The 57,671-nt window shown below is 63.9% G+C and carries 48 protein-coding genes (1 of these 48 running past the window's edge); 27 read left to right on the top strand and 21 right to left on the bottom strand.

Annotation, left to right across the window (positions count from 1 at the left end; all coding sequences use genetic code 11):
• A protein-coding gene (gene pmbA / locus J7573_RS14910) for a metalloprotease PmbA (protein ID WP_294336452.1) crosses the window boundary here: on the bottom strand, nucleotides 1-917 show its 5' portion. Its footprint begins 430 nt before the window's first position; the window shows 917 of its 1,347 coding nt (coding positions 1-917); it begins with the start codon at nucleotides 915-917; its stop codon lies beyond the left edge, outside the window.
• 109 nt (nucleotides 918-1,026) lie between these two features.
• Between pmbA and yjgA the strand changes: the two genes are divergently transcribed.
• Entirely contained in the window at nucleotides 1,027-1,548 is a 522-nt protein-coding gene (gene yjgA, locus J7573_RS14905; protein WP_027920225.1) for a ribosome biogenesis factor YjgA, read from the top strand.
• Nucleotides 1,549-1,589: 41 nt separating this feature from the next.
• Here yjgA and tldD read toward each other — a convergent pair whose 3' ends face one another.
• The 8 genes from tldD to mreB form a co-directional block, all read right to left on the bottom strand.
• Nucleotides 1,590-3,029: a metalloprotease TldD gene (gene tldD, locus J7573_RS14900; RefSeq protein WP_294336447.1), complete on the bottom strand. Its 1,440-nt coding sequence runs from the start codon at nucleotides 3,027-3,029 to the stop codon at nucleotides 1,590-1,592.
• A gap of 2 nt (nucleotides 3,030-3,031) precedes the next feature.
• Nucleotides 3,032-3,883 carry a carbon-nitrogen hydrolase family protein gene (locus J7573_RS14895; protein ID WP_294336444.1) on the bottom strand — a complete coding sequence of 284 codons (852 nt, stop codon included), beginning with the start codon at nucleotides 3,881-3,883 and terminating at the stop codon, nucleotides 3,032-3,034.
• Nucleotides 3,884-3,897: 14 nt separating this feature from the next.
• Nucleotides 3,898-7,713 (bottom strand): YhdP family protein, encoded by a 3,816-nt coding sequence (locus J7573_RS14890; RefSeq protein WP_294336442.1) that lies wholly within the window; start codon nucleotides 7,711-7,713, stop codon nucleotides 3,898-3,900.
• An 82-nt stretch (nucleotides 7,714-7,795) separates the two neighbouring features.
• Nucleotides 7,796-9,253 (bottom strand): ribonuclease G, encoded by a 1,458-nt coding sequence (gene rng, locus J7573_RS14885; RefSeq protein WP_079229615.1) that lies wholly within the window; start codon nucleotides 9,251-9,253, stop codon nucleotides 7,796-7,798.
• Nucleotides 9,254-9,307: 54 nt separating this feature from the next.
• Entirely contained in the window at nucleotides 9,308-9,919 is a 612-nt protein-coding gene (locus J7573_RS14880; RefSeq protein ID WP_294336434.1) for a Maf family protein, read from the bottom strand.
• Between the two features lie 30 nt (nucleotides 9,920-9,949).
• Entirely contained in the window at nucleotides 9,950-10,438 is a 489-nt protein-coding gene (gene mreD, locus J7573_RS14875; protein WP_294336429.1) for a rod shape-determining protein MreD, read from the bottom strand.
• Entirely contained in the window at nucleotides 10,438-11,481 is a 1,044-nt protein-coding gene (mreC, locus tag J7573_RS14870; protein WP_294336579.1) for a rod shape-determining protein MreC, read from the bottom strand. Before mreC ends, mreD begins: the two co-directional genes overlap by 1 nt.
• A 162-nt stretch (nucleotides 11,482-11,643) precedes the next feature.
• The gene (gene mreB / locus J7573_RS14865; protein WP_003255163.1) at nucleotides 11,644-12,681 is read right to left on the bottom strand and encodes a rod shape-determining protein MreB; all 1,038 of its coding nucleotides are present in this window, start codon (nucleotides 12,679-12,681) and stop codon (nucleotides 11,644-11,646) included.
• A gap of 204 nt (nucleotides 12,682-12,885) precedes the next feature.
• Between mreB and gatC the strand changes: the two genes are divergently transcribed.
• From gatC to J7573_RS14835, 6 genes are all read left to right on the top strand, one after another.
• A complete protein-coding gene (gatC, locus tag J7573_RS14860; protein ID WP_060511330.1) occupies nucleotides 12,886-13,173 on the top strand; it encodes an Asp-tRNA(Asn)/Glu-tRNA(Gln) amidotransferase subunit GatC in 288 nt (95 codons plus the stop codon).
• A 15-nt stretch (nucleotides 13,174-13,188) separates the two neighbouring features.
• Nucleotides 13,189-14,640, top strand: coding sequence for an Asp-tRNA(Asn)/Glu-tRNA(Gln) amidotransferase subunit GatA (gatA, locus tag J7573_RS14855; RefSeq protein ID WP_110637485.1), 1,452 nt, complete (start codon nucleotides 13,189-13,191; stop codon nucleotides 14,638-14,640).
• Nucleotides 14,641-14,651: 11 nt separating this feature from the next.
• Nucleotides 14,652-16,097, top strand: coding sequence for an Asp-tRNA(Asn)/Glu-tRNA(Gln) amidotransferase subunit GatB (gatB, locus tag J7573_RS14850; protein ID WP_294336294.1), 1,446 nt, complete (start codon nucleotides 14,652-14,654; stop codon nucleotides 16,095-16,097).
• A 146-nt stretch (nucleotides 16,098-16,243) separates the two neighbouring features.
• Nucleotides 16,244-16,618, top strand: a complete 375-nt coding sequence (locus J7573_RS14845; RefSeq protein ID WP_294336292.1) for a septal ring lytic transglycosylase RlpA family protein — start codon at nucleotides 16,244-16,246, stop codon at nucleotides 16,616-16,618.
• 72 nt (nucleotides 16,619-16,690) lie between these two features.
• Nucleotides 16,691-17,734 (top strand): calcium/sodium antiporter, encoded by a 1,044-nt coding sequence (locus tag J7573_RS14840; RefSeq protein WP_294336289.1) that lies wholly within the window; start codon nucleotides 16,691-16,693, stop codon nucleotides 17,732-17,734.
• Nucleotides 17,735-17,744: 10 nt separating this feature from the next.
• Nucleotides 17,745-18,119 (top strand): carboxymuconolactone decarboxylase family protein, encoded by a 375-nt coding sequence (locus J7573_RS14835; protein WP_261942784.1) that lies wholly within the window; start codon nucleotides 17,745-17,747, stop codon nucleotides 18,117-18,119.
• Between the two features lie 107 nt (nucleotides 18,120-18,226).
• Here the strand turns inward: J7573_RS14835 and J7573_RS14830 are convergent, their stop codons facing one another.
• From J7573_RS14830 to J7573_RS14815, 4 genes are all read right to left on the bottom strand, one after another.
• The gene (locus J7573_RS14830; protein WP_294336284.1) at nucleotides 18,227-19,585 is read right to left on the bottom strand and encodes an amino acid permease; all 1,359 of its coding nucleotides are present in this window, start codon (nucleotides 19,583-19,585) and stop codon (nucleotides 18,227-18,229) included.
• 57 nt (nucleotides 19,586-19,642) lie between these two features.
• Nucleotides 19,643-20,584 carry an AEC family transporter gene (locus tag J7573_RS14825; RefSeq protein WP_294336282.1) on the bottom strand — a complete coding sequence of 314 codons (942 nt, stop codon included), beginning with the start codon at nucleotides 20,582-20,584 and terminating at the stop codon, nucleotides 19,643-19,645.
• 223 nt (nucleotides 20,585-20,807) lie between these two features.
• Nucleotides 20,808-21,368 (bottom strand): response regulator transcription factor, encoded by a 561-nt coding sequence (locus J7573_RS14820; protein ID WP_294336280.1) that lies wholly within the window; start codon nucleotides 21,366-21,368, stop codon nucleotides 20,808-20,810.
• Nucleotides 21,368-22,624, bottom strand: a complete 1,257-nt coding sequence (locus J7573_RS14815; protein WP_294336277.1) for an ATP-binding protein — start codon at nucleotides 22,622-22,624, stop codon at nucleotides 21,368-21,370. The genes J7573_RS14820 and J7573_RS14815 overlap by 1 nt, the downstream gene beginning before the upstream one ends.
• Nucleotides 22,625-22,826: 202 nt before the next feature.
• Between J7573_RS14815 and J7573_RS14810 the strand changes: the two genes are divergently transcribed.
• From J7573_RS14810 to J7573_RS14750, 13 genes are all read left to right on the top strand, one after another.
• On the top strand, nucleotides 22,827-23,543 hold the full coding sequence (locus tag J7573_RS14810; protein ID WP_110637491.1) for an SIMPL domain-containing protein: 717 nt from the start codon (nucleotides 22,827-22,829) through the stop codon (nucleotides 23,541-23,543).
• Nucleotides 23,544-23,947: 404 nt separating this feature from the next.
• Entirely contained in the window at nucleotides 23,948-25,573 is a 1,626-nt protein-coding gene (locus J7573_RS14805) for an ABC transporter substrate-binding protein (protein ID WP_294336274.1), read from the top strand.
• A gap of 153 nt (nucleotides 25,574-25,726) precedes the next feature.
• The gene (locus tag J7573_RS14800) at nucleotides 25,727-27,319 is read left to right on the top strand and encodes an ABC transporter substrate-binding protein (RefSeq protein ID WP_294336272.1); all 1,593 of its coding nucleotides are present in this window, start codon (nucleotides 25,727-25,729) and stop codon (nucleotides 27,317-27,319) included.
• A gap of 233 nt (nucleotides 27,320-27,552) precedes the next feature.
• Nucleotides 27,553-28,932 carry an OprD family porin gene (locus tag J7573_RS14795; protein WP_294336271.1) on the top strand — a complete coding sequence of 460 codons (1,380 nt, stop codon included), beginning with the start codon at nucleotides 27,553-27,555 and terminating at the stop codon, nucleotides 28,930-28,932.
• Nucleotides 28,933-29,005: 73 nt separating this feature from the next.
• Complete coding sequence (locus J7573_RS14790) at nucleotides 29,006-30,601, top strand: ABC transporter substrate-binding protein (protein ID WP_294336268.1); 1,596 nt, start codon at nucleotides 29,006-29,008, stop codon at nucleotides 30,599-30,601.
• A gap of 73 nt (nucleotides 30,602-30,674) precedes the next feature.
• Entirely contained in the window at nucleotides 30,675-31,685 is a 1,011-nt protein-coding gene (locus J7573_RS14785; RefSeq protein ID WP_027920247.1) for an ABC transporter permease subunit, read from the top strand.
• Nucleotides 31,686-31,695: 10 nt separating this feature from the next.
• Nucleotides 31,696-32,622: an ABC transporter permease subunit gene (locus J7573_RS14780; RefSeq protein WP_294336261.1), complete on the top strand. Its 927-nt coding sequence runs from the start codon at nucleotides 31,696-31,698 to the stop codon at nucleotides 32,620-32,622.
• 10 nt (nucleotides 32,623-32,632) lie between these two features.
• Complete coding sequence (locus J7573_RS14775) at nucleotides 32,633-33,601, top strand: ABC transporter ATP-binding protein (protein WP_110637496.1); 969 nt, start codon at nucleotides 32,633-32,635, stop codon at nucleotides 33,599-33,601.
• On the top strand, nucleotides 33,601-34,569 hold the full coding sequence (locus J7573_RS14770) for a peptide ABC transporter ATP-binding protein (RefSeq protein ID WP_054886978.1): 969 nt from the start codon (nucleotides 33,601-33,603) through the stop codon (nucleotides 34,567-34,569). Before J7573_RS14775 ends, J7573_RS14770 begins: the two co-directional genes overlap by 1 nt.
• Before the next feature lie 371 nt (nucleotides 34,570-34,940).
• The gene (locus J7573_RS14765) at nucleotides 34,941-35,750 is read left to right on the top strand and encodes a nuclear transport factor 2 family protein (protein WP_294336258.1); all 810 of its coding nucleotides are present in this window, start codon (nucleotides 34,941-34,943) and stop codon (nucleotides 35,748-35,750) included.
• A 64-nt stretch (nucleotides 35,751-35,814) separates the two neighbouring features.
• The gene (locus tag J7573_RS14760) at nucleotides 35,815-37,221 is read left to right on the top strand and encodes an FAD-dependent oxidoreductase (RefSeq protein WP_294336255.1); all 1,407 of its coding nucleotides are present in this window, start codon (nucleotides 35,815-35,817) and stop codon (nucleotides 37,219-37,221) included.
• Between the two features lie 32 nt (nucleotides 37,222-37,253).
• Nucleotides 37,254-37,595: a cupin domain-containing protein gene (locus J7573_RS14755; RefSeq protein WP_294336254.1), complete on the top strand. Its 342-nt coding sequence runs from the start codon at nucleotides 37,254-37,256 to the stop codon at nucleotides 37,593-37,595.
• Between the two features lie 52 nt (nucleotides 37,596-37,647).
• The gene (locus J7573_RS14750; protein ID WP_294336251.1) at nucleotides 37,648-38,727 is read left to right on the top strand and encodes a polyamine ABC transporter substrate-binding protein; all 1,080 of its coding nucleotides are present in this window, start codon (nucleotides 37,648-37,650) and stop codon (nucleotides 38,725-38,727) included.
• A gap of 113 nt (nucleotides 38,728-38,840) precedes the next feature.
• On the opposite strand, the gene J7573_RS14745 is transcribed toward J7573_RS14750, so the two are convergent.
• From J7573_RS14745 to J7573_RS14735, 3 genes are all read right to left on the bottom strand, one after another.
• Nucleotides 38,841-40,424, bottom strand: coding sequence for a peptide chain release factor 3 (locus J7573_RS14745; RefSeq protein WP_103445602.1), 1,584 nt, complete (start codon nucleotides 40,422-40,424; stop codon nucleotides 38,841-38,843).
• A gap of 99 nt (nucleotides 40,425-40,523) precedes the next feature.
• Complete coding sequence (locus tag J7573_RS14740; protein WP_294336247.1) at nucleotides 40,524-40,853, bottom strand: XRE family transcriptional regulator; 330 nt, start codon at nucleotides 40,851-40,853, stop codon at nucleotides 40,524-40,526.
• Nucleotides 40,837-41,154: a type II toxin-antitoxin system RelE/ParE family toxin gene (locus J7573_RS14735; RefSeq protein WP_294336245.1), complete on the bottom strand. Its 318-nt coding sequence runs from the start codon at nucleotides 41,152-41,154 to the stop codon at nucleotides 40,837-40,839. The genes J7573_RS14740 and J7573_RS14735 overlap by 17 nt, the downstream gene beginning before the upstream one ends.
• Before the next feature lie 450 nt (nucleotides 41,155-41,604).
• Here J7573_RS14735 and J7573_RS14730 point away from each other — a divergent pair, with 450 nt between their 5' ends.
• Genes J7573_RS14730 through J7573_RS14715 form a run of 4 tightly spaced genes read left to right on the top strand, consistent with a single transcriptional unit; the run spans nucleotide 41,605 to nucleotide 45,050 of the window.
• The gene (locus tag J7573_RS14730; protein ID WP_060485333.1) at nucleotides 41,605-42,318 is read left to right on the top strand and encodes an ABC transporter permease; all 714 of its coding nucleotides are present in this window, start codon (nucleotides 41,605-41,607) and stop codon (nucleotides 42,316-42,318) included.
• Nucleotides 42,319-42,331: 13 nt separating this feature from the next.
• Entirely contained in the window at nucleotides 42,332-43,246 is a 915-nt protein-coding gene (locus J7573_RS14725; RefSeq protein ID WP_294336234.1) for a glycine betaine ABC transporter substrate-binding protein, read from the top strand.
• Complete coding sequence (locus J7573_RS14720) at nucleotides 43,243-43,896, top strand: ABC transporter permease (protein ID WP_054901077.1); 654 nt, start codon at nucleotides 43,243-43,245, stop codon at nucleotides 43,894-43,896. Before J7573_RS14725 ends, J7573_RS14720 begins: the two co-directional genes overlap by 4 nt.
• A complete protein-coding gene (locus tag J7573_RS14715; protein WP_294336222.1) occupies nucleotides 43,893-45,050 on the top strand; it encodes an ABC transporter ATP-binding protein in 1,158 nt (385 codons plus the stop codon). Before J7573_RS14720 ends, J7573_RS14715 begins: the two co-directional genes overlap by 4 nt.
• A 136-nt stretch (nucleotides 45,051-45,186) precedes the next feature.
• On the opposite strand, the gene J7573_RS14710 is transcribed toward J7573_RS14715, so the two are convergent.
• The 3 genes from J7573_RS14710 to J7573_RS14700 all read right to left on the bottom strand — a co-directional run bounded on the left by J7573_RS14710 (nucleotide 45,187) and on the right by J7573_RS14700 (nucleotide 49,192).
• Complete coding sequence (locus J7573_RS14710; RefSeq protein ID WP_294336219.1) at nucleotides 45,187-47,616, bottom strand: TonB-dependent siderophore receptor; 2,430 nt, start codon at nucleotides 47,614-47,616, stop codon at nucleotides 45,187-45,189.
• 107 nt (nucleotides 47,617-47,723) lie between these two features.
• Nucleotides 47,724-48,686, bottom strand: a complete 963-nt coding sequence (locus J7573_RS14705; RefSeq protein WP_294336218.1) for a FecR family protein — start codon at nucleotides 48,684-48,686, stop codon at nucleotides 47,724-47,726.
• Nucleotides 48,687-48,703: 17 nt separating this feature from the next.
• Nucleotides 48,704-49,192, bottom strand: a complete 489-nt coding sequence (locus tag J7573_RS14700; RefSeq protein ID WP_294336215.1) for a sigma-70 family RNA polymerase sigma factor — start codon at nucleotides 49,190-49,192, stop codon at nucleotides 48,704-48,706.
• Between the two features lie 506 nt (nucleotides 49,193-49,698).
• Here J7573_RS14700 and J7573_RS14695 point away from each other — a divergent pair.
• Entirely contained in the window at nucleotides 49,699-50,862 is a 1,164-nt protein-coding gene (locus tag J7573_RS14695) for a type III PLP-dependent enzyme (protein WP_025337787.1), read from the top strand.
• Between the two features lie 138 nt (nucleotides 50,863-51,000).
• Here the strand turns inward: J7573_RS14695 and J7573_RS14690 are convergent, their stop codons facing one another.
• Both J7573_RS14690 and J7573_RS14685 read right to left on the bottom strand, forming a co-directional pair.
• Complete coding sequence (locus J7573_RS14690) at nucleotides 51,001-51,750, bottom strand: tetratricopeptide repeat protein (protein WP_294336193.1); 750 nt, start codon at nucleotides 51,748-51,750, stop codon at nucleotides 51,001-51,003.
• Nucleotides 51,751-51,753: 3 nt separating this feature from the next.
• The gene (locus J7573_RS14685; RefSeq protein WP_294336190.1) at nucleotides 51,754-52,434 is read right to left on the bottom strand and encodes a Fe2+-dependent dioxygenase; all 681 of its coding nucleotides are present in this window, start codon (nucleotides 52,432-52,434) and stop codon (nucleotides 51,754-51,756) included.
• Between the two features lie 219 nt (nucleotides 52,435-52,653).
• Between J7573_RS14685 and J7573_RS14680 the strand changes: the two genes are divergently transcribed.
• On the top strand, nucleotides 52,654-54,924 hold the full coding sequence (locus J7573_RS14680) for a TonB-dependent siderophore receptor (protein WP_294336188.1): 2,271 nt from the start codon (nucleotides 52,654-52,656) through the stop codon (nucleotides 54,922-54,924).
• A 102-nt stretch (nucleotides 54,925-55,026) separates the two neighbouring features.
• On the top strand, nucleotides 55,027-57,582 hold the full coding sequence (locus J7573_RS14675) for a sulfite reductase flavoprotein subunit alpha (protein WP_294336186.1): 2,556 nt from the start codon (nucleotides 55,027-55,029) through the stop codon (nucleotides 57,580-57,582).
• Nucleotides 57,583-57,671: the final 89 nt, after the last annotated feature.

Here is a 57,671-nt window from a genome sequence, read left to right as displayed (position 1 = left end):
CCGTCGAAGGCAGCGCTGCCCAGCGCGCGCGGAATATGTGGGCGCTCGTCGAGGGTCAGCCAGGACGGGAACAGGCGCTGACCGATGGTACCCTCGAGGAACGAAGACTTGCGGTACAGGTTGCCGCCCGAGATGGCCGACAGGAAACTGCCGAACAGGCCACCCGCCAGCTCGGCGGAGAACAGCACGGGGACTTCGCAGGTCGGTACCGGCCGCGCACCGAGGCGGCTGGCGGCGCGCTGGGCAGCGCGTTGGCCAATGCTGCGCGGGTCGGCCAGCAGATGACCCTGGCGGTTCACGTCATACCAGTAGTCACGCTGCATCTGGCCTTCGCCTTCGGCGATCATCACGCAGCTCAGGCTGTGCCGGGTCGAGGCGTAACCACCGATGAAACCGTGGCTGTTGCCGTACACGCGGCAACCCTGGTGAGTGTTCAGGGTGGTGCCATCGGCATTGAGGATGCGCTTGTCGGCATCGAATGCCGCCGCCTCGCAGGCCAGCGCCATCTCGATGGCCTTCTCCGGCTCGATATCCCAGTCGTGATAGAGGTCGAGGTCGGGGATCTCGCGGGCCATCAGCGCGGCGTCAGCCAGGCCCGAGCATTCGTCCTCGGACGTATGCTTGGCAATCGCCAACGCGGCGGCCACGGTTTCGCGGATGGCATCCGGGCCACTGGCCGAGGTGCTGGCCGAACCCTTGCGCTGGCCAACATAGAGGGTGATGCCAAAGCCCTGGTCGCGGTTGAACTCGACCGTCTCGACTTCGCGCTGGCGCACCGTGGTGGACAGGCCCTGCTCCAGCGATACCGCCACTTCGCAGGCACTGGCGCCTTGCTTGCGTGCTTCTGCAATGATCGCCTCGACCTGCTCCTGCAACGCTGGCAGGTCCTTGGGGCCTACGCTCTGGACTGCACTCATGGTTTTCTCCACTCAAATTCTGCGTTCGGCGAGGGTCATTCTACGACCGGGCACGGACAAGCGGCCCCCGACTGGTTATCATGGCGGCGATTTCTAGCGGACTGCCACCATGGTTGATTCATACGACGACGCCTTCGACGGCGAAAAAAGCAAAACCCAGATCAAGCGCGAGCTGCATGCGCTGGTCGAACTCGGCGAGCGCCTGACCACGGTCAAGGCCGACACCCTGGCGCGCCTGCCGCTCACTGACGAGCTGCGCAAGGCCCTGGCCGATGCCAGCAAGCACACCGCCCATGGCGCCCGTAAGCGCCACATGTCGTTCGTCGGCAAGCTGATGCGCGACCAGGACCTGGATGCCATCCACGCCGTGCTCGAGCAGATCGACAGCTCCAGTCGCCAGTACAACGAGCGCTTCCACAACCTGGAGCGCTGGCGCGACCGCCTGATCGACGGTAACGACGAGGACCTCGAGCGTTTCGTCAACGAATACCCCGAGACCGATCGCCAGCAACTGCGCTCGCTGATCCGTCATGCCCAGCACGAAAAGGCGCGGAACAAACCGCCTGCCGCTGCGCGCAAGGTGTTCAAGTACATCCGCGATCTCGACGAAATGCAGCGCGGTCTGCGCTGAATCCCGCCGTCTGGGGCTGCCTTGCAGCCCCCGGACATTCATCAAGCGCCAGTACCGCCCACGGTAATCGCATCCAGCTTCAAGGTCGGCTGCCCGACGCCTACCGGCACCGATTGCCCATCCTTGCCGCACGTACCCACACCACTGTCCAGCGCCAGGTCGTTACCGACCATCGACACCCGGCTCATGGCCTCCGGCCCGTTGCCGATCAGGGTCGCGCCCTTCACTGGTGCGGTGATCTTGCCGTCTTCGATCAGGTAGGCTTCGCTGGTCGAGAACACGAACTTGCCGCTGGTGATATCGACTTGGCCGCCGCCGAGGTTGGCGCAGTAGATGCCCTTTTTCACCGAAGCGATGATTTCCTGCGGATCGCTCTTGCCGGCCAGCATGTAGGTGTTGGTCATGCGCGGCATCGGCAGGTGTGCATAAGACTCGCGGCGACCGTTGCCGGTAACCGCCATGCCCATCAGGCGCGCATTGAGCTTGTCCTGCATGTAGCCCTTGAGGATGCCGTTCTCGATCAGCGTGGTGCATTCGGTCGGCGTGCCTTCGTCATCGACGCTCAACGAGCCGCGGCGACCTTGCAGGGTGCCGTCGTCGACAATGGTGCACAGTTCCGAAGCGACCTTCTCGCCGATCCGCCCGCTGAAAGCCGAGCTGCCCTTGCGGTTGAAGTCGCCTTCCAGGCCATGGCCGACTGCTTCGTGCAGCAGCACGCCCGACCAGCCGGAACCCAGTACCACCGGCAACGTGCCGGCCGGGGCCGGGATCGCTTCGAGGTTCACCAGCGCCTGGCGCAGCGCTTCGCGGGCATAGCCCATGACGCGCTCTTCAGTGAAGAAGCGGTAGTCGGTACGCCCGCCACCGCCCTGCCCGCCACGTTCGCGGCGGCCATTCTGCTCGACGATGACGCTGACATTGAAACGTACCAGTGGGCGCACATCGGCGGCCAGGCTACCGTCGGCGGCAGCGATCAGGATGCGCTCCCAGACCCCGGCCATGCTCACGCTGACCTGCTGGATGCGCGGGTCGAGGGCACGGGTGGCGGCGTCGACACGCTTGAGCAGTTCAACCTTCTCGGCACGGCTGAGCACGTCCAGCGGGTTGTCCGGCGCATACAGCGCATTCACGTCCTGGCTGCGGAACGCCTGCACCGTGCCGTTCTGGCCGGCGCGGGAAATCGAGCGGGCAGCACGGGCCGCCGAAGTCAGCGCCTCGAGGTTGATCGCATTGCTGTAGGCGAAGCCCGTCTTCTCGCCGGACTGGGCACGCACACCCACACCCTGGTCAAGGTTGAAGCTGCCTTCTTTGACGATGCCGTCCTCCAGCGCCCAGGTTTCCGAGATCTGGCCCTGGAAATACAGGTCTGCGGCGTCGATGCCGGGGCCGGCCAGTTCGCCCAGCACGCTCTGCAGGCTGTCGAGGGTGAGTCCGCCCGGGGCCAGGAGCTGCTCGCTGACGGTGGATAACATCTGGCTCATAGTCACTCCGAGGTGTGCGCAGGCCGCAAGGCGTCCTGCGAGAAAAAGCGCCGGTGCGTGGTGACCGGCATGCGCGCCCGGATGGACGCCTGTTCATCAATGTCGCGCTCGGCGAGCAATACCGCTTCGCCGTGCGCCTGTTCTGCGACGATCCGCCCCCAAGGGTCGACGATCGCCGCATGCCCGTGGGTTTCCCGCGGGCCTGGATGGATACCGCCCTGGGCCGCCGCCAGCACATAGCACTGGGTCTCGATGGCCCGGGCACGGATCAGCACTTCCCAATGCGCTGCTCCTGTGACCGCAGTAAAAGCGGCCGGTGCCGTGATCAGTTCCGCGCCTGCGCTGCGCAAGGCGCTGTACAGCTCGGGGAAGCGCAGGTCGTAACATACGCTCAGCCCCAGGCGCCCTACCGGCGTATCGGCCACTACCACCCGGGCACCATGGGCATAGTCATCGGACTCGCGGTAGCGGCCACGGTTATCGGCCACATCCACGTCAAACAGGTGCAGCTTGTCGTAGCGCGCCACCACTTCGCCCTGTTCGTCGATCAGCAGCGAGCAGGCATGGGCCTTGGCGTCAGGCTGACCTTGCGGCGGCAGCGGCAAGGTACCGGCAACAATCCATAATCTGAGGTCGCGTGCGGTGCGTTTCAACCATGGCAGGATCGGACCTTCGCCCATGGCTTCGGCGCGGCCGATGGCAGCGGCATCCTTGCGCCCCATTGCCGCGAAGTTTTCCGGCAACACCGCCAGCCGCGCACCGCCCAAGGCCGCCTGTTCGAGCAGGGCGCCCGCACGCTGCAGGTTGGCCAGCACATCGTCCTGGCTGACCATCTGGATGACCGCTGCCTTCATGGGCACTCCCGACATTATTTATCGAACGGTTTCACAAAGGTGATTTTAGGCTCTTTCACCGGGCCTTCGACGCGATAGTGCACGCTGGCGAAACGCGACACCCGGTCGCCGATCAGCCGATCGACCAGGAACAGCGCGCCACCAACCGCTGGCGCACCGACGATCAGCGCGGCCAGCGGCAGGTTGTTGGTCACCGGCAGGGTCACCTGCAGGTTGGCAGCGACCCGATCACGCACCAGGTCCAGGGTGCCATCGAGTTCGAAGTTGCTCGACGGCCCGGTCACGGTGATCGGCTCGCGGGTCACGTAGACACCGCTGCTGGCCACCAGCAGGCCCTTGACCCGGTCGTAAGCCAGGCCCTTGTCGAACAGGTCGGAGAAGTCCAGGCGCAGGCGCCGGCCAATCGAGTTGAAGTTGAGCAGGCCGAACACGCGCAGGGCCTGGGCGCCGCCTTCCACTTCGACGAACTGACCGCTGCGCAAGGCGGCATCCATGCTGCCAGAGAAGCGCTTGAGGCCGACCCAGGCCGGCGAACCGGGCCAACGGCCGTCGACATCCAGGCGGAAATCGCGGCTGGTCACGGTCGGAGCGAAACCCCAGGCCTTGAGCACATCGGCGAGGTTCTTGCCATCGAGTCGGCCTTTGTACCAGCTGCTGGTGGCGCCGGTTTCGCCTTCCCAACCGCCACTGCCATCGACATGCAGGCCTTTGAAATCCAGGTCGATGTCCTGTGCCGCCACACCCCGTGCAGTCGGGCGCAACTTCAGTGCGGCATTGCCGAACAGGTCGTCGCCGCGGTACAGCTTGTCGATGCTCAGGTCCAGGGCCGGCACCTTGCGCGGGTCGAACGAGGCCAGCGGGTCAGGGCCTTCTTCCGACTGTGTCTCAGCCGGGTCGGCAGGTGGCAGGCGCAGGGTCTGCAGGCGCACGACCATCGGCGCAGCCTTGGCATCCGGCACGCGCGCGTTACCGATGACCTCCTTGCTGTCCAGGCGCAGGTCCCAGGCGGCGGCGCCTCGGCTCAGGCGCACCACGGCCTGGTTCAGGCTCATGCCGAAGGCTTTGAGCTGGCCGATGCTCAGGTCGACACCCTGCAGGTTCTGCCGGGCATTGCCACCGGGGTCGTCACCGGCAAAGCGTGCGGCCTGCTCCTGCCAGGGGCCCAGGTCCAGGCTTTCCAGGCGCCCCCGCACCCGCAACCCCTGGGTCGCTGGCAGTTGCGCCTGCCCGGCGCCAAGCAGCAATTCGCCGCGGCCCTGGCCCAGCTTGTCGGCCGGTGCGGCGTAGGCGAAACGGGCCAGGTCGGTGTAAGCCACATCAAAACGCCGCTCAGGCCCTTGCAGGTTCATGCTGAAACGGGTGTCGCGAGTATCCGCCGCCGCCTTGCCGAAGGGGGCCGGCAGGTCGATGGTCAGCCCCTTGAGCGAAGAACTGACATTCAAACTGTTATCACGGCTGCCCAGATTGACCTGCAACTGGTACGGCAGATCGCCGGAGGCGGGCAAGGTCTGCTTGAACTGCAGCCAGTCGGTCAGGGACTTCAGCGAAGCCTGGCCACTGGCGTTGATGCGGGTCTGCATCTGCCCGGGTTGGCCCTCGGCGCTGATCTGCGCAGTGGCCGGCTTGCCGAACACTTGCAAGCTGATGTTCTTGCCGCTCAGCCCCTTGTCGAAGTCGAAGCTGAAGTCGCCCTTCAGACGCGTCAGGTCCAGGCTGGGTGGGGCCACCTTCAGGCGTGCGTCGGCAGTGGCGAAGTCCACCAGCACTTTGGGCCGCTCGCCGTGGGCCAGGGGTACATCGAGCTTGACCTTGCCCTTGAGAGGGCCCTCGCCTTCCCAGCCGGCGAAGATCTCGCCAGTGCCAATCGGCGCTTCCTTGAGAATCTTCAAGCCATCGCCGAGGCTGCCGTCGAAATTACCGTCAAGGTACAGGTGGCTGTGCTGGCCGCTGTCGACATGGGGAATATTCACGCTGACGTCGCTGACCTTGGTGTCCAGCAGCAGGCCCTTGCTGGCCTTGATGCGCACGCCGCTGTCCTCGATCAGCACATCGCCGTCCACCTGCTGCACCTGCGGCCAGCCTGGCTGGAAGTCCAGTGCGGCGTCGTGGACCTTGAAGAACAGGCTGATGCTGCGAGCTTCCGGCGTGGCACCGTGGTTCAACGAGCCCTGGAACTGGAAGTAGCCCTGGTCGACGTTGCCTTTGACGATGGCGCTGCGCAGCCATTCGTCGAGGGCCGGGGTCAGCACTTCCGGCAGGTACTTGGCCGTGTAACGGCCATCGCCTTCGGTCAGGCCGACGCGCAGGTCCATGTAGCTTTCGGCGCCTTCGTCGAACAGCAGACGAATCAGGAAGTCGCCGGCAATCTTGCCTTCCTCGCCCAGCACCTTGAGATAGGGTGCGATGAGGGTGAATCCATGCTTGTCGAGCGCCCAGGTCAGGCGCGCATTGGCCTTCTGGTACTGCCAGGGTTTGGCGAAGATCGGATACAGATGCAGCATGAATGCGTCAGTATCCAGGCGCAGTTCGCCATGCCCGAGGTCGCCGCTGATGCTGCCGCTGACATTACCGGCCGCCGGTGCGCCATGATAGGCATCGAAACCGACCCGCTCCAGATTTGCAGCGAACTGCAGGCGCTGGTCACCCTCGGCCTTGGGCCGTGCTTCCAGGCGAACGTTGCGCAGGGCCCCGGTGACTTTCAGCGCATCGACCACGGTCATGAGCTTGTCCGGCAAGGGAGCCAAGGCATTGATCAAGGGGGTCAAGGGGGTGAGGTCAAGGCGGTCGGCCTGCACTTGCCAGGTTTCGTCCGCCGGGTCATCGCCCAGTCGCTGGTTCACTTGCAGGTGTGATTCCCACCGCGTCTTGCCGATGCTCGCCGCGAGTGAATCCACCACCACATCGAAGCCCTGATCGCGGCGCTGGAACCAGGCAGCCACGGCGAGATTGTCCAAGGCCACGGCCTTGCGCTCGGCGTAGGCACCGCGCAACTGCGGGGCGTTGAGACGGACCACCGCCTGCTGCAACTGGCCCTTGCTCCAGTCGACCCAGAACTCACCACCGGCCTTCAGCGCTTCAGCCCGCCACTGGCCCAGCAAACCAGGCGGCAACCATCGCGCCCAGTCGCTTTGCGGCAGGCTCAGGTAGGCCTCGACCTCGCCTTCGCGCCAGGCCTTGGCGTTTGCCCGGCTGCGCAGATTGATCGCCAGCGGCTGGCCGTCGGGCAAGGTCGCCCGCAGGTCGAGCGCCTGGCGTGATACACCGGCCTGCAGGCCGACGCTGACATAGGTAAGGGTCAACGGGTCACGCTGCCAGGGCTGCAGGGTGACCTGGCTGTCGAACACATCGATGCGGCCCAATTGGCGCAAGCGCTGCAACAGCTCGGCAGGGTCCAGCGGCGCATCGTCCTTTTTCGGCAGCCCTTCGAGGGCCCAGGCCCCCTGCTCGTCTTCACGCAGAATCAGCTGCAGGCCACCGAGTTCGATGCGTGCCAGGTGCACTTCACGGGAAGTCAGGCTGGCCCACAGGTCGGGCACCACCTTGACGTCATCCAGACGCAATGCCGAAGCCCCTTCACCCAGTTGCAGGTCACGCACCCGCAAGATAGGCGCCAGGCCACTCCAATGCCCCTCCAGCGCCCCAACATGCACGGGCAGGCCCAGCGCCTGTTCGGCCTTGCTTTCGACGTCGGCACGGTATTCGGCCACCAGTGGCACCAGCTCGCGACCGAGGCTGACATACAACGCCACCAGTACCGCGAGCAGGGCGCAAATGCCCAGCCCCCAGCGGGTCAAGGCGACAAGAACGCGGTTCAGACGTCCCATGGCCATGGCCCTCCAGGTCGTTTATCCATGATGGCCTGACGTGCCGATTTTGCCAGCCAGTAGCATCCAGGGCGGGTATCAGAAAGCCTCAGAGCAGCACCACATCATATTGTTCCTGCGAATACATCGACTCGACCTGAAAGCGAATGGTTCGGCCAATGAAGGTTTCCAGTTCGGCAACGTTGCCAGACTCTTCGTCCAACAGGCGATCGACCACTTTCTGGTTGGCCAGTACGCGATAACCTTCAGCCTGGTAGGCACGGGCTTCGCGGAGAATTTCGCGGAAGATCTCGTAACAGATGGTTTCGGGAGTCTTCAGCTTGCCGCGGCCCTGGCAGGCGACGCAGGGTTCGCACAGGACCTGTTCGAGGCTCTCGCGGGTACGCTTGCGGGTCATCTGCACCAGGCCCAGTTCGGTGATGCCGATGATGTTGGTCTTGGCGTGATCGCGCTCCAGCTGCTTTTCCAGGGTGCGCAACACCTGGCGCTGGTGCTCTTCGTCTTCCATGTCGATGAAGTCGATGATGATGATCCCGCCGATGTTGCGCAGGCGCAGCTGCCGGGCAATGGCCGTGGCGGCTTCGAGGTTGGTCTTGAAGATGGTTTCTTCGAGGTTGCGGTGGCCGACGAACGCACCGGTGTTGACGTCGATGGTGGTCATCGCCTCGGCCGGGTCGACCACCAGGTAGCCACCGGACTTGAGCGGCACCTTGCGCTCCAGGGCGCGCTGAATTTCGTCTTCGACCCCGTACAGGTCGAAAATCGGCCGCTCGCCGGGGTAATGCTCCAGGCGATCGGCGATTTCCGGCATCAGTTCGGCGACGAACTGCGTGGTTTTCTGGAAGGTTTCCCGCGAGTCGATGCGGATCTTCTCGATTTTCGGGTTGACCAGGTCGCGCAGCGTACGGAGGGCCAGGCCGAGGTCTTCGTAAATGACCGTGGGCGCGCCGCAGGTCTTGATCTGGCTGCCGATCTGCTCCCACAGGCGGCGCAGGTAGCGGATGTCCTGGAGGATTTCCTCGGCCCGTGCGCCCTCGGCGGCGGTACGCAGGATGAAGCCACCAGCGTCCTTGATGTTCTCGCTGTCCATGCAGTCGCTGACCACCTGCTTGAGGCGTTCGCGTTCGGCTTCGTCTTCGATCTTCAGGGAAATGCCGACATGGCTGCTGCGAGGCATGTACACCAGGTAACGCGAGGGAATCGACAGCTGCGTGGTCAGGCGTGCGCCCTTGGTGCCAATCGGATCCTTGGTTACCTGCACCACCAGGGCCTGGCCCTCGTGCACCAGCGCAGTGATGTTCTCCACCGCCGAGCCTTCGCGCTGGGATATTTCCGACGCATGGATGAACGCCGCGCGCTCCAGGCCGATGTCGACGAACGCCGCCTGCATGCCCGGCAGCACCCGCACCACCTTGCCCTTGTAGATATTGCCGACGATGCCGCGGCGCTGGGTGCGCTCGACATGCACTTCCTGCAGCACCCCGTTTTCCACCACCGCCACACGCGATTCCATCGGGGTGATGTTGATCAGGATCTCTTCACTCATGGCAGGCTCTCGTCAAAGGTCTTCGGTAATGATGGATCGCGCGTGCTGGGCTGGCTACCGCTGGTTTGTTACCTCTGGCAAAAGCGCCGGTACCTGCCAGCAGGCGATACCGAACCGGGCGAGCAGGTCGGCCGTTTCGCTCAATGGCAGGCCGACCACCGCCGAATAGCTGCCTTCGAGCCCGGTGACGAACACCGCGCCCAGGCCCTGGATGGCGTACCCCCCCGCCTTGTCCGCAGGTTCGCCACTGGCCCAGTAGCGCTCGGCTTCTACGGCGTCGACAGGGCGAAAACGCACGGTGCTGCTGACGCACAGGCTCTCGCAGTGCTGGCCATCGCTCAAGGCCACCGCCGTCAGCACCTGGTGCTCGCGGCCAGCCAGGTCGGCCAGCATGGCCAAGGCATGTTCACGGTTTTCCGGTTTACCGAGAATACGACCATCGAGCACCACCGCGGTGTCAGCACCCAGTGCCACGGCAGGGCCTTGCAGCGTGACCAGGCCGGCTTCGGCCTTGGCCCGGGCCAGGCGCTCGACATAGGCCTCGGCGCTTTCGCCCGGCAGCGGAGTTTCATCGATGGGCGCACTGATGACGGTGAACGGCACGCCGATCTGGTCGAGCAGTTCACGCCGGCGCGGTGAGCCGGAGGCGAGGTAGAGTGGTTTCATCTAGACATCTCCCTGTCAGTGGCAGCGCCGTCAGTTGATACGCAAGCGTCGGCGCAAGTCGCGCAGGGCGAAGCTGATCCATGGCCAGAGCAAGGCACTGATCACCGCCGACCAGACCAGCGCCAGGGTCGGCAGGCGGTTGCCGGTGAGCGCGCTGAGCCACAACTGGATCAGCTGGGCGATACCGAAGATCACCAGGATCACCAGGCTCTGCTGCCACAGCGGGAACATGCGCAGGCGCTGCTGCAGCGACAGCACGAGGAACGTGATCAGGGTGAGGATGAGCGCGTTCTGCCCCAGCAAGGTGCCATACAGCACGTCCTCGGCGAGGCCCAGAATGAACGCGGTGGTCATACCCACCTTGCTCGGCACGTTCAACGTCCAGAACGACACCAGCATTGCCAGCCACATGGGACGGAACACTTCAAGGAACTGCGGCATGGGGGAGACGCTGAGCAGCAGGCCGATGGCGAACGTCAGCCAGATGACCCAACCGTGGTTACGGCGCGACTTGGCCATCATTGCCTCCGTGGATGGGCGGGCGCCGCCGGTGCGGCGGCCGGGCTGGCGGGCGCGGCCGGGGCTGCAGGTGACTGACCCGGAGTGGCCGCTGCCGCCGGAGCCGCCGGAGCCGCCGGAGCCGCTGCCGGATGCTCGGCATTGGCGGCAGGTTGGCCAGTGCCTTTGCGGTCGGCTTCTTCCTGGGCGATCGCTGCATCGGTGGCGCGCTGCTCCGGGGTCCGCCGGTCGCTGAACACCAGCAGCATGTAGCGGCTGCGGTTGAGCGCGGCGGTAGGAATGGCGCGGACGATGGCGAACGGCTGGCCGGAATCGTGGATCACTTCATTGACCGTGGCCACCGGGTAGCCGGCCGGGAAGCGCTGGCCCATGCCGGAACTCACCAGCAGGTCACCTTCCTTGATGTCGGCGGTGTCGGCGACATGACGCAGCTCGAGGCGCTCCGGGTTGCCGGTGCCGCTGGCGATGGCGCGCAGGCCATTACGGTTGACCTGCACCGGAATGCTGTGGGTCGTGTCGGTCAGCAGCAGGACACGCGAGGTATAGGGCATCAGTTCGACCACCTGGCCCATCAAGCCGCGGGCATCGAGCACCGGCTGGCCAAGGAACACGCCATCACGCTCGCCCTTGTTGATGAGGATGCGGTGGGTGAACGGGTTGGGGTCGACACCGATCAGCTCGGCCACTTCGACCTTCTCGTTGACCAGCGCCGAGGAGTTGAGCAGCTCGCGCAGGCGCACGTTCTGCTCGGTCAGGGCCGCCAGCTTCTGCAGGCGCCCCTGCAGCAGCAGGGCTTCGGTCTTGAGTTTTTCGTTTTCGGCGATCAGCTCGGTGCGGCTGCCGAACTGGCCGGCCACGCCTTGCCACGCTCGCTGCGGCAGGTCGGTGATCCAGTACGATTCCATGAGCACCAGGCCCATCTGGCTGCGCACCGGTTTGAGCACGTCGAAGCGCGCGTCGACAACCATCAACGCGACCGACAGCACCACCAGTACCAGCAGGCGAACGCCCAGCGAAGGGCCCTTGGAGAAAAGCGGTTTAATGGGCCGTTCCTCGTGGACGACTCAGGAGGTCATTGGACATGGGACAACGCACCAGCCTGGTTGCGGGTTGACGGAAACGACGCCCGGATGGACGCCAGCCCAGCGCATACAGGTAGCACTGCACGTGCTACCTGTAAACCGGGCTTTCGAAAGCAGCGGGGATCACTCGCTGGAGAGCAGGTCCATCGCGTGCTTGTCCATCATCTCCAGGGCGCGACCGCCGCCACGGGCGACGCAGGTCAGCGGGTCTTCGGCGACGATCACCGGCAGGCCGGTTTCCTGGGCCAGCAGCTTGTCGAGGTCACGCAGCAGTGCGCCACCACCGGTCAGCACCAGACCGCGTTCGGCGATGTCGGAGGCCAGCTCCGGCGGCGACTGCTCCAGGGCGCTCTTGACCGCCTGGACGATGGTCGCCAGGGATTCCTGCAGGGCTTCCAGGACTTCGTTGGAGTTCAGGGTGAAGGCGCGTGGTACGCCCTCGGCCAGGTTGCGGCCGCGCACGTCAACTTCGCGCACTTCGCCGCCCGGGTAGGCAGTGCCGATTTCCTGCTTGATACGCTCGGCGGTGGACTCGCCGATCAGGCTGCCGTAGTTGCGGCGCACGTAGGTAACGATGGCTTCGTCGAAGCGATCGCCGCCAACGCGGACGGATTCGGCGTAGACCACACCGTTCAGCGAGATCAGTGCGATTTCGGTGGTACCGCCACCGATATCGACGACCATCGAGCCACGGGCTTCTTCGACCGGCAGGCCGGCACCGATGGCAGCGGCCATCGGCTCTTCGATCAGGAACACTTCACGGGCACCGGCACCCAGGGCCGACTCGCGAATGGCGCGGCGCTCGACCTGGGTCGATTTGCACGGCACGCAGATCAGCACGCGTGGGCTCGGCTGCAGGAAGCTGTTCTCGTGAACCTTGTTGATGAAGTACTGCAGCATTTTTTCACAAACGCTGAAGTCGGCGATGACGCCGTCCTTCATCGGACGAATGGCAGCAATGTTACCTGGCGTACGGCCCAGCATGCGCTTGGCTTCGGTACCGACGGCGACGACGCTTTTCTGGTTGCCGTGGGTACGGATGGCAACAACCGAGGGCTCATTCAGGACGATACCGCGCTCACGCACGTAAATAAGGGTGTTGGCAGTCCCCAGGTCGATGGAAAGATCGCTGGAAAACATGCCACGCAGTTTCTTGAACATGGGAAAGTGACCCTGGGGAAAGCGTGGGTAAAAAAGTGCGGCAAACTCTAACAATGGCAGGGATTTTGGGCAAGGAGCCAATATGTTAAATTGGCTGTTTTTCCGAGCACGCCAGCAGATGATCGCGGCCGATAGACCGCCAAAATGCTGACATGTTCCTCACCGCGGACCCTATTCGGTTCTTTGTTTCCCCTGGAGATCACCATGGCGCTTGAACGCAGCGACGTGGAAAAGATCGCCCATCTGGCCCGCCTGGGCCTGAATGACGGCGAACTGCCACGCATTACTGACGCCCTGAACAGCATTCTCGGGCTGGTCGACCAGATGCAAGCGGTCGACACCAACGGCATCGAGCCCCTGGCCCACCCCCTGGAGGCCAGCCAGCGCCTGCGCCCTGACCAGGTCACCGAAAGCAACCAGCGCGACGCCTACCAGGCGATCGCACCATCGACCGAAAGCGGTCTGTACCTGGTTCCGAAAGTCATCGAGTAAGGGATAGAGCCTGCCATGCATGAATTGACCCTGGCCGAGATCGCCCGCGGACTCGCCGACAAGTCGTTTTCTTCCGAAGAGCTGACCGGCGCCCTGCTGGCGCGCGTCAAGCAGATCGACCCACAGATCAACAGCTTCATCAGCGTCACCGAAGAACTGGCCCTGGGCCAGGCGCGTGCCGCCGACGCCCGTCGCGCCGCTGGCGAGACCGGCGCGCTGCTCGGTGCACCGATCGCCCACAAGGACCTGTTCTGCACCCTCGGCGTACGCACCAGCTGCGGCTCGAAGATGCTCGACAACTTCAAGGCGCCGTACGACGCCACCGTGGTCGCCAAGCTGGCCGAAGCCGGCATGGTCACCCTGGGCAAGACCAACATGGACGAATTCGCCATGGGTTCGGCCAACGAATCCAGCCACTACGGCGCGGTGAAGAACCCGTGGAACCTCGAGCATGTGCCCGGCGGCTCGTCCGGCGGTTCGGCCGCGGCCGTGGCCGCGCGCCTGCTGCCGGCCACCACGGGCACCGACACCGGTGGCTCGATCCGCCAGCCGGCGGCACTGACCAACCTCACCGGCCTCAAGCCGACGTACGGTCGCGTGTCGCGCTGGGGCATGATCGCCTACGCCTCCAGCCTCGACCAGGGTGGCCCGCTGGCGCGCACCGCCGAAGACTGCGCCCTGCTGCTGCAAGGCATGGCCGGCTTCGACGCCAAGGATTCCACCAGCATCGACGAGCCAGTGCCGGATTACAGCGCTGCACTCAACGGCTCGCTGCAAGGCCTGCGCATCGGCCTGCCGAAGGAGTACTTCGGTGCCGGCCTCGACCCGCGCATCGCCGAGCTGGTCCAGGCCAGCGTCAAGGAGCTGGAAAAGCTCGGCGCGGTGGTCAAGGAAATCAGCCTGCCGAACATGCAGCACGCGATCCCGGCGTACTACGTGATCGCCCCGGCCGAAGCCTCGTCCAACCTGTCGCGTTTCGACGGCGTGCGCTTCGGCTACCGATGCGAAGAACCGAAAGACCTGACCGACCTGTACAAGCGCTCCCGTGGCGAAGGCTTCGGCGCCGAAGTGCAGCGCCGCATCATGGTCGGCACCTACGCCCTGTCGGCCGGCTACTATGACGCCTACTACGTCAAGGCGCAGCAGATCCGTCGCCTGATCAAGAACGACTTCATGGCCGCCTTCAACGATGTCGACCTGATCCTCGGCCCGACCACGCCGAACCCGGCCTGGAAACTTGGCGCCAAGAGCAGCGACCCGGTCGCCGCCTACCTGGAAGACGTCTACACCATCACCGCCAACCTGGCGGGCCTGCCGGGCCTGTCGATGCCAGCCGGTTTCGTCGATGGCCTGCCGGTCGGCGTGCAGCTGCTGGCCCCGTACTTCCAGGAAGGCCGCCTGCTCAACGTCGCGCACCGTTACCAGCAAGTCACCGACTGGCACACCCGCGCCCCTAACGGCTTCTGAGGAATTCACACATGCAATGGGAAGTTGTGATCGGGCTGGAGATTCATACCCAGCTGGCCACCCAGTCGAAGATCTTCTCCGGCAGCGCCACCACCTTCGGCTCCGAGCCGAACACCCAGGCCAGCCTGGTTGACCTGGGGATGCCCGGCGTACTGCCGGTGCTGAACCAGGAAGCCGTGCGCATGGCCTGCATGTTCGGCCTGGCGATCGATGCCGAGATCGGCAAGCGCAACGTGTTCGCGCGCAAAAACTACTTCTACCCCGACCTGCCCAAGGGCTACCAGATCAGCCAGATGGACCTGCCGATCGTCGGCAAGGGCCACTTGGACATCGCCCTGGAAGACGGCACCATCAAGCGCATCGGCGTCACCCGCGCGCACCTGGAAGAAGACGCCGGCAAGAGCCTGCACGAAGACTTCAGTGGCTCCACCGGCATCGACCTGAACCGCGCCGGCACGCCGCTGCTGGAAATCGTCTCCGAGCCGGACATGCGCAGCGCCAAGGAAGCCGTGGCCTACGTCAAGGCCATCCACGCCCTGGTGCGCTACCTGGGCATCTGTGACGGCAACATGGCCGAAGGCTCACTGCGTTGCGACTGCAACGTGTCGATCCGCCCGAAAGGCCAGACCGAGTTCGGCACCCGCTGCGAGATCAAGAACGTCAACTCGTTCCGCTTCATCGAACGCGCGATCAACAGCGAAATCCAGCGCCAGATCGACCTGATCGAGGACGGCGGCAAGGTGGTGCAGGAAACCCGCCTGTACGACCCGAACAAGGACGAGACCCGCTCCATGCGCAGCAAGGAGGAGGCCAACGACTACCGTTACTTCCCCGACCCGGACCTGCTGCCGGTGGTGATCGAGGACAGCTTCCTCGAAACCGTCCGCGCCGGCCTGCCGGAGCTGCCGCCACAGAAGGTCGAGCGCTTCCAGAGCCAGTACGGCCTGTCGGCCTACGACGCCAACGTGCTGGCTTCCAGCCGCGAACAGGCGGACTACTTCGAAGAAGTGGTGAAGATTGGTGGCGACGCCAAACTGGCCGCCAACTGGGTCATGGTCGAGCTGGGCAGCCTGCTGAACAAGCTGGGCATCGAGATCGACCAGGCGCCGGTCAGCGCCGCACACCTGGGCGGCATGCTGCTGCGCATTCGCGACAACACCATCAGCGGCAAGATTGCCAAGACCGTGTTCGAGGCCATGGCCGCCGGTGAAGGCGATGCCGACAGCATCATCGAGAGCAAAGGCCTCAAGCAGGTCACCGACACCGGTGCGATCGACAAGATGCTCGACGAGATGCTCGCTGCCAACGCCGAACAGGTCGAACAGTACCGCGCCGCCGACGAGGCCAAGCGTGGCAAGATGTTCGGCTTCTTCGTCGGCCAGGCGATGAAGGCGTCCAAAGGCAAGGCCAACCCGGGGCAGGTGAACCAATTGCTCAAAGCCAAGCTCGAAGGGTGATTGTTTTACCCCTGTAATGCTGCGAGGGCTTCGCCCTCGTTCGCGGCTAAAGCCGCTCCCACAAGTACGGTGCTGCCCTTGAGAGCAACGCCGTACCAGTGGGAGTGGCTTTAGCCGCGAATGGCCGCACTAGGAGAGCACCTGACTTGCTAAAACGATCCCTCAGCACCCTGGCCCTTTTCTCCTTCCTGGCCGGCTGCGCCAGCCACGACATCGACCCGCGCGGTTACAACGAAACCGGCACTGCTTCCTATTACGGCTCGCGCCACCACGGCAAACGCACTGCCAGCGGCGAACCGTTCAACCAGCACGGCCTCACCGCCGCCCACCGCAGCCTGCCATTCGGCAGCCGGGTGCTGGTCACCAACCTGGCCAACGATCGCAGCGTGGTGGTCCGTATCAACGACCGTGGCCCGCATACCCGTGGCCGACTGATCGACCTGTCACGCGCTGCAGCAGAAAAAATCGGCATGCTCCGTAGCGGAACGGCGCGCGTCCGGGTACAAGGTCTGAGCGACTGACCTGACACTTGCCCTGACTGGAGCCCCACCATTTTCGACCTGGCCACCCTCCCCACCTTCAGCCTGCTGCAAATGGGCATTGCCCTGCTGCTGCTGATCGCCGGCGCCGAACTGCTGGTGCGCGCGGCGCTGCGCCTGGCCGAACGCCTGCGCGTGCGGCCATTGATCATCGGCCTGAGTCTGGTGGCCTTCGGCAGTACCGCACCACAGCTGACCGTAAGCCTGCAGGCCGCCTACCAAGGTGCGCCGGATGTGGCCGTGGGCAGCGTGATCGGCAGCAACATCTTCAACGTGCTGGTTATCCTCGGCCTGGCCGCGCTGATCATCCCGCTGCGGGTATCACGCCAGCTGGTGCGCCTGGACATTCCACTGATGATTGCCGCCAGCGGCCTGGTCTATGCGCTCTGCGCCAATGGCCACCTGGGGCGGGCCGAAGGGCTGTTGCTGCTGCTTGCCCTCGCGGGCTACCTGGCCATGCTGTGGCACCAGTCACGCAACTATGCCCGCACCTATCCCGCCCAGGATGCCGGGGCTGCCAGCGCCGGACGCTTCTGGTCCGGGACGCTGCTCCAGGTACTGTTCGGCCTTGGCCTGCTGAGCCTGGCCGGCCACCTGCTACTGGAAGCGGCCATTGAAGTGGCCACCGATCTCGGTTTGTCCGAACGCGTCATCGGCCTGACGGTGGTCGCCGTCTGTACATCCCTGCCCGAGCTTGCCGCCGCCCTGATCGCCGCCATCCGAGGCGAGCGGGAGATTGCGGTGGGTACGGTAATCGGCAGCAACCTGTTCAACCTGCTGGCGGTGCTCGGCCTGACGGCGCTGATCACCCCTGAGCCGCTGAGCATCTCACCCAATGCGCTGGCGTTCGACCTGCCGGTAATGCTGGGTGTCGCGGCCCTGAGCTTGCCCGTGTTCTATTCCGGCTACCGCGTCACCCGCATCGAGGGGCTGGTGTTCCTCTGCCTGTATCTGGTCTACGGCCTGCATGTGGCGGCCTTTACCATGGGCATGCCGCTGGCCAGCCGCCTGGAGCGGTTGATGCTGTTCTACGTTCTGCCGGTGCTCGTCGTGGTGCTGTTGTTTACCACCGTGCGTGCCTGGCGCCGCCAACACTAAGGAAAACAACATGGCTGAGAGCAACAAGACCGGCGAACAGATTCGCCGCCAGGTGATGGGCGATGCCTTCGTCGACCGCGCCCTGGGCAATGCCACCGACTTTACCCAGCCCCTGCAGGACTTCGTCAACGAGCATGCCTGGGGCAGTGTCTGGGCACGTGACGGGCTGCCACTGAAAACCCGCAGCCTGATTACCCTGGCCACCCTGACGGCGCTCAAGTGCCCGCAGGAGCTGAAGGGGCATGTGCGCGGGGCACTGAACAATGGCTGTACGGTGGAGGAGATTCGCGAGGCGTTGCTGCATTGCGCAGTCTATGCCGGGGTGCCGGCGGCGATCGATGCATTCAGGGCCGCGCAGGAAGTAATCGACAGCTATCAGGCCTGACCTAGCCTTTTCAGGTCCGGCCTCTTCGCGGGTAAACCCGCTCCCACAAGTACTGCACTGCACCTGTGGGAGCGGGCGTGCCCGCGAAGAGGCCGGACCTGTCTTGCTTATTGGGCCTGGCGAGCCTTCTTCAGCTTGAAGGCCACCCACAGCACCGCGATCCATCCTGGAATCAGCATCACCGAGATGCGGATCGGCGGGGTCAGGTACATCACCACCAAAATCAGCACAATGAACGCCAAGCACAGGTAGTTGGTCAGCGGGTGCCCCCAGCTCTGGTAGAACGGGGCAATGCCAGCCGCCAGCTTGGCCTTGCGGAATTTCAGATGGGTGATGCTGATGCTGGCCCAGTTGATCACCAGCGCCGACACCGCCAGCGCCATCAACAGGCCGAACGCCTCACCGGGCATCAGGTAGTTGATCAGCACGCACATGCCGGTCGCAAAGGCCGAAACGCCCAACGCTGTCAGTGGCACGCCGCTGCGGCTGACCTTGAGCAGCTGGCGCGGGGCATCGCCCTGGCTGGCCAGGCCGAACAGCATGCGGCTGTTGGCATACACGCAGCTGTTGTACACCGACAGCGCGGCGGTCAGCACCACGATATTGAGGATGGTCGCCACCAGGTCGCTGTCCAGCTCGTGGAAGATCATCACGAACGGGCTGCCGCCCTGCACCACTTTCTGCCAGGGGTACAGCGACAGCAGCACGGCCAGGGCGCCGATGTAGAAGATCAGGATGCGGTAGACCACCTGGTTGGTGGCCTTGGGGATGCTCTGGCGCGGGTTGTCGGCCTCGGCGGCGGTGATACCGACCAGCTCCAGGCCACCGAACGAGAACATGATCACCGCCAGCGCCATCACCAGCCCGGTCACGCCATTGGGGAAGAACCCGCCGTACTGCCACAGGTTGGCCACGCTGGCATCCGGGCCACCGTGGCCGCTGGCCAGCAGCCATGCACCGAAGCCGATCATGCTGACGATGGCCACCACCTTGACCAGGGCGAACCAGAACTCCATCTCGCCGTAGACCCTCACCTGGGTCAGGTTGATCAGGTTGATTGCCACGAAGAAGATCGCCGCCGTGGCCCAGGTCGGGAACTCCGGCCACCAGTACTGCACATAGATACCCACGGCCGTGAGCTCGGCCATGCCGACCAGCACGTACACCACCCAGTAGTTCCAACCGGAGACGAACCCGGCGAACTCGCTCCAGTATTGGTGGGCGAAGTGGCTGAAGCTGCCGGCGACCGGCTCCTCGACCACCATCTCACCCAATTGGCGCATGATGAAGAAGGCCATCAGGCCGGCGATGGCGTAGCCCAGCAAAACGGAGGGGCCGGCCAGCTGAATGGTCTGGGCGATGCCCAGAAACAGCCCGGTGCCGACGGCACCACCCAGCGCGATCAGCTGGATATGGCGATTCTTCAACCCGCGCTTCAGCGGCTCGGGCGTGCTCTGGTCTTGCATGAAGTGTCCTTTGGCTCAGTGAGGCAGTGTTGTTGCTGTTGTTTTGCAGTCAAGGATCTAGATCCATCCGCCCCACTGCAAGATGAAAATACCAATGTTGGTGGTGATCGCCGCCATTAGCGTGGTAATCACGATGATCGAGGCCGCCAATTCGTGGTTGCCGTTGGCGGCGCGGGCCATGACATAGCTGGCCGCCGCCGTCGGGCTGCCGATGTAGAGGAACAGGATGCCCAGCTCGGCCCCACGGAAACCGCACAACCAGGCACCCAGGGTGCCGATCAGCGGCAGCCAGACCATCTTCACCAGGCTGGCATCGATGGCCAGCTTGCCGCTGTCGCGCAGCGCCGCCAGCGACAGGGTGCCGCCGATGCAGATCAGCGCCAGCGGCAGGGTCATCTGCGCCAGGTAGTCGCCTGAGGTGAGCAGCCAGTTGGGCAACGGCACCTGGCCGTAAGCCATCGGCGTGGCCACCAGCACGCTGATGATCAGCGGGTTGCTGAGGATGCTCTTGCAGATGCTCCAGGGGTCGGACTTGAGGTCCGGGCTGTACACCGCCAGCACCACCGAGGACAGCGAGTTGTACATGAGGATCACCAGGCCGGCGAGCACCGCCCCCAGCGAGATGCCGTAATCGCCATACAGACTGGCGGCCAGGGCCAGGCCGATCACACCGTTGTTGCCGCGGAACGCGCCTTGGGTGTAGATGCCGCGGTCGGCCAGCGGGCTGCGCCAGATGGCCATGCCCCAGGCCACGGCGAAGCCGACCAGGGTGGCGGCGACGAAGTAGAGGATAACCTTGGGTTTGACCGCCGTTGCCAGGTCGGCATGGTAGATACCGAGGAACAGCAGTGCCGGCATGCAGACGTTGAACACCAGCTGCGAGGCGACGCGATTGAAATTGTCGTCGATCAGGTGGATGCGTTTGAGCAACACGCCCATGAACAGCATGGCGAAGACGGGCGCCGTGATGTTCAGCGTCTGGATGAGAAGGGCGAGCATGCGCAAGCGGTCCTGATGGGGTTGCCGTTAGGCGGCTAATGATACGCCAACGCGTCAGGAATTGCGGGGATCGAGCGGGACTTTAAACATGTTTCTGTCTGTGCCGGCCTCTTCGCGGGTAAACCCGCTCCCACAGGGATTGCACAGATTTCGAATGCTGTGCAGTTCCTGTGGGAGCGGGTTTATCGATGCGTCGAACCGCCGCGAAGAAGCCAACGCTGAATCAGCGGCGGACCGGGCGCTTCTGCAGTTTGCGCTGCAAAGTCCGGCGGTGCATGCCCAGCGCCCGCGCGGTGGCGGAGATATTGCCCTCGTGCTCGTTCAGCACGCGCTGGATGTGCTCCCACTGCAGGCGGTCCACCGACATCGGGTTTTCCGGCACCAGCGAGTCCAGGTCGGCATGCTCCGACAGCAGCGCGGCCAGCACGTCGTCGGCGTCGGCCGGCTTGCACAGGTAGTTGCAGGCGCCGCGCTTGACCGCCTCGACGGCGGTGGCGATGCTCGAGTAACCGGTCAGGATCACCACGCGCATCTCCGGGTCCAGCTCCAGCAGCTTGGGCAGCAGCACCAGGCCCGAGTCGCCCTCCATCTTCAGGTCCAGCGTGGCGTAGTCCGGCAGGTCCTGCTGGGCCAGGATCAGGCCTTCTTCAGCGGAACCGGCAGTGCTCACACGGAAACCACGGCGGCTCATGGCGCGGGCCATGACGCGGGTAAAGGTGGCGTCATCGTCCACCAGCAGCAGGTGCGGCAGCTCTTCGCTTTCGACCTGGTTTTCTTCGCTCATCATTCATCTCCTCGCTTGCCATGGGGCAGGCGCAGTTCGGTCAGGGTGCCACCCTGTTCATGACTATAGAGTTTCACCGAACCGCCCGCACGGGTCACGCTGGCCTTGCTCAAGAACAGGCCCAGGCCGAAGCCTTTGCCCTTGGTGGTAATGAAGGGTTTGCCGATCGCTTCGGCAATGGCCGGCGGCACTCCGGGGCCATGGTCGCGGATGCTGATCAGGATGTCCTGGGTGTCCCAGTCAAGGGTCACCTGCAGGTCATCGGGGCAGGCATCGGCGGCATTGTTCAGCAGGTTCAGCAGCGCCTGGGTCAGGTCCGGTGGCGGCGTCAGGCGCGGCACCTGGCCATCGCGCAGGCGCTGGAAGCGGTAGCTCGCTTCCGGGCGCATCAGGTGCCAGCGGTTCAGCGCCTCGTCGAGCCAGGCGGTGACGTCCTGTTCGACCACCGCCAGGCGGCGGTTGGCCTCGGCGGCGCGCACCAGCTGCTGCAGGGTTTCCTTGCACAGCTTGACCTGGTCCTGAAGGATCTGCAGGTCTTCCTGCAGCAATGGGTCGGTGTGGTCCTGGCGCATTTCATTGAGCAGCACGCTCATGGTCGCCAAGGGTGTGCCCAGTTCGTGGGCCGCGCCGGCAGCCTGGGTGGCCACGGCCAGCAGCTGTTCATCACGCAGGCTTTCTTCGCGGCGCTCGGAACGCAGTTGCTCCTGGCGGCGCAGCTCCTCGGCCATGCGCGCGGCGAAGAAGGTAATCACGGCGGCGGCCAGGGCGATACTCAGCCACATGCCGTAGACCTGCATCTTGTCCCGCGCCATCGGCAGCCCCTCGAGCGGGTAGAACTGCACCAGCAGCAGGCTGTAGGCAGTCAGGGCGATGCCCGAGAGGATCAGCGAATACAGCCACGGCAAGGTCACCGCAGCGATTGCCAGCGGCACCAGGTAATAGGACACGAACGGGTTGGTCGAGCCCCCTGAGTAGTACAGCAAGGCGCTGTGAATCAGCAGGTCGCAGGCCAGCTGCAAGGCATATTCGGTCTCGGTGACCGGCAGCGACAGGCGCAGGCGCAAGGCGGTGAAGGCGCAGAGCAGCGACGACAGGGCCAGGGTCGCGGCCAGCGAGAGCCACGGCAGCGGCAGCAGGTCGGTCCAGTAGGCGACGCCCACGGAGCCTGCCTGGGCGGCCAGGACCAGAACGCGAATGACAGTCAGGCGCCAGAGGTTCTGGCGTGTTGCGGACAACGGTTGTGCGGCGGCGAGCATGCGCTCTCCCGATGAGTGCTCCAGGAAAATCGGCTGAAGTATACCGAAGCCGGGCGCCCCGCTGCAGCGATGCGGCAAAGCGCCACACTTTGTCACAAGTTCATGATGGCACTTTTGAACCCACTACACTGCTCCGGGTCTGATGGGCCATGCGTGGAATGGATGACCAGAACCCACGCCCACTATTGCCAAGGAGTAACACATGCACATCCCACGTCGCGGCGCGGCCCTGATCCTGTCCTGCGGCCTGCTCGCCAGCCTGCCGGCACTGGCGGCCGACGAGCCGCGCTACAACCAGGTATCGCTGCGCGCCGAAGTCAGCAAGGAAGTGGCGCGCGACCTGATGGTCGTGACCCTCTACAGCGAAGCGCAGAATACCGACCCGGGCAAGCTCGCCAAGCAGATCACCGAAACCATGAACAAGGCCGTGCAGCAGGCTCGCCAGGTCAAGGACGTGAAGATCAGCCAGGGCAGCCGCAACAGCTACCCGGTGTATGACAGCAAGGGCCAGAAGATCACCGGCTGGCGCGAGCGCGCCGAGCTGCGCCTGGAAGGTGCCGACTTCCCGGCCCTGTCCCAGCTCACCGCCGACCTGCTGCAGGACCTGAAGATGGGCGGCATGGACTTCTCCATCGCCCCGGCCACGCGCAAGGCCAGCGAGGATGAACTGCTCAAGGATGCGGTGAATGCGTTCAAGGCCCGGGCCCAGCTGGCTACCGAGGCACTGGGCGGCAAGGGCTACAAAGTGGTCAGCCTGAACCTGAACAGCTCCGGCTACCCGCGCCCTTACCTGCGTAGCGCGCCGATGGCGATGATGGCCAAGGCGGCGGACGAGGCGGCGCCGGCGCCGGATATCGAGGCGGGTACCAGTGAAGTCAGCATGAATGCCGATGGCCTGATCGAAGTGCAGATGCCTTAAGGCCCCTCGCTCGGCAGCTGAGCGCTGACGCGGCCCCTTGTGGGAGCGGGTTTACCCGCGAAGCAGGCAACTCGGTGGATGGCACAGGCTTCGCCCGTGTTCGCGGGTAAACCCGCTCCCACAGGGACTGCGGCAGCCTTGTTAAAGAAATTTCCTACGCACCATAGAGGTGCTTCCTACACCCCCTCCCGCCCCGAAACATTCCGCAAAAAGCCATCATTTTTCCCTCGCAAACGTTCAACTTCGCTGAAAGTTATACGAATGCGACATCCATGTACGCTCGTACTACTTTTCTGACGCCAACTATCCTTCTGCCTGTTGCATTGGGAATACCCCCTGCATAAGTATCCGCAGGTCGGCTCACGAGGCCACCTCAAACCAAAAATGACAACAATGAGGCCACCATGCTTAAACACGCAGTCATTCCGTTCCTGCTCGGTGCAGGCTTGCTCGCCGGCGCTCCGCTCGCCCACGCCGCGTCCAACCTGGTGTTCTGCTCCGAAGGCAGCCCGGCCGGCTTCGACCCGGGGCAATACACCACCGGAACCGACTTCGACGCCTCGGCCGAGACCGTGTTCAACCGCCTGACCCAGTTCGAACGCGGCGGTACCGCGGTCATCCCGGGCCTGGCGACCAAGTGGGACGTGGCCGACGACGGCAAGACCTATACCTTCCACCTGCGCGAAGGGGTCAAGTTCCACACCACCGACTACTTCAAGCCGACCCGCGAATTCAACGCCGACGACGTGCTGTTCACCTTCAACCGCATGCTCGACAAGAACCACCCGTTCCGTAAGGCCTACCCCACCGAATTCCCGTACTTCACCGACATGGGCATGGACAAGAACATCGCCAAGGTGGAGAAGCTCGACGATCACACGGTGAAGTTCACCCTCAATGAAGTGGACGCCGCGTTCATCCAGAACCTGGCCATGAGCTTCGCCTCCATCCAGTCCGCCGAATACGCCGACCAGTTGCTCAAGGACGGCAAGGCCGCCGACATCAACCAGAAGCCGATCGGCACCGGCCCGTTCGTGTTCAGCAAGTACCAGAAAGACGCGCAGATCCGCTTCAAGGGCAACAAGGACTACTGGAAGCCCGAGGACGTGAAGATCGACAACCTGATCTTCGCCATTACCACCGACGCCTCGGTGCGCATGCAGAAGCTGAAGAAGAACGAGTGCCAGGTCACCCTGTTCCCGCGGCCGGCCGACATCGAACCGCTGAAGGCCGACAAGAACCTGCAGATGCCACAGCAGGCCGGCTTCAACCTCGGCTACATCGCCTACAACGTGATGGACAAGATCAAGGGCAGCAACGAGCCCAACCCGCTGGCCCAGCTGAAAGTCCGCGAAGCGCTGGACATGGCCGTGGACAAGAAGAAGATCATCGAATCGGTCTATCAGGGCGCCGGCCAGCTGGCCGTCAATGCCATGCCGCCCACCCAGTGGTCCTATGACACCAGCATCAAGGACGCGCCGTACGACCCAGAGAAGGCCAAGCAACTGCTCAAGGAAGCCGGCATCAAGGAAGGCACCGAGATCACCCTGTGGGCCATGCCCGTGCAGCGCCCGTACAACCCCAATGCCAAGCTGATGGCCGAGATGCTGCAATCCGACTGGGCCAAGATCGGCATCAAGGCCAAGATCGTCAGCTACGAATGGGGCGAGTACATCAAGCGCTCCAAAGGCGGCGAACAGGGCGCCATGCTGATCGGCTGGAGTGGCGATAACGGTGACCCGGACAACTGGCTGGGCACCCTGTACGGCTGCGACGCCATCGACGGCAACAACTTCTCCAAGTGGTGCTACAAGCCCTACGACGACCTGATCAAGCAGGCCAAGGCCACGTCCGACCAGGCCAAGCGCACCGAGCTGTACCAAAAGGCCCAGCACATCCTCAAGGAACAGGTGCCGATCACCCCGATCGCCCACTCCACGGTGTACCAGCCGATGAGCGCCAAGGTGAAGGACTTCAAGATCAGCCCGTTCGCATTGAACGCCTTCTACGGCGTCAGCGTGGACAAATAGGGTAGATCCCGGCCCCCGCCAGATCGCGGCGGGGGCCGCTTCACCGTAACCAAGCACTGCATACCCGCTCCGACGCTACCCGCGACGGGGTCGGGAAACTGTTGCCGCCATTCGTACCCCGAAGCGGCTTGAACAGCTGGAAAAGGAACCGCCATGCGCCACGTCACCCGCCTTTCGACCCTGCTCGCCCTCGGCCTGCTGAGCCAGGCCCCTGCCCTTCAGGCCAAGAACCTGGTGTTCTGCTCCGAAGGCAGCCCGGCCGGCTTCGACACTGCCCAGTACACCAGTGCCACCGACAATGACGCCGCCGAGCCGATCTACAACCGGCTGGTGGAGTTCGAGCGCGGCGGCACGGCCGTGCACCCGGCGCTGGCGACCAAATGGGAGGTCTCTGACGATGGCCTGCGGTACACCTTCCACCTGCGCGAGGGTGTGAAGTTCCACGCCAACAAGGCCTTCAAACCGAGCCGTGACTTCAACGCCGACGACGTGCTGTTTACCTTCAACCGCATGCTCGACAAGGACCAGCCGTTCCGTAAGGCCTACCCCACCGAATTCCCCTACTTCGTCAGCATGGGCCTGGACAAGAACATCGCCCAGGTCGAGAAAACCGGCCCGCTGACCGTGGTGTTCACCCTGAACAAGGTCGATGCCGCCTTCATCCAGAACCTGGCGATGAGTTTCGCCTCGATACTCTCGGCCGAGTACGCCGAAACGTTGCTGGCCAGCGGGCGCCCCAGCGACATCAACCAGCAACCGATCGGCACCGGTCCATTCGTATTCCAGCGTTATCAGAAGGACTCGCAGATCCGCTTCAAGGGGAACAAGAACTACTGGGCGCCGGAGCAAGTGAAGATCGACAACCTGGTGTTCTCGATCAACACCGACCCGTCAGTACGCATCCAGAAGCTGCGTCGCAATGAATGCCAGGTCACCCTGCACCCGCGCCCGGCCGACCTGCCCGCGCTCAAGGCCGATGGCAATCTACAAGTCATGCAGCAGCCGGGCTTCAACCTCGGCTACATCGCCTACAACACCCAGCACCCGCCGTTCGACCGCCTGGAAGTGCGCCAGGCCATGGACATGGCAGTGAACAAGCAGGCCATCCTCCAGGCGGTGTACCAGGACTCCGGCCAGCTGGCGGTCAACGCCATGCCGCCGACCCAGTGGTCCTATGACAACAGCCTCAAGGACGCCCCCTTCGATCCGGAAAAGGCCAAGCAGTTGCTGCAGCAGGCCGGGGTCAAGCCAGGCACCGAGGTCACCCTGTGGGCCATGCCCGTGCAGCGCCCGTACAACCCCAATGCCAAGCTGATGGCCGAGATGCTCCAGGCCGACTGGAACAAGCTCGGTTTCAAGGTGCGCATCGTCAGCTACGAATGGGGCGAATACCTCAAGCGCATGAAGAGCGGCGAGCACGACATCGCCCTGATCGGCTGGACCGGCGACAACGGCGACCCGGACAACTGGCTCGGCACCCTCTACAACTGCGACGCCATCGGCAGCAACAACTACTCGCTGTGGTGCGACCCGCAGTACGACAGCCTGGTCAAGCAGGCCAAGCAGGTTACCGACCGCGAACAGCGCACGGCGCTGTACCAGCAGGCCCAGCAGCGCCTGAAGCAGCAGGTGCCGATCACCCCGGTGGCGCACTCCACGGTGAACCAGCCGCTGAGCATCAAGGTGGCCGATTTCAAGGTCAGCCCGTTCGGGCGCAATGACTTTTCCGGTGTGAGTGTTGACTGACCTTTAGCCCCCACTGGCCTCTTCGCGGGCAAGCCCGCTCCCACAGGATCTTCACAGGCTCGGAGACTGCGCCGTACCTGTGGGAGCGGGTTTACCCGCGAAAGGGCCGGCACAGCCAACACACCTCCCCCGACTTTGCCCGGCGACCCCGGGCAACCCTGGCAACACCGCAGCAAGCAACCCGGCCCACAAGGCCAGGCAATAACTAAAAGAACAGAAAGGGAGCTTTAACCTTGAGACTATTCACCTTGACCGCTTTGGCCTTATCGATCGGCACCTTTTCCGCCGTCGCAGAGGCCGACACCCAAAGCCAGGACTACATCCCGATCAGCCTGAAATCCACCAGCGAACAAGACCAGGCCAACGGCTTCATCGATGGCCAGAGCCTGTCCGGCAGCACCCGTAACTGGTACGCCCACGAACGCGCCACCCGCGCACCGCTGTGGAAGTACTACAAGGCCGACGGCACCCGCCACGACACCCACAGCCGCGACAACTGGGTGCAGGGCACCATCCTCAACTACAGCTCGGGCTTCACCCAGGGCACGGTCGGCTTTGCCGTCGAGGCCGCCGGCTACAACGCCATCGCCATCCAGCAGGGCCGTGCCGCGATCGCCGGGCCGAACAACCGGACGCTCACCCACAGCGACGGTGACCCGGTCGACCAGTGGAGCAAGATGGGACTGGCCAACGTCAAGGCGCGCGTCTCCAACACTACCCTTACCGTCGGCCGTCAGTCGGTGGACACGCCGATGATCGCCTACATCGGCAACCGTGCGCTGCCGTCGAGCTTCCAGGGTGCGTTCCTGCACAGCGCCGAGTTCGACAACCTGTCGCTCGACCTGGGCACCTTCGACCGCGTTTCGCCGCGCACCGAACAGAGCCTGAGCAAGTTCCGCAGCGAATACGGCGCCACCGGCGTCGAGACCGACCGCGCCAGCACCGCCGGGGTCAACTACCAGCCGTTCAAAAGCCTGAGCACCAGCCTGTACGCCACCAAGGTCGACGACTTCTGGAACCAGTACTACTTCGGCGCCAACCACGTGCTCGGCGACAACGCCGTACTCGCCCTGACCACCGGCCTGAACTACTACAAGACAGTGGACGAAGGCAGCAAGAAGATGGGCGAGATCGACAACGACACCTACAGCCTGTCGCTCGGCCTGACCCACCAGGCGCACACCGTCACGGCATCGTGGCAGCAGGTCAACGGCAACGAGTACTTCGACTACCTGCACGAAACCAACGGCATCTACCTGGCCAACTCGCTACTGTCGGACTTCAACGGCCCCAACGAGAAGTCCCTGCAGATTGCCTACGTGCTGAACATGGCGCCCTACGGCGTGCCGGGCCTGAAGTTCAACCTGTACAACGCCCGTGGCTGGGGCATCGACGGCACCCACTACCGTGGCACTGCGTACGACGTGAAGGGCCTGGACGGCGAAACCCACTACGAGTGGGGCATCGGTACCAGCTACGCCGTGCAGAGCGGGCCGTTCAAGGACACCAGCATCCGCGCCACCTACACCGCCCACCGCGCCAGCAAGGCCCAGGGCGATGGCAGCCTGGACGAGTTCCGCGTGGTCACCACCATTCCATTCAACATTCTCTGACCGCTGGCGCCATGGCCCGCCTCAACCCGGGCCGTGGCGGCTACGCTGGAATCAATGCATGCAGGGAGTTTCCATGACATCGCTACCGCTCCGCGCTGCCCTGGCAGCGGTCATCCTCGGCGCCGCCGGCAACCTCGCGGCCAAGCCGCTGGTGGTGTGCACCGAAGCCAGCCCGGAAGGCTTCGACATCGTCCAGTACACCACCGCCGTCACCGCCGATGCCTCGGCCGAAACGGTGTTCAACCGCCTGGTCGACTTCAAGCCCGGCACCACCGACATCCAGCCGGCCCTGGCCGAACGCTGGGACATCTCGCCCGACGGCCTGACCTACACCTTCCACCTGCGCCAAGGGGTGAAGTTCCACACGACCGACCACTTCAAGCCGACCCGCGACTTCAACGCCGACGACGTGCTGTGGAGCCTGAATCGCCAGCTCGACCCGCACCACCCGTGGCACGACAAGACCAGCGTCGGCTACCCGTACTTTGAAAGCATGGCCTTCAAGGACCTGCTCAAGTCGGTGAGCAAGACCGACGACCACACCGTGGTGATCACCCTGACCCGCCCCGAAGCGCCATTCCTGCGCGACATGGCCATGGCCTTCACCTCGATCTATTCCGCCGAATATGGCGACCAGCTGCTCAAGGCCGGCAAGACCGGCGACCTCAACAGCAAGCCGATCGGCACTGGCCCGTTCATCTTCCAGCGCTACAACAAGGATGCCCAGGTTCGCTACAAGCCCAACCCGGACTACTTCCGCGGCAAGCCACCGGCCGACGCGCTGATCTTTGCCATCGCCACCGACAGCAACGTGCGCCTGCAGAAGCTGCGTGCCAACGAATGCCAGGTGGCGCTCTACCCCAAGCCCGAAGACGTAGCGTCGATCAAGCAGGACCCGAAACTGAAGGTCGATGAAATCGAAGCCCTGGTCACCGGTTACATCGCGATGAACACCGAACACAAGTACCTGAGCGACGTACGCGTGCGCAAAGCCATCAACATGGCCTTCGACCGCCAGACCCACGTCGACCAGCTGTTCGGCAAGGGCAACGCTCTGGTCGGCGTGAACCCCTACCCGCCGACCATGATCGGCTTCAACACCGAGAACAGGAACCCGCCCCGCGACCTGGCCAAGGCCCGCGAGTTGCTCAAGCAAGCCGGGGTGCCGGAAGGCACGGTAATCACCCTGTTCACCCGCAACGGCGGCGGCGCGACCAACCCCAACCCACGCCTGTCCGCCGAAATGCTGCAGGCCGACCTCAAGCAGATCGGCCTGAAGCTCGACATCCGCGTGATGGAGTGGGCCGAGATGCTGCGCCGGGCCAAGAACGGCGAGGCCGACCTGGTGTCCACCGGCTGGGCCGGCGACAACGGCGACCCGGATAACTTCCTCAGCCCGCTGCTCAGTTGCGATGCCGCCAAAAGCGGCGAGAACTACGCGCGCTGGTGCAACCCAAGATTCCAGGAGCTGATCACCCGCGCCCGCGAAGTGATCGACAACGACGAACGCGCCAGGCTCTATGCCGAGGCTTTGAAGGTGTACGATGACGATCAACCCTGGATCAGCATGGCCCATCCGAAGATGTTCACCGCCATGCGTGACAACGTGGAGGGCTACGTGATCAACCCTCTGACCAACAACAACTTCGCCACCACCAAGGTGAAGTAGAACAACAACGATCGCCGGGACCCCACAAGGCACTGGCGGCACTGCGTGACCTGCTTATGAGGTAACCCCGACAATGTTGAGTTTTATTGCCCGGCGCCTGGGCCTGCTGATACCGACTTTCTTCGGTATCACCTTGCTGACCTTCGCGCTCATACGCCTGATCCCCGGCGACCCGGTGGAAGTGATGATGGGTGAGCGCAGGGTCGACCCCGAAATGCACGCCCAGGCCATGGAGCGCCTGGGCCTGAACAAGCCGTTGCCGGTCCAGTATCTGGACTACGTCGGCAAGCTGGCCCACGGTGACCTCGGTGAGTCGCTGCGCACCCGCGAAAGCGTGTGGACCGAGTTCCTCACCCTGTTCCCCGCCACCCTGGAGCTGGCCCTCGCCGCCTTGCTGTTCGCCGGTGTGGTCGGCCTGCTGGCCGGGGTGATCGCCGCGCTCAAGCGCGGTTCGTTGTTCGACCACGGGGTGATGGGGATTTCCCTGGCCGGCTATTCTATGCCGATCTTCTGGTGGGGCCTGATCCTGATCATGTTCTTCTCGGTGAGCCTGGGCTGGACCCCGGTGTCCGGGCGGATCGACCTGCTCTACGACATCGAGCCGAAAACCGGCTTCATGCTCATCGACACCCTGCTCAGCGACGAGGAAGGCGCATTCAAGGACGCGGTGATGCACCTGATCCTGCCGGCCATCGTGCTCGGCACCATCCCGCTGGCGGTGATCGCCCGCATGACCCGTTCGTCGATGCTCGAAGTGCTGCGCGAAGACTACATCCGCACCGCCCGCGCCAAGGGCCTGTCGCCCGCCCGCGTGGTGTTCGTGCATGGCCTGCGCAACGCGCTGATCCCGGTGCTGACCGTGTTCGGCCTGCAGGTCGGCACGCTGCTGGCCGGCGCCGTGCTCACCGAAACCATTTTCTCCTGGCCGGGCATCGGTAAATGGCTGATCGAAGCCATCGGCGCCCGTGACTACCCCGTGGTCCAGAACGGCATCCTGTTGATCGCCTGCCTGGTGATCCTGGTCAACTTCGTCGTGGATATCCTCTACGGCCTGGCCAACCCACGCATCCGTCATCAGCGCTGAGGCCTTCGCCATGACTAGCCCGATTCCGAAATCCGTCACACCGGCCAGCCCGGTGGACCAGAGCCTGCTCTACCCCTCACCGTACAAAGAATTCTGGCACGCCTTCTCGCGCAACAAGGGCGCGGTAATGGGCCTGGCCTTCATGTGCCTGGTGGTGTTCTGTGCCGTGTTCGCGCCGTGGGTTGCCCCCCATGACCCGAGCGAGCAGTACCGCGACTTCCTGCTGACCCCGCCGGTGTGGCTTGAAGGCGGCAGCTGGCAATTCATCCTCGGCACCGACGAACTCGGCCGCGACCTGCTGTCGCGCCTGATCCAGGGCGCGCGGTTGTCGCTGCTGATCGGCCTGTCGTCGGTGGTGATGTCGCTGATCCCCGGCATTCTGCTGGGCCTGCTGGCGGGCTTCTTCCCGCAGGTGCTCGGCCCCTCGATCATGCGCCTGATGGACGTGATGCTGGCCCTGCCGTCGCTGCTGCTGGCGGTGGCCATCGTCGCCATCCTCGGCCCTGGCCTGATCAACACGGTGATCGCCATCGCCATCGTGTCGTTGCCGTCCTACGTGCGCCTGACCCGTGCTGCGGTGATGGGCGAACTGAACCGTGACTACGTTACCGCCGCGCGCCTGGCCGGCGCCGGGCTGCCACGGCTGATGTTCGTCACCGTGCTGCCCAACTGCATGGCGCCGCTGATCGTGCAGGCCACCTTGAGCTTCTCGTCTGCGATCCTCGACGCCGCCGCCCTGGGCTTCCTCGGCCTCGGCGTCCAGCCGCCAACCCCCGAGTGGGGCACCATGCTGGCTTCGGCCCGTGACTACATCGAGCGCGCCTGGTGGGTGGTGAGCCTGCCTGGCCTGACCATTCTGCTCAGTGTGCTGGCAATCAACCTGATGGGCGACGGCCTGCGCGATGCGCTGGACCCGAAACTCAAGAACGCCGCCTGAGGAGAACGCCATGTCACTGTTGCAGATCAACAACCTGAACGTGCGCTTCGGCGACGCCAATGCCGTGCCCGTGGTCGATGGCCTGGACCTGGCGGTGGAAGCCGGTGAGATCCTGGCCATCGTCGGCGAGTCCGGCTCGGGTAAATCCGTCACCATGATGGCCCTGATGGGCCTGATCGACGCCCCCGGGCGCATCACCGCCGATTCGCTCACCTTCGATGGCACCGACATGCTCAAGCTCAGCGGTCGCCAGCGGCGCAAGGTGGTGGGCAAGGACATCGCCATGGTCTTCCAGGACCCGATGACCGCGCTCAACCCCAGCTACACCGTGGGCTACCAGATCGAGGAAGTGCTGCGCCAGCACTTGGGCCTGAAGGGCAAGGCCGCGCGTCAGCGTGCCCTGGAGCTGTTGAAGAAAGTCGAGATACCGGCTGCGGAAAGTCGCCTGGACGCCTACCCGCACCAGTTGTCCGGCGGCATGAGCCAGCGCGTGGCGATCGCCATGGCCATTGCCGGCGAACCCAAGCTGCTGATCGCCGACGAACCGACCACCGCGCTGGACGTGACCATCCAGGCGCAGATCATGGAGCTGCTGGTCAACCTGCAGAAGGAGCGCAACATGGCGCTCATCCTGATCACCCACGACCTGGCCGTGGTCGCCGAAACCGCCAGGCGGGTGTGCGTGATGTACGCCGGCCAGGCCGTGGAAGTCGGCCAGGTGCCAGAGCTGTTCGACGTGCCCGCCCACCCGTACAGCGAAGCGCTGCTGGCGGCGATCCCCGAGCACAGCATCGGCGCCGAGCGCCTGGCCACCCTGCCCGGCATCGTCCCCGGCCGCTATGACCGCCCGGCTGGCTGCCTGCTGTCGCCGCGCTGCCCGTACGTGCAGGACAACTGCCGCCACCAGCGCCCGCCCCTCGACCCGCAGGCCCACAGCCTGGTGCGCTGCTTCTACCCGCTGAACCAGGAGGTGGCGTGATGGCCGTCGTTCTCACTGCCCGGGAGCTGACCCGGCATTACGAAGTCTCCCGCGGGCTGTTCAAGGGCCACGCCCTGGTGCGCGCGCTCAATGGCGTGTCGTTCGAACTGGAGGCCGGCAAGACCTTGGCCGTGGTCGGTGAGTCCGGCTGCGGCAAGTCGACCCTGGCCCGCGCCCTGACGCTGATCGAGGAGCCCTCCTCCGGCTCGCTGCAGATCGCCGGCACCGAGGTGAAGGGCGCCAGCAAGTCCGAGCGCAAGCAACTGCGCCGCGACGTGCAGATGGTGTTCCAAAGCCCCTATGCCTCGCTCAACCCACGGCAGAAGATCGGTGACCAGCTGGCCGAGCCGCTGCTGATCAACACCTCGCTGAGCAAGGCCGAGCGGCGCGAGAAAGTACAGAAGATGATGGAACAGGTCGGCTTGCGCCCCGAGCATTACCAGCGCTACCCGCACATGTTCTCAGGCGGTCAACGCCAGCGGATTGCCCTGGCCCGGGCGATGATGCTGCAGCCGAAGGTGCTGGTGGCGGATGAGCCTACCTCGGCGCTGGACGTGTCGATCCAGGCCCAGGTGCTGAACCTGTTCATGGACTTGCAGAAAGAGTTCAACACCGCCTACGTGTTCATCTCGCACAACCTGGCGGTGGTGCGGCATGTGGCCGATCAGGTGTTGGTGATGTACCTGGGGCGGCCGGCGGAGATGGGGCCGAAAGAGGATATCTACGAGAAGCCGCTGCATCCGTATACCCAGGCACTGCTGTCGGCGACACCGGCGATTCACCCGGACCCGTTGAAGCCGAAGATCCGCATTGCCGGGGAGCTGCCCAACCCGCTCAATCCGCCGGATGGGTGTGCGTTTCACAAGCGTTGCCCGTATGCGACCGAGCGCTGTGCCAAGGAAGTACCGGCATTGCGGCAGGTGAGTACGCGGCAGGTGGCTTGCCACTATGCCGAGCAGTTCCTCTAGATCGGTGTGAGCTTCTTCGCGGGTAAACCCGCTCCCACAGGTCCTCCACAGCATTCGAAATCTGTGCGGTCCCTGTGGGGGCGGGCTTGCCCGCGAAGGGCCGCGCAGCGGCCCCAAAGATCTCAATGCATGAAGAACCAGATCAGGATAATCACGGGAATCGGTACCCCAATCATCCACAGCAGTATCGAGCGCATGGCCTTTCTCCTTGTTCGATGGTGAACAAAGCGGTGCACCTGCCATGCCATCCGTATCAAAAAATTACATTTATATGAATCAAGGGTTTACCCCACAACCCGCTTGAAAGAACCATGCAAAACGCCTGATCGACACCCTTGCACCTGGGTGTTCTGCAATGCACTATCGAGCCCATGACCGCCACCACCCTCCCCGACGGCCCCGAGCAGACCCCGCTCACTGCCGACACCGTCCTGCGCTACCACCTGTGCTGGAAGCACCGTGACCTCGACGGCGTGATCGCGCTTTACCACCCCGACATCCAGTACCACGACTTCTTCCAGAACCGCGTGCTCGGCTACCGCGAGCTGCGCGAATACGTGCGCGCCTGCCTGCCCCATGAAGCCGGCGAGGACATCGTCCACAGCGACCGCATCCGCGTCGACGGCTGCACCGCCTTCATCCAGTACCAGGTCACGGTGCAGGGCGGCGAAGGCCTGGTGGCGTTCCAGTCCAGCGAAGCGATCACCGTCAAGGACGGGCTGATCTGGCGGGTCAACGAGTACGCCACCCTGGTTCGCCAGAACGGCAACGGCCTGGTCAGCAGCGGCCCGCGCCCGGCTACCAGTCGCCTGGGCCTGTCGCCACGGCAGCTGTCGACCATGGCCCAGGACCTGGAGCACTACTTCCAGCGCCAGCGCCCCTACCTCGACCCGGAGCTGGACCTGCAGCAGGTGGCCGACGCCAGTGGCTACAGCCGCAACCAGATCTCCTACCTGCTCAACCAGGTGCTCGGGCAAAGCTTCTACCGCTACGTCAACCAGGCGCGCCTGCAACACCTGATGGCCAGCCTCGACGACGACAGCGTCGAGGCGCCGATCGACGACCTGGCGTTCAACGCCGGCTTCAACTCGCTCTCGGCGTTCTACAAGTGCTTCCGCGAGCACACCGGCCTCACCCCCAAGGCCTACCTCAAGCAAATTTCCCTGCGTGCACGCACGTAAGACAGCCACCGGCCGACACCACTAGCATCGCCCACAGACCTAGACGGATGTGGAGCAAAACCCGATGCAACCCCTGCGCACGCTCAGCCTGTGGATGGACCAGCTCGACGAGCCGCTGTGCGCGCGCCCGGCACTGCGCCAGGACCTCGAGGTCGATGTGTGCATCATCGGCGCCGGCTACACCGGCCTGTGGACCGCCTACTACCTCAAGCGCCAGGCGCCGCAACTGAACATCGCGGTGATCGAGGCCAACATCGCCGGCTTCGGCGCCTCGGGGCGCAATGGCGGCTGGCTGATGGGCAACCTGCTCGGTGAAGACCGCCTGCTGGCCACCCTGTCGCCGCAGCAGCGCCGCGCCAGCATCGACCTGTTGCATGGCATTCCCGATGAAGTACACAGCGTGCTGCAGCGCGAGGGCATCGACTGCGACTACCGCAAAGGCGGCGTGCTGTATTGCGCCGCGCGTTACCCGGAGCAGGAACGCAGCCTGCGCGCCTACCTGGACGACCTGTATCGCCAGGGCATGACCGAGGACGACTACCGCTGGCTGCGCCCCGAGCAACTGGACGCGCAACTGCGGGTCAGCAATGCCTACGGCGCCATCTACAGCCCGCACACCGCGACCATTCACCCGGCCAAGCTGGCCCGTGGCCTGGCCCGGGCCGTGGAAGCGCTGGGCGTAACGATCTACGAGAACACCCCGGCCATCGACTGGCAACCCGGCGAAGTACGCTCGCCCCTGGCGCGCATCCGTTGCCAGTGGATGGTACCGGCGGTCGAAGGGTACGCCGCCAGCCTGCCTCCGCTGGGCAAACACCAGTTGCCGGTGCAGAGCCTGCTGGTGGCCACCGAGCCGCTGCCGGAATCGACCTGGGAGCAGATCGGTCTCTGCCAGGGCCAGGCCTTCAGCGAGAGCAGCCGCCAGGTCACCTACGGCCAGCGCACCGCCGACAACCGCCTGGTGTTCGGCGCCCGCGGCGGCTACCGCTTCGGTGGCCGGCTGCGCGAGAACTTCAACCTCGAGGAGCACGAAATCGAACTGCGGCGCTACCTGTTCGGCGAACTGTTCCCGCAGCTCAAGCACGCACGCATCACCCACTCCTGGGGCGGCAACCTGGGCATGGCGCGGCGCTTCCGCCCGCACATGCTCTGCGACCGTCAGCGCGGCATCGCCCTGGCCGGCGGCTACGGCGGCGAAGGAGTCGGTGCCACCAACCTCGGCGGGCGCACGCTGGCGGCGCTGATCCTCAACCAGCACAACCAGCTGACCGCGCAACCCTGGGTACTCGACAACCGCCCGGTATCGAGCCTGGCCAGCTGGCCGCTCGAGCCCTGCCGCTGGCTCGGCTACAACGCGATCATCCAGAGCTTCGTCCACGAGGACCGGACCCTCGCCAACCCCGCCAGCGCGCCCTGGAGGCGGCGCCTGGCCAGCTCTCTTGCGGACTTCATGGAAGGCTTCATGCACTGACTTCCCTTACCCCGACACAGGATCCACCGGTCATGAGCATCACCCAGTTCAAACACACAGACAGCGCCGTGCTCGAAAGCTCCAACCCGGTCGCGGTGCCGCTTGGCGAACCCGTGGCAGTGGCTTCGGTCACCTGCGTGGAACGCAGCGACGGCGTCGAAACCGGCATCTGGGAATGCACGCCCGGGCGCTGGCGGCGGCAGATCGTGCAGCAGGAGTTCTGCCATTTCATCAAGGGCCGCTGCACCTTCACCCCCGACGGTGGCGAGCCCCTGCTCATAGAAGCCGGAGACGCACTGATGCTACCGGCCAACAGCACCGGCATCTGGGACATCCAGGAGACCGTGCGCAAGACCTACGTTCTGATTTTCTGATCCGCTGATCGCCTGCCTTCGATAACAACAGACAAAGCAAGGTAAACCCGACATGCGCACGCTCCTTCTCGCTCCCCTGATGCTGGCCGCCAGCGTCGCCAGCGCCGCCGAAACGGTGAAGATCTACAACTGGTCCAGTTACGTCGCGCCCGACACGCTGAAGAACTTCCAGCAGGCCAGCGGCATCGTGCCGACCTACGACGTGTACGACAGCAACGAGACCCTCGACGGCAAGCTGATGACCGGCAACTCCGGCTACGACGTGGTGTTCCCGTCCAACCACTTCATGGCCCGGCAGATCCAGGGCAAGGCCCTGAAGCCGCTGGACAAGTCGCAGCTGCCCAACTGGCACAACCTCAACCCGGTGCTGATGAAGGCACTGGAGGTCAACGACCCGGGCAACCAGTACGGCTTCCCGTACCTGTGGGGCAGCACGGGCATCGGCTACAACATCGACAAGGTCAAGGCGGTGCTCGGCGACAATGCGCCAGTGGACTCCTGGGACCTGATATTCAAGCCCGAGTACATGAGCAAGCTGAAGAGCTGCGGCGTCGCGGTGCTCGACAACGGCCCCGAACTGCTGCCGATCGCCCTGCACTACCTGGGCCTGCCGCACCACAGCCAGAACCCGGCCGACTACGACAAGGCCAAGGCACTACTGATGCAGGTGCGGCCATACATCAGCTACTTCCATTCATCGAAGTACACCGGTGACCTGGCCAACGGCGATATCTGCGTGGTGGTGGGCTTCTCGGGGGATGTGCTGCAGGCGAAGAACCGCGCCGAAGAGGCGAAGAACGGGGTGAAGGTGGGGTATTCGATCCCCAAGGAAGGTGCGCCGATGTGGTTCGACATGGTGGCCATGCCAGCCGATGCACCGGATGAAAAGGCCGGGTATGCCTACATGAACTACCTGCTGCAGCCGGAAGTGATGGCCAACATCAGCAACCATGTGCAGTACGCCAACGGCAACCTGAAGGCGGACGGGCTGGTGGAGCCGGCCATGAAGGGTAATACGATGATTTACCCGAGCGAGGATGTGATGGGCAAGCTGTATGCCCTGGAGGCGATGCCGGCCAAGATCGACCGCATCCGTACGCGGATCTGGACCAGTATCAAGGCGGGAAATTGATATGGGGCCGCTTTGCGCCCCTTCGCGGGCACGCCCGCTCCCACAGAGGTATGCGATCCCTTGTGGGAGCGGGCGTGCCCGCGAAGGGCTGCAAAGCAGCCCCAATTCAATACTTAGTGATGCTCGCGGGTAGCGCGGAACTTGATGTCCGGCCAGCGCTCTTCCATCAGCGCCAGGTTGACCCGGGTCGGCGCCAGGTAGGTCAGGTGACCGCCACCGTCGATGGCCAGGTTTTCCATGGCCTTGTTCTGGAATTCCTCGAGCTTCTTCTTGTCGTCGCAGCCAATCCAGCGGGCCGACCAGACAGTGATCGGCTCGTAGGCACACTCCACCTTGTACTCTTCCTTCAGGCGGCTGGCGACCACGTCGAACTGCAGCACACCGACCGCACCGAGGATGATGTCGTTGCTGCGCTCCGGGAAGAACACCTGGGTCGCGCCCTCTTCGGCCAGCTGCTGCAGGCCCTGACGCAGCTGCTTGGATTTCAGCGGGTCCTTCAGGCGCACGCGGCGGAACAGCTCCGGCGCGAAGTGCGGGATACCGGTGAAGCCCAGCGCCTCGCCTTCGGTGAAGGTGTCACCGATCTGAATGGTGCCGTGGTTGTGCAGGCCGATGATGTCGCCGGCATAGGCCTCTTCCAGCTGCTCACGCTCGGAGGAGAAGAAGGTCAGCGCGTCACCGATGCGCAGGTCTTTGTTGATGCGCACATGGCGCATCTTCATGCCCTTCTCGTACTTGCCCGAACAGATGCGCATGAAGGCGATACGGTCGCGGTGTTTCGGGTCCATGTTCGCCTGGATCTTGAACACGAAGCCGGTGAATTTCTCTTCCACAGGCTCGACGGTCCGCTCATGGGCCACACGGCCCAGCGGGCGCGGCGCCCAGTCGACGACGGCGTCGAGCACATGGTCGACACCAAAGTTGCCCAGCGCGGTACCGAAGAACACCGGGGTCAGTTGACCGTTGATGAACTCTTCCTGGTTGAACTCGTGGCAGGCGCCTTGCACCAGCTCCAGTTGCTCGACGAACGAATCGTACTGGTCGCCCAGGTGCGCGCGGGCCTCGTCGGAGTCCAGATTCTGGATGATCTTGGCTTCGGTGCGCTCGTGGCCGTGGCCCGGGGTGTAGACCACGATGTAGTCGCCGGTCAGGTGATACACGCCCTTGAAGTCGCGGTAGCAACCGATCGGCCAGGTGATCGGCGCGGCCTTGATCTTCAGGACGGCTTCGATTTCGTCGAGCAGTTCGATCGGGTCACGGATGTCACGGTCGAGTTTGTTGATGAAGCTGACGATCGGCGTGTCGCGCAGGCGGCAGACATCCATCAGGGCGATGGTCCGTGGCTCTACACCTTTACCGCCGTCGAGCACCATCAGCGCCGAGTCCACCGCGGTCAGGGTGCGGTAGGTATCTTCCGAGAAGTCTTCGTGGCCGGGGGTATCGAGCAGGTTGATCATGTGCTCGCGATACGGGAACTGCATCACCGAGGTGGTGATGGAGATGCCGCGCTGCTTCTCCATTTCCATCCAGTCGGAGGTGGCGTGGCGGTCGGACTTGCGCGACTTCACGGTACCGGCGACGGCAATGGCCTTGCCCATCAGCAGGAGCTTCTCGGTGATGGTGGTCTTACCGGCGTCGGGGTGGGAAATGATTGCGAAAGTGCGGCGCTTCGCGACTTCGGCGGCCTGGTTGGTCATGGGAAATCGCCTGACTGGGGGATTTAAAAGGGGCGATATCATACCTGAAGTTGGGCGGGGACCAAAATTTGATCCCCGTCCGCTGGTCAATCATCGCCGTCACGCGCGTTTTGCCTGTTCCTCACAAAACCCCTCAAGCGTGACAGGTGGACGACCGGGCATATGCGCAACGAGTTCCAGAGTGCCGCCCAGTGCTTCTACATAGCTGCGAAGTGTCGAAATCAGCATGTCACTGCGCTTTTCCACTTTTGAAATGTTGCCCTGACGAATATCCAGTCGCTCAGCCAGGCCTTCTTGAGTGAGTTCGAGTTGCTTACGCAATGCCTGGAGTGTCATTTCTTCGCGGATCAGCTCACGGCCCAGGTGCTCCACGCGCTCCCTGCGCTCTGGGGACAATCCATTTATGACCTCATCAAGTGTCTTGGACATCTTTCTCTCCTTTCGACAGGTGGTTATCAAAACGAGCATCTGCTCGCCTGATCAACCCCTGATAGAACCTTTGCTCCCTCATCCCGGCCTTATCACCGGCCACCAGAATGATGGCGTGGCGATCCGGATCGAAGGCAAATGCAACCCGCCATACCGAATTGCGCTCAGTGAACCTCAGCTCTTTCATGTTCGGATATCGAGAACCGTTAAGCGTATCGACATGAGGACGCCCAAGCGCCGGCCCTGAAGCTTGCAGTAATCGCAGATGCCCCAGCATCCGCTCCTGAGTGTTTTCATCCATGACATCGAAGTCGCTTATGAACTCGTCACAGAATCTGATCGTCCACACCAGCAAAATACCTCCCAAGGAATATTCTCTCAAGTGATTATTGAGAAATTCAGGAAGAGAATTCTGTCGATAGGTGAAGGTTGATCGATAGCAGGTAATTCAACGCTTTGAAGTAGGATTCGCGCTTATTTTTCGTGTGAAAAATCCACCATCCCAGTGATTAACGCTGGCCAAATGCCGCTTCAGATGGGAACCTTTACGCCCACGGAGACGTCCACTCCCCTGCAACCCGCTTCGGTTGGGGACTGGTTTCATCAGCATTTTCGGGCCCGACGGGGTTCGGCTCATGGCCTGATAGCAGCCTTCGGCTGCCTCACGCTGCTACTCGCGAACACACCACCCGCCGCCAGCACTGGCCGGCTACCAAGAAGTGTGCTCGCCGACAACACAAGGAGTCCGCCTGTGGCTACACGCTACGGTAAAGGGCTGTTGGGATGCGCCACCGTGCTCGTCATCCTGGCCCTGCTGATCCACTGGATCGGCATCGACACGATCGCGCGTTATCGCGACGATCTTGGGTTCTACCTGCAAGCGCACCTGGTACTGGTGCTGGCTTCGATGGCGGCGGCGCTGGCCGTGGGCATCCCCGCCGGCATTGCGCTGAGTCGGCCGCACCGGGTCGACAAAGCCGAGCGCTTCATGCAGTTCTTCAACGTTGGCAACACCATTCCCCCCCTGGCCGTTCTGGCCATCGCCCTGAGTATCCTGGGCATCGGCGCCGGGCCTGCGATCTTCGCGCTGTTTCTCGCCTCCCTCCTGCCCATCGTGCGCAACACCTACGAGGGCCTAAAAAACGTCCCCGCCTCGCTCAAGGAAGCCGCCACCGGCATCGGCATGACCCCGCGCCAGCAACTCTGGCAGGTGGAACTGCCCAACGCCGTGCCGATCATCGTCGGCGGCGTGCGCGTGGCCCTGGCGCTGAACGTCGGCACCGCGCCGCTGGCCTTCCTGATCGGCGCCAACAGCCTGGGCAGCCTGATCTTCCCCGGCATCGCCCTGAACAACCAGCCACAGCTGCTGCTCGGTGCGGCCTGTACCGCCCTGCTGGCGCTGGTGCTGGATGCGGCGGTGAGTTTCTCCAGCAAGCGCTGGCTGGAACGTGGCCTGGCTGGATAACAAGAGGGAACCCATGAACAAGAGAATCGCCTTGCTGCTGGGCGCGGCCCTGCTGTTCGCAGGATTTGCCCAGGCAGCCGAAAAACCCCTGATCCGCATCGGCGCGCGGGTGTTCACCGAACAGACCGTACTCGCCGAAATCACCGCGCAATACCTGCGCGCCAACGGCTTCGACGTGCGCGTCACCACCGGCCTTGGCAGCAGCATCGCACGCCAGGCCCAGGAAACCGGGCAACTCGACCTGATGTGGGAATACACCGGCGTGTCGCTGGTCTCGTACAACCATATCGACGAGCGCATGCCCAATGCCGAGGCCACCTTCGCCAGGGTCAAGGAGCTGGACGCGAAGAAAGACCTGATCTGGCTGACCCCGTCGAAGTTCAGCAACACCTATGCACTCGGCCTGCCCAAGCAGGTGGCCGAGGCTTATCCACAGGTCAACACCATCAGCGACCTCAACCAGGTGCTGCGTGACGAAAGCCAGCGCAAGCATCTGGTGGCGCTGGACACCGAGTTCGCCAACCGTCCGGATGGCCTGGTCGGCCTGAAAGAGATGTACGACCTGAAAGTGGGCCGCGCCAACATCCGCCAGATGGATGCCGGGCTGGTCTACACCGCCATGCACAACAACCAGGTGTTCGCCGGCCTGGTGTACACCACCGACGGCCGCCTGAGTGCCTTCAACCTCAAGCTGCTGGAAGACGACAAGCACTACTTCCCCGACTACACCGCCGCCCCGGTGGTGCGCAAGCAGGTGCTCGACGCCAACCCGAAACTGGTCGGCCTGCTCAAGCCACTGGCAGAGCAACTCGACGACGAGACCATGCGCCAGCTCAATGCCAAGGTCGACGTCGAACACCAGAACCCGACCACGGTGGCCGCCGCCTTCCTGCGCGAGCACCCAATGCCTAGCGAGGTACAGCCATGAGCCTGCTCGACACGTTCGCCCACCTCGACTGGGCCCAGGTGCTGCAGCTGACCTGGCAGCACATCATGCTGGTCGGCGTCGCCGTGGGCCTGGCAATCATCGTCGGCGTGCCGCTCGGCATCCTGATGACCCGCTTCCCGGCCGTCGCCGGCCCGCTGCAAGCCAGCGCAACGGTGCTGCTGACCATTCCGTCGATCGCCCTGTTCGGCTTGCTGCTGCCGTTCTACTCCAAGTTCGGCCAGGGCCTCGGCCCGCTGCCGGCAATCACTGCGGTGTTCCTCTACTCACTGCTGCCGATCCTGCGCAACACCTACCTGGCCCTGACCAACGTCGAGCCCGGCATCCGTGAAGCAGCGCGCGGCATCGGCATGACCTTCGGCCAGCGCCTGCGCATGGTCGAGTTGCCGATTGCGGTGCCGGTGATCCTCGCCGGCGTGCGTACTGCCGTGGTGATGAACATCGGCGTCATGACCATTGCCGCCACCATCGGCGCTGGCGGCCTGGGCGTGCTCATCCTCACCTCCATCAGCCGCAGCGACATGTCGATGCTGCTGGTCGGCGCCGTGCTGGTCAGCCTGCTGGCAATCATCGCCGACCTGCTCCTGCAAACCCTGCAACGTGCCCTGACTCCAGAAGGACTGCGCTCATGATCGAACTCCAGAACCTCAGCAAGACCTTCAACGTCAACGGCAAGGACGTCAAAGCCGTCGACGCCGTCAGCCTCACCGTCAACGAAGGCGAAATCTGCGTGTTCCTCGGCCCGTCGGGCTGCGGCAAGAGCACCACGCTGAAGATGATCAACCGCCTGATCGCACCGACCTCAGGCCGGGTGCAGATCAACGGCGAAGACACCAGCGCCCTCGACGAAGTGACCCTGCGCCGGCACATCGGCTACGTGATCCAGCAGATCGGCCTGTTCCCCAACATGACCATCGAGGAAAACATCACCGTGGTCCCGCGCCTGCTCGGCTGGGACAAGCAGAAGTGCCACGAGCGCGCCCGCGAGCTGATGCACATGATCAAGCTCGAACCCAAGCAGTACCTGCAACGCTACCCACGCGAGCTGTCCGGTGGCCAGCAGCAGCGTATCGGCGTGATCCGCGCACTGGCGGCGGAAGCACCGGTGCTGCTGATGGACGAGCCGTTCGGTGCGGTCGACCCGATCAACCGCGAGATGATCCAGAACGAGTTCTTCGAGATGCAGCGGGCGCTGAACAAGACCGTGATCATGGTCAGCCATGACATCGACGAGGCGATCAAGCTGGGCGACAAGATCGCCATCTTCCGCGCCGGCAAGCTGCTGCAGCTGGACCACCCGGACACCTTGCTGGCGCACCCGGTGGATGACTTCGTGAGCAACTTCGTCGGCCAGGACAGCACGCTCAAACGCCTGCTGCTGGTGCGTGCCGAGGATGCGGCGGACAACGCGCCGTCGGTAAGCCCGCAGACGCCGGTCAGCGATGCGCTGGAGCTGCTCGACGAGCATGACCGCCGCTATGTGGTGGTGACCGACGGGCAGAACAAGGCGCTGGGGTATGTGCGCCGGCGTGACATGCACCGCCAGCAAGGGACCTGTGGCGATTTTCTGCGGCCGTTCAATGCCACGGCGTCGCATGACGAGCATCTGCGCATCCTGCTGTCGCGGATGTACGAGTTCAACCGGGCGTGGTTGCCGGTGCTGGATGCCGAGCAGGTGTTCCTGGGTGAGGTGACGCAGGAGTCGATTGCGGCTTACCTGAGTTCGGGGCGCTCGCGGGGGGCGAAGACCAGCATTGTGTCGCCGGCCGAGGTGGTGGCTTCGTAATCGCTGGGGGCGCTTCGCGCCCCATCGCAGGCAAGCCAGCTCCCACAGGTACGGCGCCAATCTCAGGGCCTGCGCTGTACCTGTGGGAGCTGGCTTGCCTGCGATGGGCCGCAAAGCGGCCCCCGGCAATGTCGGCTCAGAACCCTACACTGGCCTGCACATAGAAGGTCCGCGGCTCACCCACATAGATGCCGGCATTGTTGTCGCTCGAACGCGTGAAGTACTGCTTGTCGAACAGGTTCTTCACCCCCGCCGCCAGCTTCAGGTTGGACATCTCCGGCCCAAACGCGTACCCACCACGGGCATGCCAGGTCACATACCCCGGAATATCGCCATACTGCCCATCGGCACTCGGCTCGGTGATGTAGTCACCCGTGAAGCTGCCATCGGCATTGATCCCGGTCCCCGGCGCACGCTGCTTGGACTGGGCGTAGGCATCCAGATTCCAGGTCCAGCGGTTGATCGCATAACGCACCCCGGCCGTGGCCACCTGGCGCGAATAGAACGGCAGGTCACGGCCCTTGAAGCCCGGAATATCCCCTTCATACGTCGCGCGGGTATAGGTGTAGCCGCCGCTCACCGACAGGCCGTCCAGGCGCGGGTCCAACCCGGCCAGGTCATAGCGTACCGAAGCCTCGATACCCTGGTGCTTGGTCGCGCCGAGGTTGGTCCAGCCCACGTCGTTGCTGATGTACTGCAGCTCGTCATCGAAGTCGATGTAGAACGCGGTCAGCTCACCGGCGAAACCGCCGTTGTCATAACGGGTACCGAGCTCGTAGGTCTTGGCTTTTTCCGGCTCCAGGCCGTTGGCCGTGCTATTGCCGGTGCCGCCCTGACCCAGCTGGAAGTACTGCAGGCTGCCGAACGAGGTTTCGTAGTTGGCGAACAGCTTCCAGGCATCGGAGATGTGGTACATCACGCTCAGCGCCGGCAGCGGCTCGTTGCTGGTGATGCTGCGGTTCTTCTCCGGCACCGGGCGGTTGTTGGCATCCAGCACCGGGCGGTCGCGCCAGTCGGTATTGATGTGCTCGAAACGGATGCCCGGGGTGATGGTCCAGTTGCCGACATCGATCTTGTCATCGATGTAGTAGGCGCTGGCTTCGGTACCGCCGCTGCGGTCCTGGAACACGTGGCCGTCAGACGTCGGGGTGGGCGTCGGCACGTTGTCGATCAGTGCCAGGCGGGTCGACTGCTCGCGCATGGCCTCTTTCAGGTAGCGATAACCGACGCTGACTTCCTGGGTGGTAGGGCCTGCGAAGAAGATCCGCGACACCCGTGGCTCGATGGCGAAGGTGTGGTAATTGCGCGGGTATGACGACAGGGTCTTCATGTCGCGCGCGGCGATGGCGCTGCCACGGAAGCTGTCGGTGTAATAGGTCAGCACTTCGAACTGGGTGGCATCGTCGAGCTGGCGCTGCCACTTGAACGACACGTCCTTGCGCCGGCCGGCGAAGTAGTCGTAGTCGCGCAGCGACTGGTACGGGTTGCTGTCGTACTGGGCCTGGGTCAGGCCACCGGGCATGTCGGCACGGCCATCGTAGTAATGAAAGTTGAGCCAGAACTCGTCGACGTCGGTCGGCGCCCAGTGGGTCTTGAGGATGACGTCGTCAATGTCGTTGCCGTTGTTGCTCTCGCGATAACCGTTGCCGTTGACGCCGGTGTACAGCAAGGCCACGCCCATGCCGTTGTCGGCGGTACCGCCGACGAACGCCGATTCGGTGTGCTTCCAACCGCCGTGCTGGGAGGTTTCCAAGGTGGTGGACAGCTCCGCCGATGCCTTTTCGGGAATCGCCCGGGTCACGAAGTTGATCACCCCACCGACGTTCTGCGGGCCATAGCGCACCGAGCCTGCGCCGCGCACCACGTCGATGCTGTCGAGGTTGCCCGAGGAGATCGGTGCCATCGACAGCTGTGGCTGGCCATAGGGCGCAAAGGCCGCCGGTATGCCGTCGATCAGCACGGTCGAGCGTGGCGACAGGCGCGAGGTCAGGCCACGCACGCCAACGTTCAGCGACAGGTCACTGCCGCCAGTGCCGTTGCTGTCCTGTACCTGCACGCCAGGGATGCCGCGCAGCACATCGCGTACGTTCATCGCGCCTTTCTCCACCATCGCCTCGCGACGGACCACGGTGCGCGCGCCAGGGTGGTTCTGCACCACGGCCTGGTCGGCATCGCCCAGCCAGTCACCGACTACCTTCACGTCGGTGGGCGCCAGCTCCAGGCTGCCGGTGGTGAGCGTGCCGGCAGGCTGGGCCGGCTTCACCACCACCGTGTCTTCGGACATCTCATAGGTCAGCCCGCTGCCCTGCAACAGTTGCTGCAGCGCCTGCTCGGGCGCCAGGTTGCCGGACACGGCCGGGGCCTGCTTGCCCGCCACCAGTTCAGGGCTGAAGAACAGCTGCAGGTTGGTCTGCTGGCCCAACTGGCTCAGCGCCGAGGCCAAAGGCTGCGCCTGGATCTGGATCGTGCTGCCGGCCTGCTCGGCCTGGGCATTGATGGCCGCGGTGCTGACCGCCAGGGCCAGCGCCAGAACGCTCAGGCGTGGAAAAGGTTTGTTGTTGTTCACGTCGTCGAAACATCCTGAAGAAGGAATAAACGCCAACCGCATGCGAATGGAAATGCTTGGCAGTTGCAGCTGGCGGGGAAGACGAACGAGCGGAAAAAAACCTGAATCTATTTCGCGATAATTTCGCGGGAGCCGTCTTCATGGGCCTTGATCGCCACCGGCAGGATGCTCGGCAAGGCGCGCAGCAGCGCGTCCGTATCGTCGGTGCTGAAGGTGCTGGAGAGGCGCAACTGGGCAACTTTGCCAGGTGCCACGCGCAGTGGCTGGGCACGGTAGCGCGACACTTCGGCCACCACCTCGGCGAGGGTAGCGTTGTCGAACACCAGCTTGCCCTGGCGCCAGGCGGTCAGTGCGCTGGCGTTGACCGCATAAGGAGTGGCGACCTTGCCATGCGCGTCTATGTGGGAACCTTGGCCAGCGCCCAGTTGCGCCAGCGAGGTGTCACTGCCCTGCACACGCACCGAACCCTGCTCGACCGCCACACGGGTAGCGGCCGGGTCCAGACGCACATCGAAACGGGTGCCGGTCACGGTCACGCTGCCCTGGGCGGTGTCGACCACGAACGGGCGGCTGCTGTCGTGGGCGACGATGAACATCGCCTCACCTGCGTTCAACTGGATGTGCCGACGGCCCGGGCTGAAATCGACGTGCAGCTGGGTGGCGCCGTTGAGTTCGAGGTGCGAGCCGTCGGGCAACTCGACCTGGCGGCGCTCGCCAAAGGCCGTCTGCAGCTGATCCTGGTGATTGAGCTGCTGGTAGTGCCAGCCCATCCAGCCCAGCCCCAGCGCCACCACCGCCACACTCGCCGCCAGCGCCTGGCGCAGCAGGCGCCGCTGCGGTAGCTGGCGTACCGGGTCCGGCTCGCACAGCGCCTCGAGGCGCTGGCGCGGGATCAGTTCCGCCGCGCTCCAGACCGTGGCCAGGGCATCGTACTCGGCACGGTGGCTGGGGTCGGCGGCCAGCCAGGCACGTAGCTGTTTCTGCAGCGCGGCATCGCGCGGCGCGTCCTGCATGCGCACGAACCACGCGGCCGCCTGCTCACGGACGGTCTCGGAACCGTGCTGTTTCATGGGAAAGGTCTCCTGACTCATCGTGCTGACACATCCAGGTGCTCACGCAGATGTCGGAGCGTGCGAATCATATACTTTTCGACCATGTTCTTGGTCAAACCCATGCGCTCGGCGATCTCGGCCTGGCTCAGGCCTTCGAGCTTCTGCCAGATGAACACCCGGCGGCAGTTCAGCGGCAACTCGGCCAGTGCACGCTCGACGCTGTCGGCCAGTTCCAGGGCATGCATGTAGGCTTCCGGATCGTCGCTGGCGCTGCTGCCCTCATCGAAGGCCTCCAGCGCCAGGGCCTGGCGCCGGTCTTCGCGGCGAAACCCATCCACGGCGATGTTGCGGGCAGTCTGGTGCAGGTAGGCACGTGGCTGCTCGACCTGTTCGCGCGGGTTTTCCAGTACCCGGACAAAGGCATCGTGGGTGAGGTCCTCGGCCTGCTGACGACTGCGCAACTTGCGCGTCCAGGTGCCGATCAGCTCATGGTAGTGGTCGAGGAAGCCTTTGTGTCCGGACACGGTGGGGGTCGTCAGGGAGGCGGATGAGGGTGCGAATAGTAATGTTTCTCATCCATAACGGCAAATCTGCCCGACGGTAACAAAAAATTTATCGTGTTTTTCATGTACGGCAGTGCCAGGAAAATGTGGCCATAAATATGAACACCTGAGGCCTTTTCGCGGGCACGCCCGCTCCCACAGAAATCGCTTGATGCCTGTAAAAAGGGGCTTGCCTGCACAGGGGTCAAAACGCTCCATTCCACAATTTTTTACGCTTGAAACACCCGGGGGAACATCAGGTGGTCATGCGAGTCGGTTATTCAACGGGTAGGGCGTCGTTCCACGACGATCGCGCCCGGATTGCCTGTTGATTCTGCATTCTTCACGCCCTAAAGTGCGCGCCGAACGTCCATGCTGGAAACGATCCATCCGGCTCAAGTACTGAGTAGGCGAACCAAAGTGGGGATACGGAGGACGTTCAGTTTGCAGCCACTTAATCTTTCAGTTTGCCCATGGAGTCCCTGAGCATGTCGATCCAGGTCGAAGACTATTTCGCGCGTGACACCTTCCAGAAGATGAAGGCGTTCGCCGACAAGCAGGAAACCCCGTTCGTACTCATCGACACCCAGATGATCAGCCAGGCCTATGACGACCTGCGTGCTGGTTTCGAATTCGCCAAGGTGTACTACGCAGTCAAGGCCAACCCGGCCGTCGAGATCATCGACCTGCTCAAAGAGAAAGGTTCGAGCTTCGACATCGCCTCGATCTACGAGCTGGACAAGGTCCTGGGCCGTGGGGTCAGCGCCGACCGTATCAGCTACGGCAACACCATCAAGAAGTCCAAGGACATTCGCTACTTCTACGAGAAGGGCGTGCGCCTGTACGCCACCGACTCGGAAGCCGACCTGCGCAACATCGCCAAGGCCGCGCCGGGCTCGAAGGTGTACGTGCGTATCCTCACCGAAGGCTCGACCACGGCCGACTGGCCACTGTCGCGCAAATTCGGCTGCCAGACCGACATGGCCATGGACCTGCTGATCCTCGCCCGTGACCTGGGCCTGGTGCCTTACGGCATCTCCTTCCACGTTGGCTCGCAACAGCGCGACATCAGCGTGTGGGACGCCGCCATCGCCAAGGTCAAGGTGATCTTCGAGCGCCTGAAGGAAGAAGACGGCATCGAGCTGAAGCTGATCAACATGGGTGGCGGCTTCCCGGCCAACTACATCACCCGTACCAACAGCCTCGAGACCTACGCCGAAGAGATCATCCGCTTCCTGAAGGAAGACTTCGGTGACGACCTGCCAGAAATCATCCTCGAGCCAGGCCGTTCGCTGATCGCCAACGCCGGTATCCTGGTCAGTGAAGTGGTGCTGGTCGCACGCAAGTCGCGCACCGCCGTCGAGCGCTGGATCTACACCGACGTGGGCAAGTTCTCCGGCCTGATCGAAACCATGGACGAAGCCATCAAGTTCCCGATCTGGACCGAGAAGAAAGGCGAAGCCGAAGAAGTGGTCATCGCCGGCCCGACCTGCGACAGCGCCGACATCATGTACGAAAACTACAAGTACGGCCTGCCGCTGAACCTGGCCATCGGTGACCGCCTGTACTGGCTGTCGACCGGCGCCTACACCACCAGCTACAGCGCAGTGGAATTCAACGGCTTCCCGCCGCTGAAGGCGTACTACCTGTAATGCAGAACGGGGCCGAAAGGCCCCGTTTTCATTTGTGCTCTCCTGTGCCGGCCCCTTCGCGGGCACGGCGCCAGCTTCCAATGTGACGCGATCTCTGTGGGAGCGGGTTTACCCGCGAAGAGGCCGGCACAGGGAACATCAGGCCTCGCGCCGCTCCAGCTCTGCGGCATAGCTCCCGGCAAAAGCCACCAACACGGGGCCTGCCCCCTGCAGGGTCATCAAGGCACTGCGCAGGAAGTTCAGGTTCCCCTCGACCTTGGCCCGCTCCAGCCAGGTCCCCGCCTCCGCCACCTCGCCCCGCTCGGTCAGCACCATCGCCAGGCTGAACATCCCACGAAAATCCCCCGCCTCGGCCGAACGCCGATACCAGCGCACTGCCCGCACCGGGCTCGGCGCCGTGGCAATACCATGCTCAAGGTAGCGCCCATACAGGTTCATCGACTTGGCATGCCCCATCTGCGCCGCCTTTTCGTAACAGGTCAGCGCCTGGGCCTGGTTGGCCGGCAGACCACGCCCGGTGGCCAGCAAATTGCCGAGGTTGTACAGCCCCCAATCCAGCCCGGCATCGGCCGCCCGTGCATAGTGAATGGCCGACTGTGCCAGGTTCACCTCGCCACCCCAGCCATGTTCCAGGCAACGACCGAGCATGTTGTGCGCCATGGCACTGCCGCCTTGTGCCGCAATACCGAACCAGCGCCGGGCGACACTGGCATCCTGCTCGATGCCACGGCCATCGAGCAGGATCTGCCCGAGCAGCAACTGCGCCTCGACCACGCCCTCCCCCGCCGCCGCCAGGATCGCCTGGGCCGCCTGGCCGGGGCTGTGTTCGAGCATGGCCTGCAGGCCGGCAGCATCCACCACTTCTTCACGACGCAACTGATAGGACATGGCTCAGACCTCGGCCCAGCGGCGCAGCAGGTTGTGGTAGGTGCCGGTCAGTTGCAGCAGGGACGGGTGGTCAGGCACGTCGGCGGTGAGCTGCTGGATGGCATTGTCCATCTCGAACAGCAATGCCCGCTGGCTGTCCTCGCGCACCAGGCTCTGGGTCCAGAAGAACGCCGCGTAGCGCACGCCACGGGTCACCGGGTTGACCTTGTGCAGGCTGGTGCCGGGGTACAGCACCAGGTCGCCGGCCGCCAGCTTCACCTGCTGCACGCCGTAGGTGTCCTGGATCACCAGTTCGCCGCCGTCGTAGCTGTCCGGGTCGCTGAGGAACAGGGTCGAGGACAGGTCGGTGCGCACCCGCTCTGCGCTGCCCTTGGGCTGGCGCAGGGCATTGTCGATGTGGAAACCGAAGTTGCCGCCCTCGCGGTAGCAGTTGATCAGTGGCGGGAACACCTTGTGCGGCAAGGCCGCCGACATGAAACGCGGGGTCTGCCACAAGCGGTCGATCAGTGCGCTGCCGATTTCCTTGCCCAACGGGTGCCCTTCCGACAGCTGCAGGTTGTGCTTGGCCTTGGCCGACTGGTAGCCAGCCGTGACCTTGCCGTCGGCCCAGTCGGTCTGCTCCAGCGCCTCGCGGATACGGGCCAGTTCATCGGCGTCGAACAACCCTGGGATATGAAGCAGCATGCGGCAGCACCGTTAAGATCTGTAAAGGCTCAATGATATTGATTCCCTTTTACGCTGCACAAGCCCTGGCTGTGCCTTAGACGATTCAGTGTCCATAAATCGTAAAGAGAATATGTAAAGATTGTAAATTTCTAGCGAATGGTAACGAGTCTCAATTGTGCCTTACAATCCCTTACATTAACATCCGCGGCCTTCATACCTTGGGGAAGGCCAATAACAATGCGTCACGTACCATCTGCAGTGAGCTCACCACGCCTGATCGCCTCGGCCATCGGGGTCGCCCTCAGCGCTTCGGGCGCCTACGCCGCCGACCCGGCTGCCAACAATGCCGTCACCCTCGACGCCACCAGTGTCAATGGCAAGGCTGAACAGGCCAGCACCGACTACAAGGTCGACAAGGTCTCCTCGCAGAAGTACACCGCACCGTTGGTGGACACCCCGCGCTCGGTCACCGTGATCCCGCAGCAGATCATCAAGGACACCAGCGCCCTGACCCTGCAGGACGCCCTGCGCACCGTACCGGGTATCACCATGGGTGCTGGCGAAGGCGGCAACCCTTCCGGCGACCGCCCGTTCATTCGTGGCTTCGACAGCCAGAGCTCGATGTACCTGGACGGCGTGCGCGATACCGGTTCGCAAACTCGCGAAATCTTTGCCATCGAGTCGGTAGAAGTGGCCAAGGGCCCCAACTCCTCGATCGGTGGTCGTGGCGCAGCTGGCGGTACCATCAACATGGTCAGCAAGCGCGCACACCTGGGCAACTCGCTGGACGGCGCCTGGACCTGGGGCAGCGATCAGACCGAACGCTACACCCTCGATGGTAACTACCAGTTCAGCGACTCTGTCGCCGGCCGCCTCAACCTGATGACCCACAAAAGCAACGTCGCTGGCCGCGACGAGGTCAACTACGACCGCTGGGGCGTGGCACCTTCGCTGGTATTCGGCCTGGGTACCGATACTCGTTTGAGCCTGGACTACTACCACCTGGAAAGCGACGACCTGCCGGATTCGGGCATTCCCTACAGCCTGCGCTCCGGCAGCTCGGCTGCCCGCACTTCGGCCAACCCGGACAAGCCGACCCACGGCGGCGGCAGTAGCAGCAACTACTACGGCCTGGTCGGTCGCGACTTCTCCAAGAGCCGTGCCGATATCTCGACCATCAGCATCGAGCACGACCTGAACGACTCGCTGACCATCAAGAACACCCTGCGTCACGGCAACACGCTGCAGGACTACATCTACAGCCAGCCCGACGACAGCAAGGGCAACATCCTCAATGGTGAAGTCTGGCGTCGCCCGAACAACCGTGTGGCCAACACCCGTACCACCACCAACCAGACCGACCTGTTCGGCGACTTCTACGTCGCCGGCATGAAGAACACCTTCTCCACCGGCATCGAACTGAGCCGTGAGACCTCGGTTAAAACCGGCTACAACGTCACGGGCTTCAGCTCTGGCAAGTGCTCGAGTGCAACCGGGCAGATCTCCGGCGTGTGCACCTCGTTCCAGAACCCCAACCCGAATGAAGAGTGGGACGGCGACGTCAGCCGCACCCTGGCCGGCGCCGACACCGCAGGTACTACGCGCGCCATCTACTTCACCGACACACTGGAGCTCGACCCGGCCTGGTTGCTGACCATGGGCCTGCGCTACGATCACTTCGACACCAAGGCCAAGACCAAGCTGGCCAATGGATCGACCAGCTTCAAGACCGAAGACACCAGCGAGTTCGTCACCGGCCAGCTGGGCCTGACCTGGAAGCCTGCCGACAACGGCAGCATCTATGTGTCCTATGCCACTTCCGCCACCCCGGCTGGCGCCTCGCTCGGCGAAGGCTCCGACGGCAACCCGCTGTTGACTGCCACCACCACCAGCGACCTGAAGCCGGAAGAAACCACCAACTACGAAGTCGGCACCAAGTGGGACCTGTTCAATGAGCGCCTGGCGCTGACCGCGGCGATCTTCCGCACCGAGAAGGAAAACGCCCGTGTGCTGGTGGACAACAACACCTACCAGAACATCGGCAAGACCCGCGTCGATGGCCTCGAACTGAGCGCCACTGGCAAGCTGACCGACGCCTGGCAGGTATTCGCTGGCTACACCTACATGGACGCCAAGCTGATCGACGGTGGTGCGCAGAAGGTTGGCACGGTGTTCGTCGATGGCTACAACGATGGCAACCAGCTGCCTAACACGCCCAACAACAGCCTGACACTGTGGACCACTTACAATGTCACGCCGAAACTGACCATTGGCGGTGGTGCCTTCTATGTCGATGATGTGTTCGGCAACACCACCAACAGCGTGATGGTCGACTCGTACTGGCGCTACGACGCCATGGCCAGCTACAAGTTGACCAAGAACGTCGACCTGCAGCTGAACGTGCAGAACCTCACCAATGAGGTCTACTACGACAAGGCCTACGCTGCGCACTATGCCAACCAGGCCGCAGGGCGGACTGCGCTGCTGACCACCAGCTTCCACTTCTGACGAAACACCGCCGAGCCCCGTTCATACCTGTGAACGGGGCTTTTGCGTATCAAGGCATAATGCACGCCGCGCGGTTTGTGGCAGCAACACAAGGTGAGAGATGTGGTGAAGAAGACGTTGTTCCAACTGCACTGGTTCTTTGGCATCACCGCTGGCCTGGTGCTGGCCTTGATGGGCATCACCGGTGCGCTGTACTCGTTCCAGGAAGAACTGCTGCGTGCGTTTAACGCCGATGTGCTCAAGGTCGAGGTGCGCGCCGAGGGCGTGCTGCCACCGGGCGAACTGGTGCGCCGGGTCGAGGCCGAGCAAGGCGACAAGGTCTCGATGCTGTGGGTGGACGTGCGCGAAGGCAATGCCGCGCGGGTGTTCTTCACCCCGCCACCGGGCGAGCGCCGGGGCGCGCTGCGCTATGCCGACCCGTACACCGGCGAGCTCAAGGGCGAGGCGGCCGGGCAAGGCTTCTTCAACCTGATGCTGACCCTGCACCGCTTCCTCGCCATGGGCGACACCGGCCGCCAGATCACCGGCGCCTGTACCCTGATGCTGGTGTTCTTCTGCCTGTCCGGCCTGTACCTGCGCTGGCCGCGCAAGGCGCTGAACTGGCGCACCTGGCTGACCTTCGACTGGGCCAAGAAAGGCCGTGCCTTCAACTGGGACCTGCACGCCGTGGCCGGTACCTGGTGTCTGCTGTTCTACCTCCTGTTCGCGCTGACCGGGCTGTTCTGGTCCTACGAATGGTACCGCTCGGGCCTGAACAAGCTGCTGGCCGATGAGCCCGCCGCAGGGCAGCAGCAGAAACGCGGCGAAGGCCGTGGCCGCCATGGGCCGCCCAAGGCCGACAAGAACGCGCCGCCGCTGGTGGTCGACTACGACGCCATCTGGGCCAACCTCAAGAACGCCGCCGGCCCGGGCCTGGCCATGTACAACCTGCGCCTGCCCCCGGCTGGCGGACAGCCGGCCAACCTGTTCTACCTGCTCGAGGACGCCGCCCACCCGCGTGCGTTCAACACCCTGGTGCTCGACCCGGCCACCGGCCAGGTCAAGAGCCAGGACCGCTACAGCGACAAGTCCTTCAAGGCGCAACTGCTGCAAAGCGTCTACGCCCTGCACGTCGGCGAGTACTTCGGCCTGCCGGGTCGCATCATCGTCACCATTGCCAGCCTGACCATGCCGCTGTTCTTCGTCACCGGCTGGCTGCTGTACCTCGACCGCCGGCGCAAGAAGCGCCAGGTACGGGCTGCCCGCGGCACGGTCGACAGCAACCAGGTCGGCGGCGACAGCTGGCTGATCGGCTTCGCCAGCCAGAGCGGCTTCGCCGAGCAACTGGCCTGGCAAAGTGCCAGGCAGTTGCAGGCCGCCGGCTTGCCGGTACAAGTACGCGCGCTGGCCGACCTGGGTGAAGCAGACTTGCGCCAGGCTCGCCGCGCCCTGTTCGTGGTCAGCACCTTCGGCGACGGCGAAGCGCCCGACAGCGCACGCGGCTTCGAACGCAAGGTCCTCGGCCAACCCTGGGCACTGAACCACCTCGACTATGCCCTGCTCGCCCTTGGCGACCGCCAGTATCCGCACTTCTGCGGCTTCGCCCGGCGCCTGCAGGCGTGGCTTGGCGAGCGTGGCGCCAGCAGCGCATTCAGCCCGGTGGAAGTGGACAACGCCGACCAGGCCGCATTGCAGCAGTGGCAGCAGGAACTGGCGCAACTGACCGGCGCCCAGCCCGTCAGCGCCTGGCAGCCGCCGAGCTTCGGCAACTGGACCCTGGTGCAACGCGATCTGCTCAACCCAGGCAGCCAAGGCCAGCCGGTCTACCTGCTGGGCCTGCGGCCCGAGCAACCCGCCAGCTGGGAAGCCGGTGACCTGGTGGAAATCCTGCCGCTCAATGGCCAGCCACGGATCGATGCGTTCCTCCACGGGATGGCATTGGACGCCGAGGCCATGGTGCACGCCGAAGGTCTGCAGCAAACCTTGAACCAGGCGCTGGCTGGCCGCCAGTTGCCGAGCCGTCGCGATCACCTGCTCGGCCTGCGCCCACAAGCGCTGATCGATGCATTGGTGCCGATCGGCAGCCGCGAGTACTCGATTGCCTCGATCGCCAGCGATGGCGTGCTGGAACTGATCGTGCGCCAGGAGCGCCATGCCGACGGTAACCTCGGCCTGGGTTCGGGCTGGCTGACCGAGTACCTGCCGCAGGGCGGCACCTTGAACCTGCGCCTGCGCCGCAACAGTGGCTTCCACCTGCCTGAGACCGCTGCACCGATGATCCTGATCGGCAACGGCACCGGCCTGGCCGGCCTGCGCAGCCTGATCCGCGCGCGGGTCAATGCGGGCGAGCAGCGCAACTGGCTGCTGTTCGGCGAGCGTAACCGGGCGCATGACCTGCTGTGTGGCGCGGAGCTGCAGGGCTGGGTCGAGAGTGGCGACCTGGCGCGGCTGGACCTGGCGTTTTCGCGGGACCAGGCCGAGAAAGTGTATGTGCAGGATGTGCTGCTGCAGCACGCCGATGAGTTCAAGCGCTGGGTGGCTGACGGGGCTTGTGTGTATGTCTGCGGTAGCCTGCAAGGCATGGCTGCCGGGGTTGATGCGGCGCTCAACGGCTTGCTGGGGGAAGAGACTGTTCAGCAGCTGATCGAGGATGGGCGGTATCGGCGGGATGTGTATTAGCTGCTAGCTGCACCGGCCTTTGTGGGAGCCGCGCTTGCCGGCGATGGGCCGCGAAGCGGCCCCGGCAATTTATGCAGCAACCTTGAAAT

The sequence above is a fragment of the Pseudomonas sp. genome, from assembly GCF_017744435.1.
Taxonomy (GTDB): Bacteria; Pseudomonadota; Gammaproteobacteria; order Pseudomonadales; family Pseudomonadaceae; genus Aquipseudomonas.
The sequence above is the reverse complement of the archived record's forward strand: the minus strand, read 5'-3'. Positions and strand labels throughout refer to the sequence as shown.

Excerpts from the sequence above, each read along its gene's own strand:
- yjgA (WP_027920225.1), top strand. The coding sequence starts at position 1,027 with ATGGTTGATTCATACGACGACGCCTTCGACGGCGAAAAAAGCAAAACC.
- tldD (WP_294336447.1), bottom strand. The coding sequence starts at position 3,029 with ATGAGCCAGATGTTATCCACCGTCAGCGAGCAGCTCCTGGCCCCGGGC.
- J7573_RS14895 (WP_294336444.1), bottom strand. The coding sequence starts at position 3,883 with ATGAAGGCAGCGGTCATCCAGATGGTCAGCCAGGACGATGTGCTGGCC.
- J7573_RS14890 (WP_294336442.1), bottom strand. The coding sequence starts at position 7,713 with ATGGCCATGGGACGTCTGAACCGCGTTCTTGTCGCCTTGACCCGCTGG.
- rng (WP_079229615.1), bottom strand. The coding sequence starts at position 9,253 with ATGAGTGAAGAGATCCTGATCAACATCACCCCGATGGAATCGCGTGTG.
- J7573_RS14880 (WP_294336434.1), bottom strand. The coding sequence starts at position 9,919 with ATGAAACCACTCTACCTCGCCTCCGGCTCACCGCGCCGGCGTGAACTG.
- mreD (WP_294336429.1), bottom strand. The coding sequence starts at position 10,438 with ATGGCCAAGTCGCGCCGTAACCACGGTTGGGTCATCTGGCTGACGTTC.
- mreB (WP_003255163.1), bottom strand. The coding sequence starts at position 12,681 with ATGTTCAAGAAACTGCGTGGCATGTTTTCCAGCGATCTTTCCATCGAC.
- gatC (WP_060511330.1), top strand. The coding sequence starts at position 12,886 with ATGGCGCTTGAACGCAGCGACGTGGAAAAGATCGCCCATCTGGCCCGC.
- gatA (WP_110637485.1), top strand. The coding sequence starts at position 13,189 with ATGCATGAATTGACCCTGGCCGAGATCGCCCGCGGACTCGCCGACAAG.
- gatB (WP_294336294.1), top strand. The coding sequence starts at position 14,652 with ATGCAATGGGAAGTTGTGATCGGGCTGGAGATTCATACCCAGCTGGCC.
- J7573_RS14840 (WP_294336289.1), top strand. The coding sequence starts at position 16,691 with ATGGGCATTGCCCTGCTGCTGCTGATCGCCGGCGCCGAACTGCTGGTG.
- J7573_RS14835 (WP_261942784.1), top strand. The coding sequence starts at position 17,745 with ATGGCTGAGAGCAACAAGACCGGCGAACAGATTCGCCGCCAGGTGATG.
- J7573_RS14830 (WP_294336284.1), bottom strand. The coding sequence starts at position 19,585 with ATGCAAGACCAGAGCACGCCCGAGCCGCTGAAGCGCGGGTTGAAGAAT.
- J7573_RS14825 (WP_294336282.1), bottom strand. The coding sequence starts at position 20,584 with ATGCTCGCCCTTCTCATCCAGACGCTGAACATCACGGCGCCCGTCTTC.
- J7573_RS14820 (WP_294336280.1), bottom strand. The coding sequence starts at position 21,368 with ATGAGCGAAGAAAACCAGGTCGAAAGCGAAGAGCTGCCGCACCTGCTG.
- J7573_RS14815 (WP_294336277.1), bottom strand. The coding sequence starts at position 22,624 with ATGCTCGCCGCCGCACAACCGTTGTCCGCAACACGCCAGAACCTCTGG.
- J7573_RS14810 (WP_110637491.1), top strand. The coding sequence starts at position 22,827 with ATGCACATCCCACGTCGCGGCGCGGCCCTGATCCTGTCCTGCGGCCTG.
- J7573_RS14805 (WP_294336274.1), top strand. The coding sequence starts at position 23,948 with ATGCTTAAACACGCAGTCATTCCGTTCCTGCTCGGTGCAGGCTTGCTC.
- J7573_RS14800 (WP_294336272.1), top strand. The coding sequence starts at position 25,727 with ATGCGCCACGTCACCCGCCTTTCGACCCTGCTCGCCCTCGGCCTGCTG.
- J7573_RS14790 (WP_294336268.1), top strand. The coding sequence starts at position 29,006 with ATGACATCGCTACCGCTCCGCGCTGCCCTGGCAGCGGTCATCCTCGGC.
- J7573_RS14785 (WP_027920247.1), top strand. The coding sequence starts at position 30,675 with ATGTTGAGTTTTATTGCCCGGCGCCTGGGCCTGCTGATACCGACTTTC.
- J7573_RS14780 (WP_294336261.1), top strand. The coding sequence starts at position 31,696 with ATGACTAGCCCGATTCCGAAATCCGTCACACCGGCCAGCCCGGTGGAC.
- J7573_RS14775 (WP_110637496.1), top strand. The coding sequence starts at position 32,633 with ATGTCACTGTTGCAGATCAACAACCTGAACGTGCGCTTCGGCGACGCC.
- J7573_RS14770 (WP_054886978.1), top strand. The coding sequence starts at position 33,601 with ATGGCCGTCGTTCTCACTGCCCGGGAGCTGACCCGGCATTACGAAGTC.
- J7573_RS14765 (WP_294336258.1), top strand. The coding sequence starts at position 34,941 with ATGACCGCCACCACCCTCCCCGACGGCCCCGAGCAGACCCCGCTCACT.
- J7573_RS14760 (WP_294336255.1), top strand. The coding sequence starts at position 35,815 with ATGCAACCCCTGCGCACGCTCAGCCTGTGGATGGACCAGCTCGACGAG.
- J7573_RS14755 (WP_294336254.1), top strand. The coding sequence starts at position 37,254 with ATGAGCATCACCCAGTTCAAACACACAGACAGCGCCGTGCTCGAAAGC.
- J7573_RS14750 (WP_294336251.1), top strand. The coding sequence starts at position 37,648 with ATGCGCACGCTCCTTCTCGCTCCCCTGATGCTGGCCGCCAGCGTCGCC.
- J7573_RS14745 (WP_103445602.1), bottom strand. The coding sequence starts at position 40,424 with ATGACCAACCAGGCCGCCGAAGTCGCGAAGCGCCGCACTTTCGCAATC.
- J7573_RS14740 (WP_294336247.1), bottom strand. The coding sequence starts at position 40,853 with ATGTCCAAGACACTTGATGAGGTCATAAATGGATTGTCCCCAGAGCGC.
- J7573_RS14735 (WP_294336245.1), bottom strand. The coding sequence starts at position 41,154 with ATGGATGAAAACACTCAGGAGCGGATGCTGGGGCATCTGCGATTACTG.
- J7573_RS14725 (WP_294336234.1), top strand. The coding sequence starts at position 42,332 with ATGAACAAGAGAATCGCCTTGCTGCTGGGCGCGGCCCTGCTGTTCGCA.
- J7573_RS14720 (WP_054901077.1), top strand. The coding sequence starts at position 43,243 with ATGAGCCTGCTCGACACGTTCGCCCACCTCGACTGGGCCCAGGTGCTG.
- J7573_RS14715 (WP_294336222.1), top strand. The coding sequence starts at position 43,893 with ATGATCGAACTCCAGAACCTCAGCAAGACCTTCAACGTCAACGGCAAG.
- J7573_RS14705 (WP_294336218.1), bottom strand. The coding sequence starts at position 48,686 with ATGAAACAGCACGGTTCCGAGACCGTCCGTGAGCAGGCGGCCGCGTGG.
- J7573_RS14695 (WP_025337787.1), top strand. The coding sequence starts at position 49,699 with ATGTCGATCCAGGTCGAAGACTATTTCGCGCGTGACACCTTCCAGAAG.
- J7573_RS14690 (WP_294336193.1), bottom strand. The coding sequence starts at position 51,750 with ATGTCCTATCAGTTGCGTCGTGAAGAAGTGGTGGATGCTGCCGGCCTG.
- J7573_RS14685 (WP_294336190.1), bottom strand. The coding sequence starts at position 52,434 with ATGCTGCTTCATATCCCAGGGTTGTTCGACGCCGATGAACTGGCCCGT.
- J7573_RS14680 (WP_294336188.1), top strand. The coding sequence starts at position 52,654 with ATGCGTCACGTACCATCTGCAGTGAGCTCACCACGCCTGATCGCCTCG.